The 56597-nt window shown below is 68.2% G+C and carries 48 protein-coding genes and 1 pseudogene (2 of these 49 running past the window's edge); 29 read left to right on the top strand and 20 right to left on the bottom strand.

Going from position 1 to position 56597, the window contains the following annotated elements:
- Together iolD and HWX00_RS04520 are read right to left on the bottom strand one after the other, a co-directional pair.
- Window positions 1-1769, bottom strand: partial view of a 3D-(3,5/4)-trihydroxycyclohexane-1,2-dione acylhydrolase (decyclizing) gene (gene iolD, locus HWX00_RS04525; protein WP_175028002.1) — the 5' portion only. 115 nt of this gene lie to the left of the window's left edge; only the first 1769 of its 1884 coding nucleotides appear in the window; its start codon is at window positions 1767-1769; its stop codon lies beyond the left edge, outside the window.
- A 46-nt stretch (window positions 1770-1815) separates the two neighbouring features.
- Entirely contained in the window at window positions 1816-3774 is a 1959-nt protein-coding gene (locus tag HWX00_RS04520) for a bifunctional 5-dehydro-2-deoxygluconokinase/5-dehydro-2-deoxyphosphogluconate aldolase (RefSeq protein WP_175028003.1), read from the bottom strand.
- A 306-nt stretch (window positions 3775-4080) separates the two neighbouring features.
- On the opposite strand from HWX00_RS04520, the gene HWX00_RS04515 reads away from it, so the two are divergent.
- From HWX00_RS04515 to HWX00_RS04480, 8 genes are all read left to right on the top strand, one after another.
- Window positions 4081-5007, top strand: a complete 927-nt coding sequence (locus tag HWX00_RS04515) for a sugar ABC transporter substrate-binding protein (protein ID WP_034191183.1) — start codon at window positions 4081-4083, stop codon at window positions 5005-5007.
- Between the two features lie 68 nt (window positions 5008-5075).
- Window positions 5076-6653: a sugar ABC transporter ATP-binding protein gene (locus HWX00_RS04510; RefSeq protein WP_034191182.1), complete on the top strand. Its 1578-nt coding sequence runs from the start codon at window positions 5076-5078 to the stop codon at window positions 6651-6653.
- 27 nt (window positions 6654-6680) lie between these two features.
- Complete coding sequence (locus HWX00_RS04505) at window positions 6681-7706, top strand: ABC transporter permease (protein ID WP_034191181.1); 1026 nt, start codon at window positions 6681-6683, stop codon at window positions 7704-7706.
- Between the two features lie 43 nt (window positions 7707-7749).
- Window positions 7750-8661, top strand: a complete 912-nt coding sequence (locus HWX00_RS04500; protein ID WP_049036392.1) for a sugar phosphate isomerase/epimerase family protein — start codon at window positions 7750-7752, stop codon at window positions 8659-8661.
- A gap of 59 nt (window positions 8662-8720) precedes the next feature.
- Window positions 8721-9734 carry a bifunctional inositol 2-dehydrogenase/D-chiro-inositol 1-dehydrogenase gene (iolG, locus tag HWX00_RS04495; RefSeq protein WP_049036394.1) on the top strand — a complete coding sequence of 338 codons (1014 nt, stop codon included), beginning with the start codon at window positions 8721-8723 and terminating at the stop codon, window positions 9732-9734.
- A 29-nt stretch (window positions 9735-9763) separates the two neighbouring features.
- Window positions 9764-10690 carry a TIM barrel protein gene (locus tag HWX00_RS04490; RefSeq protein WP_175028004.1) on the top strand — a complete coding sequence of 309 codons (927 nt, stop codon included), beginning with the start codon at window positions 9764-9766 and terminating at the stop codon, window positions 10688-10690.
- A gap of 32 nt (window positions 10691-10722) precedes the next feature.
- Entirely contained in the window at window positions 10723-11895 is a 1173-nt protein-coding gene (locus tag HWX00_RS04485; RefSeq protein ID WP_175028005.1) for a Gfo/Idh/MocA family protein, read from the top strand.
- 287 nt (window positions 11896-12182) lie between these two features.
- Window positions 12183-13067, top strand: coding sequence for a MurR/RpiR family transcriptional regulator (locus HWX00_RS04480; RefSeq protein ID WP_034191176.1), 885 nt, complete (start codon window positions 12183-12185; stop codon window positions 13065-13067).
- A gap of 57 nt (window positions 13068-13124) precedes the next feature.
- On the opposite strand, the gene HWX00_RS04475 is transcribed toward HWX00_RS04480, so the two are convergent.
- Window positions 13125-14645, bottom strand: a complete 1521-nt coding sequence (locus HWX00_RS04475; protein ID WP_034191175.1) for a CoA-acylating methylmalonate-semialdehyde dehydrogenase — start codon at window positions 14643-14645, stop codon at window positions 13125-13127.
- Window positions 14646-14754: 109 nt separating this feature from the next.
- On the opposite strand from HWX00_RS04475, the gene HWX00_RS04470 reads away from it, so the two are divergent.
- From HWX00_RS04470 to HWX00_RS04440, 7 genes and pseudogenes are all read left to right on the top strand, one after another.
- Window positions 14755-15690 carry a LysR family transcriptional regulator gene (locus HWX00_RS04470; protein WP_034191174.1) on the top strand — a complete coding sequence of 312 codons (936 nt, stop codon included), beginning with the start codon at window positions 14755-14757 and terminating at the stop codon, window positions 15688-15690.
- Window positions 15691-15807: 117 nt separating this feature from the next.
- Entirely contained in the window at window positions 15808-16035 is a 228-nt protein-coding gene (locus HWX00_RS04465) for a sulfurtransferase TusA family protein (protein WP_006402122.1), read from the top strand.
- A gap of 187 nt (window positions 16036-16222) precedes the next feature.
- The gene (locus HWX00_RS04460) at window positions 16223-16657 is read left to right on the top strand and encodes a peptidase (protein WP_175028006.1); all 435 of its coding nucleotides are present in this window, start codon (window positions 16223-16225) and stop codon (window positions 16655-16657) included.
- A gap of 267 nt (window positions 16658-16924) precedes the next feature.
- The gene (locus tag HWX00_RS04455) at window positions 16925-17629 is read left to right on the top strand and encodes a response regulator transcription factor (protein ID WP_006490421.1); all 705 of its coding nucleotides are present in this window, start codon (window positions 16925-16927) and stop codon (window positions 17627-17629) included.
- On the top strand, window positions 17626-18987 hold the full coding sequence (locus HWX00_RS04450) for a FecR family protein (protein WP_175028007.1): 1362 nt from the start codon (window positions 17626-17628) through the stop codon (window positions 18985-18987). The genes HWX00_RS04455 and HWX00_RS04450 overlap by 4 nt, the downstream gene beginning before the upstream one ends.
- Before the next feature lie 10 nt (window positions 18988-18997).
- Window positions 18998-21386, top strand: a pseudogene (locus HWX00_RS04445) (CHASE2 domain-containing protein).
- Between the two features lie 37 nt (window positions 21387-21423).
- Window positions 21424-22038, top strand: coding sequence for a DUF4136 domain-containing protein (locus HWX00_RS04440; protein ID WP_124609391.1), 615 nt, complete (start codon window positions 21424-21426; stop codon window positions 22036-22038).
- Between the two features lie 52 nt (window positions 22039-22090).
- Here HWX00_RS04440 and galU read toward each other — a convergent pair whose 3' ends face one another.
- Both galU and HWX00_RS04430 read right to left on the bottom strand, forming a co-directional pair.
- Window positions 22091-22972, bottom strand: a complete 882-nt coding sequence (gene galU, locus HWX00_RS04435) for a UTP--glucose-1-phosphate uridylyltransferase GalU (protein ID WP_034191169.1) — start codon at window positions 22970-22972, stop codon at window positions 22091-22093.
- Between the two features lie 87 nt (window positions 22973-23059).
- Complete coding sequence (locus HWX00_RS04430; protein ID WP_034191168.1) at window positions 23060-25927, bottom strand: valine--tRNA ligase; 2868 nt, start codon at window positions 25925-25927, stop codon at window positions 23060-23062.
- Window positions 25928-26140: 213 nt separating this feature from the next.
- Between HWX00_RS04430 and HWX00_RS04425 the strand changes: the two genes are divergently transcribed.
- Both HWX00_RS04425 and HWX00_RS04420 read left to right on the top strand, forming a co-directional pair.
- Window positions 26141-28504, top strand: coding sequence for a UvrD-helicase domain-containing protein (locus tag HWX00_RS04425; RefSeq protein WP_175028008.1), 2364 nt, complete (start codon window positions 26141-26143; stop codon window positions 28502-28504).
- Entirely contained in the window at window positions 28504-29298 is a 795-nt protein-coding gene (locus HWX00_RS04420) for a 5'-methylthioadenosine/adenosylhomocysteine nucleosidase (RefSeq protein ID WP_367189530.1), read from the top strand. The genes HWX00_RS04425 and HWX00_RS04420 overlap by 1 nt, the downstream gene beginning before the upstream one ends.
- Window positions 29299-29364: 66 nt before the next feature.
- Here the strand turns inward: HWX00_RS04420 and HWX00_RS04415 are convergent, their stop codons facing one another.
- Window positions 29365-30603, bottom strand: coding sequence for an MFS transporter (locus HWX00_RS04415; RefSeq protein WP_034191165.1), 1239 nt, complete (start codon window positions 30601-30603; stop codon window positions 29365-29367).
- A 403-nt stretch (window positions 30604-31006) separates the two neighbouring features.
- Here HWX00_RS04415 and HWX00_RS04410 point away from each other — a divergent pair, with 403 nt between their 5' ends.
- Entirely contained in the window at window positions 31007-32680 is a 1674-nt protein-coding gene (locus tag HWX00_RS04410) for a methyl-accepting chemotaxis protein (protein ID WP_175028009.1), read from the top strand.
- Between the two features lie 21 nt (window positions 32681-32701).
- Here HWX00_RS04410 and HWX00_RS04405 read toward each other — a convergent pair whose 3' ends face one another.
- Genes HWX00_RS04405 through HWX00_RS04390 form a run of 4 tightly spaced genes read right to left on the bottom strand, consistent with a single transcriptional unit; the run spans window position 32702 to window position 37608 of the window.
- On the bottom strand, window positions 32702-33577 hold the full coding sequence (locus tag HWX00_RS04405) for an efflux RND transporter periplasmic adaptor subunit (protein WP_014897260.1): 876 nt from the start codon (window positions 33575-33577) through the stop codon (window positions 32702-32704).
- Between the two features lie 12 nt (window positions 33578-33589).
- The gene (locus tag HWX00_RS04400; protein WP_011351756.1) at window positions 33590-33793 is read right to left on the bottom strand and encodes a DUF1656 domain-containing protein; all 204 of its coding nucleotides are present in this window, start codon (window positions 33791-33793) and stop codon (window positions 33590-33592) included.
- Entirely contained in the window at window positions 33790-35994 is a 2205-nt protein-coding gene (locus tag HWX00_RS04395; protein ID WP_175028010.1) for an FUSC family protein, read from the bottom strand. The genes HWX00_RS04400 and HWX00_RS04395 overlap by 4 nt, the downstream gene beginning before the upstream one ends.
- A gap of 15 nt (window positions 35995-36009) precedes the next feature.
- Entirely contained in the window at window positions 36010-37608 is a 1599-nt protein-coding gene (locus tag HWX00_RS04390) for an efflux transporter outer membrane subunit (RefSeq protein ID WP_175028011.1), read from the bottom strand.
- A 157-nt stretch (window positions 37609-37765) separates the two neighbouring features.
- Between HWX00_RS04390 and HWX00_RS04385 the strand changes: the two genes are divergently transcribed.
- Entirely contained in the window at window positions 37766-38707 is a 942-nt protein-coding gene (locus tag HWX00_RS04385; RefSeq protein ID WP_034191161.1) for a LysR family transcriptional regulator, read from the top strand.
- A 117-nt stretch (window positions 38708-38824) separates the two neighbouring features.
- Window positions 38825-38977, top strand: a complete 153-nt coding sequence (locus HWX00_RS04380) for a hypothetical protein (RefSeq protein ID WP_006476208.1) — start codon at window positions 38825-38827, stop codon at window positions 38975-38977.
- A gap of 59 nt (window positions 38978-39036) precedes the next feature.
- Here the strand turns inward: HWX00_RS04380 and HWX00_RS04375 are convergent, their stop codons facing one another.
- The 4 genes from HWX00_RS04375 to wrbA are packed head-to-tail and all read right to left on the bottom strand — an operon-like array spanning window position 39037 to window position 42342.
- Window positions 39037-39867: a metallophosphoesterase gene (locus tag HWX00_RS04375; RefSeq protein ID WP_175028012.1), complete on the bottom strand. Its 831-nt coding sequence runs from the start codon at window positions 39865-39867 to the stop codon at window positions 39037-39039.
- A 25-nt stretch (window positions 39868-39892) separates the two neighbouring features.
- Complete coding sequence (locus HWX00_RS04370; protein WP_175028013.1) at window positions 39893-41314, bottom strand: FAD-binding oxidoreductase; 1422 nt, start codon at window positions 41312-41314, stop codon at window positions 39893-39895.
- A gap of 18 nt (window positions 41315-41332) precedes the next feature.
- The gene (locus HWX00_RS04365) at window positions 41333-41725 is read right to left on the bottom strand and encodes a DUF2069 domain-containing protein (RefSeq protein ID WP_175868090.1); all 393 of its coding nucleotides are present in this window, start codon (window positions 41723-41725) and stop codon (window positions 41333-41335) included.
- On the bottom strand, window positions 41722-42342 hold the full coding sequence (gene wrbA, locus HWX00_RS04360) for an NAD(P)H:quinone oxidoreductase (RefSeq protein WP_034191157.1): 621 nt from the start codon (window positions 42340-42342) through the stop codon (window positions 41722-41724). The genes HWX00_RS04365 and wrbA overlap by 4 nt, the downstream gene beginning before the upstream one ends.
- Window positions 42343-42487: 145 nt before the next feature.
- Between wrbA and HWX00_RS04355 the strand changes: the two genes are divergently transcribed.
- Window positions 42488-43819 (top strand): YihY family inner membrane protein, encoded by a 1332-nt coding sequence (locus tag HWX00_RS04355; RefSeq protein ID WP_034191156.1) that lies wholly within the window; start codon window positions 42488-42490, stop codon window positions 43817-43819.
- Window positions 43820-43835: 16 nt separating this feature from the next.
- Here the strand turns inward: HWX00_RS04355 and HWX00_RS04350 are convergent, their stop codons facing one another.
- Window positions 43836-44153 carry an Mpo1-like protein gene (locus tag HWX00_RS04350; RefSeq protein ID WP_034191155.1) on the bottom strand — a complete coding sequence of 106 codons (318 nt, stop codon included), beginning with the start codon at window positions 44151-44153 and terminating at the stop codon, window positions 43836-43838.
- A gap of 159 nt (window positions 44154-44312) precedes the next feature.
- Here HWX00_RS04350 and HWX00_RS04345 point away from each other — a divergent pair, with 159 nt between their 5' ends.
- The 3 genes from HWX00_RS04345 (at window position 44313) to aroC (ending at window position 48185) form a co-directional block, all read left to right on the top strand.
- Complete coding sequence (locus HWX00_RS04345) at window positions 44313-44768, top strand: CBS domain-containing protein (RefSeq protein ID WP_006488504.1); 456 nt, start codon at window positions 44313-44315, stop codon at window positions 44766-44768.
- A 139-nt stretch (window positions 44769-44907) separates the two neighbouring features.
- Entirely contained in the window at window positions 44908-46842 is a 1935-nt protein-coding gene (locus tag HWX00_RS04340) for an MFS transporter (protein WP_175027007.1), read from the top strand.
- A gap of 242 nt (window positions 46843-47084) precedes the next feature.
- Window positions 47085-48185, top strand: a complete 1101-nt coding sequence (aroC, locus tag HWX00_RS04335) for a chorismate synthase (RefSeq protein WP_034191153.1) — start codon at window positions 47085-47087, stop codon at window positions 48183-48185.
- A 134-nt stretch (window positions 48186-48319) separates the two neighbouring features.
- Here aroC and HWX00_RS04330 read toward each other — a convergent pair whose 3' ends face one another.
- Window positions 48320-49993: an electron transfer flavoprotein-ubiquinone oxidoreductase gene (locus HWX00_RS04330; RefSeq protein WP_069245623.1), complete on the bottom strand. Its 1674-nt coding sequence runs from the start codon at window positions 49991-49993 to the stop codon at window positions 48320-48322.
- A gap of 179 nt (window positions 49994-50172) precedes the next feature.
- On the opposite strand from HWX00_RS04330, the gene HWX00_RS04325 reads away from it, so the two are divergent.
- Entirely contained in the window at window positions 50173-50955 is a 783-nt protein-coding gene (locus tag HWX00_RS04325; protein WP_034190169.1) for an SDR family oxidoreductase, read from the top strand.
- 32 nt (window positions 50956-50987) lie between these two features.
- The gene (locus tag HWX00_RS04320; protein WP_034190168.1) at window positions 50988-51428 is read left to right on the top strand and encodes an acyl-CoA thioesterase; all 441 of its coding nucleotides are present in this window, start codon (window positions 50988-50990) and stop codon (window positions 51426-51428) included.
- A 107-nt stretch (window positions 51429-51535) separates the two neighbouring features.
- Here the strand turns inward: HWX00_RS04320 and HWX00_RS04315 are convergent, their stop codons facing one another.
- Window positions 51536-52081, bottom strand: a complete 546-nt coding sequence (locus tag HWX00_RS04315) for a LuxR C-terminal-related transcriptional regulator (protein ID WP_034190167.1) — start codon at window positions 52079-52081, stop codon at window positions 51536-51538.
- A gap of 223 nt (window positions 52082-52304) precedes the next feature.
- Here HWX00_RS04315 and HWX00_RS04310 point away from each other — a divergent pair, with 223 nt between their 5' ends.
- Together HWX00_RS04310 and HWX00_RS04305 are read left to right on the top strand one after the other, a co-directional pair.
- On the top strand, window positions 52305-53009 hold the full coding sequence (locus HWX00_RS04310) for a CoA transferase subunit A (protein ID WP_021162428.1): 705 nt from the start codon (window positions 52305-52307) through the stop codon (window positions 53007-53009).
- Window position 53010: 1 nt separating this feature from the next.
- A complete protein-coding gene (locus HWX00_RS04305) occupies window positions 53011-53652 on the top strand; it encodes a CoA transferase subunit B (RefSeq protein WP_175027006.1) in 642 nt (213 codons plus the stop codon).
- A gap of 76 nt (window positions 53653-53728) precedes the next feature.
- On the opposite strand, the gene HWX00_RS04300 is transcribed toward HWX00_RS04305, so the two are convergent.
- The 3 genes from HWX00_RS04300 to HWX00_RS04290 are packed head-to-tail and all read right to left on the bottom strand — an operon-like array spanning window position 53729 to window position 56062.
- Window positions 53729-54442, bottom strand: coding sequence for an SDR family oxidoreductase (locus HWX00_RS04300; RefSeq protein WP_049029771.1), 714 nt, complete (start codon window positions 54440-54442; stop codon window positions 53729-53731).
- Between the two features lie 39 nt (window positions 54443-54481).
- A complete protein-coding gene (locus HWX00_RS04295; protein WP_175027005.1) occupies window positions 54482-55492 on the bottom strand; it encodes a polysaccharide deacetylase family protein in 1011 nt (336 codons plus the stop codon).
- A gap of 12 nt (window positions 55493-55504) precedes the next feature.
- The gene (locus HWX00_RS04290; RefSeq protein WP_175027004.1) at window positions 55505-56062 is read right to left on the bottom strand and encodes an ester cyclase; all 558 of its coding nucleotides are present in this window, start codon (window positions 56060-56062) and stop codon (window positions 55505-55507) included.
- A gap of 138 nt (window positions 56063-56200) precedes the next feature.
- Here HWX00_RS04290 and HWX00_RS04285 point away from each other — a divergent pair, with 138 nt between their 5' ends.
- On the top strand, window positions 56201-56597 hold the start of the coding sequence (locus HWX00_RS04285) for a LysR family transcriptional regulator (RefSeq protein ID WP_175027015.1). It continues 509 nt past the right edge of the window; the window shows 397 of its 906 coding nt (coding positions 1-397); its start codon is at window positions 56201-56203; the stop codon falls past the right edge of the window.

The following is a 56597-nucleotide window of genomic DNA, read 5'->3' as shown; positions in this document are numbered from 1 at the left end:
GTGCGCCGGTGGGTGGTGTCGATCACGAGCACCTGGCTCTTCCTCGCCGCGCGGGCGCGCTTCATCTCGTGGCGCAATTCGACGATGTCGCGCACGTGCACGGCTTCGGCGCCCATCGCGCGCGCATGCATCGCGAAGTCGATCGTCGAGCGTTCGCCGCCTTCGGGCACGCAGTCGTCGAGCATGTTGTTGAAGCTCGCGCCGCCGCAGTTCAGCTGCAGCCGCTCGATGCAGCCGTAGCCGCGGTTGTCGAGGATCACGACGATCAGCTTGCGGCCGAGCATCACGGACGTCGCGAGCTCCGCGTTGAGCATCATGTACGAGCCGTCGCCGACGATCACGATCACCTCGCGCTCGGGCCGGGCGAGCTTCGCGCCGAGACCGCCTGCCACTTCGTAGCCCATGCACGAGTACGCATAGTCCATGTGATAGTTGCCCGGCACGCCGCTGCGCCACAGCTTGTGCAGCTCGGCCGGCAGCGTGCCGGCCGCGCAGACGACGAGGTCGTCGCGTGCGCTGTCGCGTCCCGCGTCGGCCGCGGAGTCGCGCACCGCGCCGATCACTTCCGCGTCGTACGGCAGCGTGTCCTTCGGGATGCGCGTCGTCAGCTCGGTCACGCGCGCGTTCCACGCGGCGGCCTGGTCGCGGTTCGCGGCCGTCCACGCGGGATCGGCGTGCCAGCCGGCCAGCGCGCCCGACAGCTGGCCGAGGCCCGTGCGTGCGTCGGCGATCAGTTGCCGGCCGCGTTTCTTGCCCGCGTCGAACGGCTGCACGTTCAGGCTCAGCAGCGTCGCGTCGCCGTACAGCGCATGCGAGCCGGTCGTGAAATCCTGCAGCCGCGTGCCGACCGCGAACACGACGTCGGCCTGCGCGGCCGCGCGGTTCGCGGCGGGCGAGCCCGTCACGCCGATCGATCCGAGGTTCAGCGGGTGATCCCACGCGAGGCTGCCCTTGCCGGCCTGCGATTCGGCGACCGGCACGCCGTGCGTGTCGGCGAACGCGCGCAGCGCGTCCCACGCCTGGCTGTACAGCACCCCGCCGCCGGCCACGATCAGCGGTTTCTTCGCGGCCTTCAGCACGTCGAGGGCGTCGGCGAGTTCGAGCGCGTCGGCCGGCGGCCGGCGCATCCGGATCACCGGCGGCGCGAAGAAATCCTCGGGCCAGTCGTACGCGAAGGTCTGCACGTCTTGCGGCAGCGCGAGACAGACGGGGCCGCACTGCGCGGGATCGGTCATCACCTGGATCGCACGCGGCAGCGCGACGAGCAGTTGCTCGGGCGACGTGATGCGGTCGAAGTAGCGCGTCACGGGCCGGAAGCAGTCGTTCGCGCTGATGTCGCCCTGTTCGAAATCCTCGACCTGCTGCAGCACGGGGTCGGGCAGCCGCGACACGAACACGTCGCCGGGCAGCAGCAACAGCGGCAGCCGGCCGACGTGCGCGAGCGCGGCGGAGGTCAGCATGTTGGTCGCGCCGGGGCCGATGCTCGACGTCGCGGCCATCATCCGCTGGCGGAAATGCGCTTTCGCGAACGCGACGGCCGCGTTGGCCATCCCCTGTTCGTTGTGCGCGCGGAACGTCGGCAGCCGGTCCCGCTCGGCATGCAGCGCTTCGCCGAGCCCGGCCACGTTGCCGTGGCCGAAGATCGCGAATACGCCGCCGCAGTACGGCAGGATGTCGGTGCGGCCGTCGGGCTGGACGACTTCGGCGCGCAGGGCGGCCAGGTAGCGCACGAGCGCCTGGCTGACGGTCAGTCTCACGGTGTGGGTCATCGTCGGTCGATAGAGAGGAGTCGGGTGGTCGTCACGGGCACGGGCATCAGGCCGCGGCGGCGGTGCGCGCGGCCGCACGGCGGCTCAGCCATGCGTCGACCAGTTGCGTGAAGTTGCCGGCGACTTCGTCGATCAGCGCCTGGTCGTCGATGCGGCCCGCGAACCAGTTCAGCGACGCGTCGGCCCACAGCGTGCGCCCGACCATGAAGCCCTTGACGATCGGGTTGGTCGCCGCGCGGAAGCTGTCGACGAGGTATTGCAGCGGCTGGTTCAGCCCGAGGATCACCGCGCCGCGGCAATGCGGGTCGCGCTCGGCGATCAGCGCGGCGAGCCGCGTCCAGCCGTCCGCGCTCAGCGGCGTGAGCTTCCACCATTCGGGCTTCACGCCGAGGTTGTAGAAGCGCGCGATCGTGCGCAGCACCGCGTCGTCCTCGGTGCCGGCCGGCGTGACCGCGCGCGGCGGAATCATCTCGAGCAGCAGCTCGTTGCCGCTGGCGCGGGTGGCTTCCCACAGTTCCAGCACGCGCTGCTCCTGCTCGACGCGCAGGTCGACGTCGTCGTCGGGGTGGTAGTGGACGAGGCATTTCACGACCTGTTCGGTCGGCCAGTGCGTGAGCGACGAGCCGACCGAGCGTGTCTCGTCGAACCGCAGCGGCCGCGAGCCCGGCAGCTCGACCGGGCGGCCGACCCACCAGCCGCGCCCGGTGGCCGACGCGAGCGCGTCGCTGCCGTAGGCGCCGCCGTCGATCAGCACGCCGACGTGGCCTTCGATCCGGCGCTCGCGCTCGACCTGCTCGACCGCGCGCACGAGCAGGCGCTTCAACGTCCTGATGCGCGCTTCGTCCGCGCCGGCCTGCACCGCGAGTTCGTAGAACTGGCTGCGGTGGTCGAACGCCATCACGCACAGGTCGTCCCATTCGCGGCGCGGCACCGTCACGCGATGCAGGTGCGCGAGCGTGCGGTCGGCATCGACCGCCGGATTGCGGCTGCCGTCGAACCAGTGCGCGAGTTCGGCCGGCGTCGGCATCGCGGCCGAGCATGCGTGGCGCGACACGACGATCGCGCCGCACGCATTCGCGATGCGCGTCGATTCGGCCCAGTCGCGGCCGCGCAGCAGCCCCGACAGCAGGCCCGACAGGAACGCGTCGCCCGCGCCGAGCACGTTGAGCACCTCGACGCGTTCGCCGACGAACGTCGGCGCGGCGTCGATGCCGGCCGGAATGTCGCCTTCGATCACGCAGCAGCCGAGTGCGCCGCGCTTGACGACCAGCGTCGCGTTCGTGATCGCGCGCACGGCCCGCAGCGACCCGACCAGGTCGTGCGGCACGCCGCCCGCGATCAGGAATTCCTCCTCGGTGCCGACCAGCAGGTCGAATTCGCCGAGCACCTGCTGCAGCTGCCGCGTGACCTGCGCGTCCGGCACGTAACGGTTCTCGCCCGCGCCGCGTGCGGTCAGCCCCCACAGCACGGGCCGGTAGTCGATGTCGAGGATCCGCACGACGCCGTGGCGGCGCGCGTAGCCGAGCGCGGTCAGCGACGCCTCGCGCGTGCCCGGCGTCGACAGGTGCGTGCCGGTGATCGCCAGCGCCCGGCAGCCGGCGATGAAGTCCTCGCGGATCTCGTCTGCGCGCACGGCCATGTCCGCGCAGTTCTCGCGCACGAACAGCAGCGGGAACGTGTCGCGATCCTTCAGCCCGAGCAGCACCAGCGCGGTGAGGCGCTCGCGGTCGGTCTGCAGCTGGCTCGTGTCGCAGCCTTCGCGCTCGAGCGTCTCGCGCAGGAAGCGGCCCATCTGTTCGTCGCCGACGCGCGAAATCATCGCGGTCTTCAGCCCGAGCCGCGCGACGCCGAACGCGACGTTGCCCGACGAGCCGCCGAGATACATCTGGAAGCTGCGGGCATCTTCGAGGCGGCTGCCGTACTGCTGCGCATAGAGATCCACGGCCACGCGGCCGAGGCAGGCGAGATCGATGGGGCGGTCACTCGGAAAGTTCAGCTGGCTCATATCACGTGTCACGCTCGCGGCCGGCGGTCGACGTTGCCGGCGGATTGGGGGACCGATCCTCCGGCCGCACGCCGTGACGTGCGCTGCACGACGCGGGACTGCCTGCCGCGGGGAATCGGGCTACGGACGCAGTCTAGACTTTTTGGAAATCCAGTTCCCTAGGTGAAATCACGTAGAAATAAATTTCCAAATGTTCGAGGAAGTGATCTACAGTTCCATCCGGATGCTTCAGTCCGTATCGGACTCGGCCCGGCGGCGCGCAACGCGCCGTCTTCCGCCCCCCGGAGATGAGGAGACAGATTGATCATGAAGACCAAGCTGATGGCCGTCGCGGCCGCCGCGATCCTGGCTGCGCCGCTCGCGCATGCCGAGAAGATCGGCGTGACGATGGCGTCGTTCGACGACACGTTCCTGACCATCCTGCGCAACAGCATCGCCGATTCGGCGAAGAAGGACGGCGTGACCGTGCAGATCGAGGACGGCGGCAACGACGTCGGCAAGCAGTTGAGCCAGGTCCAGAACATGATCGCGCAGAAGGTCGACGCGATCATCGTGAACCCGGTCGATACCGACGCGACGCCGAAGATCACGAAGATGGTGACGGCCGCGAAGATCCCGCTGGTCTACGTCAACCGCAAGCCGGTCGATTTCGACAAGCTGCCGGCCGGCGTCGCGGTCGTCGCGTCCGACGAAAAGCAGTCGGGCACGCTGCAGGCGCGCCAGGTGTGCAAGCTGCTCGGCGGCAAGGGCGACATTCTCGTGCTGATGGGCGAGCTGTCCAACGAATCGGCGCGTGCCCGCACCAAGGACATCGAGGACGTGATCGCGACCAAGGACTGCGCGGGCATGAAGATCGTCGACAAGCGCGAAGGCAAGTGGAGCCGCACGCAGGGCCAGGACATCACGATGAACTGGCTGAGCTCCGGGACCAAGTTCGACGCGATCGTGTCGAACAACGACGAGATGGCGATCGGTGCGATCAACGCGCTGAAGGCCGCGCGCAAGCTGACGCCGAAGACGGTCGTCGCCGGCATCGACGCGACGCCGGACGGGCTCGCGGCGATGAAGGCCGGCGAGCTGAAGGTGTCGGTGTACCAGAACGCGATCGGGCAGGGCGCGCAGTCGGTGGCCGCCGCGCTGAAGCTCGCGAAGAAGCAGCCGGTCGACCGCTACGTGAACGTGCCGTTCGAGCTCGTGACGCCCGAGAACATGAACCAGTACGCCAAGCACTGACCGGCGGTCCATTGAACTGCGCGGGCCCGGCATTGCCGGGTTCGCGCGCGCTTTGTCGAGGAACGTCCATGTTTACAGCCAGGGTCGCGCGCCCGATGGCCGGCGGCGATGCACCGGCCGCCTCGTCCGGCGGGTCGTCCGCCGCGCCGGCTTCTTTCGCGGCCGACTGCGTGCTCGAGGTACGCGGCGTCGGCAAGTCCTTTCCCGGCGTCGTCGCGCTCGACGGCGTGCAGTTCCGCGTGCGCCGCGGCACCGTCCACGCGCTGATGGGCGAGAACGGCGCGGGCAAGTCCACGCTGATGAAGATCATCGCGGGCGTCTACACGCCCGACCAGGGCGAAATCCTGATCAACGGCGAACCGGTCGTGCTGAACGGCCCGCTCGATGCGCTCGAGCGCGGGATCGCGATGATCCACCAGGAACTCAACCTGATGCCGTACATGACGGTCGCGGAGAACATCTGGATCCGCCGCGAACCGAAGAACCGCTTCGGCCTGATCGATCACGCCGAGCTGCGCCGCCGCACGGCCGCGCTGTTCGAACGGCTGTCGATCGACATCGATCCGGAAACCGACGTGCGCACGCTGACCGTCGCGAGCCGCCAGATGGTCGAGATCGCGAAGGCCGTGTCGTTCGACTCCGACGTGCTGATCATGGACGAGCCGACTTCCGCGCTGACCGACAAGGAAGTCACGCACCTGTTCCGGATCATTCGCCAGCTGCGCGAGCAGGGCAAGGGCATCGTCTACATCACGCACAAGATGAACGAGCTGTTCGAGATCGCCGACGAGTTCTCGGTGTTCCGCGACGGCAAGTACATCGGCACGCATGCATCGAGCGACGTCACGCGCGACGACATCATCCGCATGATGGTCGGGCGCGAGATCACGCAGATGTTCCCGAAGGAAGACGTGCCGATCGGCGACGTCGTGCTGTCGGTGAAGGATCTCTGCGTCGACGGCGTGTTCCGCGACGTGAGCTTCGAGCTGCGCGCGGGGGAAATCCTCGGCGTCGCGGGCCTCGTCGGCTCGGGGCGCTCGAACGTCGCGGAGGCGCTGTTCGGCGTCGTGCCGGCCACGTCGGGCGAGATCCGGATCGATGGCAAGCCGGTGCGGATCGCGACGCCCGCGCAGGCGATGAAGCACGGGATGGCGTTCCTCACCGAGGACCGCAAGGACAGCGGCTGCTTCCTGAATCTCGACCTGCTCGCGAACATGGAAGCGGCCGTGCTCAGCCACCGCTACGTGAAGTTCAATTTCGTGCAGCAGGCGCAACTGAAGCGCGATTGCGAGGAAATGAGCCGGATGCTGCGCGTGAAGTCGCCGGGGCTGCACGAGGCAATCCAGAACCTGTCGGGCGGCAACCAGCAGAAGGTGCTGATCGGCCGCTGGCTGCTCACGCAGCCGCGCATCCTGATCCTCGACGAACCGACGCGCGGCATCGACGTCGGCGCGAAGGCCGAGATTCACCGGCTCGTCAGCGCGCTCGCCGGCAAGGGCGTCGCGGTGCTGATGATCTCGTCGGAAATGCCGGAAGTGCTGGGGATGAGCGATCGCGTGATGGTGATGCACGAAGGGCGCATGACCGGCATCGTCGATCGCAAGGACGCCGACCAGGTCCGCATCATGGATCTCGCGTCGCGCTGAGCCGAAACAAGATTGGAGACAACTGAAATGGGCAACCTGAATCCGGTCGCGGATGCGCAGACCATCACACTCAAGTCGCGGCACACGAAGTGGCCGCCCGAGCTGAGCATCTTCCTCGTGCTGGTCGGCATCAGCCTGTTCTTCGAGATCGTCGGCTGGATCGTCGTCGGCCAGAGCTTCCTGTTCAACGCCGAGCGGCTCGAGATCATCGTGCTGCAGATGGCCGTGATCGGCATCATCGCGGTCGGCGTGAACCTCGTGATCATCACCAGCGGGATCGACCTGTCGTCGGGGTCGGTCGTCGCGGCCGCCGCCGTCGTGTCGGCGAGCCTCGCGCAGGTGTCCGACTTCCCGCGTGCGGTGTTTCCGCACCTCACCGACCTGCCGATCATCTGGCCGGTGCTGGCCGGCGTGTGCGTCGGGCTGCTGGTCGGCCTGCTGAACGGCACGCTGATCGCGATGACGGGCATCCCGCCGTTCATCGCGACGCTCGGCACGATGGTTGCCGCGCGCGGCTTCGCGAAGTGGTTCACCAACGGGATGCCGGTGTCGATGCTGACCGATCAGTTCGCGGCGATCGGCGCGGGTGCCAATCCGGTGATCATCTTTCTCGTGATCGCGGCGATCTTCCACGTCGTGCTGCGCTACACGCGCTTCGGCAAGTACACCTACGCGATCGGCGCGAACCGTCACGCGGCCGTCGTGTCGGGCATCAACGTCACGCGCCACCTGGTGTTCGTCTACGCGATCGCGGGCCTCTTGAGCGGGATCGCCGGCACCGTGACGGCCGCGCGCGCGATCTCGGGCCAGTCGGGCATGGGCGTGATGTACGAGCTCGATGCGATCGCGGCCGTCGTGATCGGCGGCACGTCGCTGTCGGGCGGCCTCGGCCGCGTGACGGGCACCGTGATCGGCGTGCTGATCCTCGGCGTGATGACGTCGGGCTTCACGTTCATCCGGATCGACGCGTATTACCAGGAGATGGTGAAGGGCGCGATCATCGTCGCGGCCGTGATCGCCGACCAGTACCGCAACAAGAAGAAGCGCCGCTGAGCGCGCGCGTGAGCCCGACATCCGCCTTCACGAAGGACGCCCGATGAAGATCGCACTCGACCCGTACATGATTCGCCACCTGCCGCTCGACCGGCTGCCGCATGCGGTAGCCGAACTGGGTTACGACCAGATCGAGCTGTCGCCGCGCAGCGACTTTCTCGACTGGTGGGTGATGCCGCGCGCGACGCGGGAGCGCATGGCCGGGTTCCGCCAGGCGATGCGCGCGAGCGGCGTCGGGCTCGCGTCGCTGCAACCGATGTACCGCTGGGCGAGCCCGTTCGAGGACGAGCGGCAATGGGCCGTGCGCTGCTGGCGCAAGGCGATCGAGGTGGCGGTCGAGATGGAATGCCCGCTGATGGTGTCGGAATTCGGGCGCGGCGCGTCGCCCGAGCGTTCGGTCGGCGAGCGGCCGGGCGCGAACCCGAAGGAGCTGTGCGAGGCCGCGTGGTTCCGGTCGATGGACGAGCTGCTGCCGGTCCTCGAGCGCGAACGCATCGTGCTGTCGGTCGAGCCGCATCCCGAGGACTGGATCGAACAGCTGCAACCGGCGATCGACATCGTCACGAACCTCGGTTCGCCGTCGCTGAAGCTGTCGTATATCGCGCCGCACACGTTCTACTACGGCGACGACATGGCCGCGATGATCGCGCAGGCCGCGCCGATCCTCGCGCACGTGCGCGTGGCCGACACGTTCGACCACCGCAAGAGCAGCCAGTTGCGCTACATCGTGAACCCGCCCGGCTCGAACCAGATCCGCGTGCACCAGCATCTCGACATCGGGCAGGGCGAGATCGACTGGGACGGGTTCTTTGGCGCGCTCGGCGCCGCCGGCTTCGACGGCGTGATGTCGTCGTGCGTGTTCGCGTGGGAAGACCGCGCGGAAGCCTCGTCGCGCTACATGCGCGACACGATCCAGCGCTACGTCGATCGCCATTTCGATCGCCGCGCGCGCTGACCGATTCCCGACCGGCGCGGCGGGGGCCGCGCCGCTGATGAACGACTGGAGACTTGTAGATGAGCTTGCAAATCGGCGTGATCGGCTGCGGCGCGATCGGCCAGGACCACATCCGCAGACTGACCCGCACGCTGTCCGGCGCGCGCGTCGTGGCCGTCAACGACATCGACCCGCGGCAGGCGCGCGACGCGGTGACGAAGTACGGGCTCGACGCCGAGATCTACGGCGACGGCCACGAAGTGGTCGCGGCCGCCGACGTACAGGCCGTGCTCGTCACGTCGTGGGGGCCGACGCACGAAGCGTTCGTGCTCGACGCGATCGCGCACGGCAAGCCGGTGTTCTGCGAGAAGCCGCTGGCCGTCACGGCCGACGGTTGCATGCGGATCGTCGAAGCCGAGGTCGCGCACGGCAAGCGGCTCGTGCAGGTCGGCTTCATGCGGCCGTATGACGAAGGCTATCGCGCGCTCAAGCGCGTGATCGACAGCGGCGAGATCGGCGCACCGCTGATGCTGCATTGCGCGCATCGCAACCAGTCGGTCGGCGAGCGCTACACGACCGACATGGCGATCACCGACACGCTGATCCACGAACTCGACGTGCTGCGCTGGCTGCTGGGCGAGGACTACACGAGCGCGCAGGTCGTCTATCCGAAGAAGACGCGGCACGCGTCCGCGCATCTCGCCGATCCGCAGATCGTGCTGCTCGAAACCGCGAGCGGCGTGCGCATCGACGTCGAGATCTTCGTGAACTGCCAGTACGGCTACGACATCCAGTGCGAAGTGGTCGGCGAGCAGGGCATCGCGAAGCTGCCCGATCCGCCGGCCGTCGGGCTCAAGCACGCGGCGCGGCGGTCGGTCGAGATCATGACCGACTGGAAGGAGCGCTTCATCGCGTCGTACGACGTCGAGCTGCAGGCGTTCATCGACGGCGTGCGGCAGGGCGCGCTGACCGGGCCGTCCGCATGGGACGGCTACGCGGCGGCGGTCGCGGCCGATGCGTGCGTGCGGGCGCAGAAGAGCGGCGCGGTCGAACCGATCGCGATGGCCGGCCGTCCCGCGTTCTATCGCGGCTGACCCGCGGCTGACCTGACGGAGCGACCGACATGACGATGAAGATTGGCTGCGCGCCCTGCTGCTGGGGCGTCGACGACGTGAAGAACCCGCACCTGCCGCCGTGGCGGCACGTGCTCGCCGAAGCCGCGCAGGCCGGTTACTCGGGCATCGAGCTTGGGCCGTACGGCTACATCCCGCTCGAACTCGACGTGGTCAGCGCCGAACTCGAGCGGCAACGCTTGAGCATCACCGCCGGCACGATCTTCGACGATCTCGTGTCGCCGGAGAACCTGCCGAACCTGCTGCGCCAGACGCGCGACATCTGCGCGCTGATCACGCGGCTGCCCAGGCTGCCGACGCAGGACGGCCAGCGCTACGCGGCGCCGTACCTGGTCGTGATCGACTGGGGCCACGAAGTGCGCGACTACGCGGCCGGCCACGGCGATCGCGCGCCGCGGCTGTCCGCCGAGCACTGGGCGCGGATGGTCGACCATATCCGGCAGATCGCGACGATCGCGCGCGACGAGTTCGGCGTGCGCGCGGTGATCCATCCGCATGCGGGCGGCTACATCGAGTTCGCGGACGAGATCGACCGGATCGTCGCCGACATTCCGGCCGAGACGGCCGGCCTGTGTCTCGACACCGGCCACCTGCGTTACTCGGGCATGGACCCGGAAACCTGGCTGCGCCGCCATGCGGCGCGCCTCGACTACGTGCATTTCAAGGATATCGACGCGGCCGTGTACGACGCGGTGATGGGCGAGCACATCGCATTCTTCGCCGCCTGCGCACGCGGCGTGATGTGCCCGATCGGCACCGGCGTGCTCGATTACCGCGCGATCCGCCAGGCGCTCGACGAGATCGGCTACGCGGGTTACATCACGATCGAGCAGGAGCGCGACCCGCGCAACGCCGCCACGAGCCTGCGCGACGTCGCCGCGAGCCGCGCGTTTCTCGCGTCGGCCGGCTTTGCCTGACCCACTGAACCCGCACCAGGAACACCACCATCATGATTGACGGACAGATTCTGCTTGGACATTCGATTCACTGGGGCATGGTCGGCGGCGGGCTCGGCAGCCAGATCGGCTACAGCCACCGCTCGGCCGCGCTGCGTGACGGCAGCTTCCAGCTGGTTGCCGGCGCATTCGACCTCGATCCCGAACGCGGCCGCCAGTTCGGCGTGAAGCTCGGCGTCGCGGCCGAGCGCTGCTATCCCGACTACGCGACGATGTTCGACGCCGAGGCGCGGCGCCCGGACGGCATCCGCGCGGTGTCGATCGCGACGCCGAACAACACGCACTTCGCGATCTGCCGCGCCGCGCTGAACGCGGGGCTGCACGTGGTCTGCGAGAAGCCGCTGTGCTTCACGACCGAGGAGGCCGAGGCGCTGCAGCGGCTGTCGGTCGAGAAGAACCGGATCGTCGGCGTCGCGTACGGCTACTCGGGACACCAGATGATCGAGCAGGCGCGCGAGATGATCGCGCGCGGCGAGCTCGGCGAGATCCGCATCGTGCAGATGCAGTTCGCGCACGGCTTCCACAGCGAAGGCGTCGAGGCCGCGAGCGCGGCCGCGCGCTGGCGCGTCGACCCGAAGTTCGCGGGCCCGAGCTACGTGCTCGGCGACATCGGTACGCATCCGCTGTACATCTCCGAGGTGATGGCGCCGGAACTGAAGATCCGGCGGCTGATGTGTTCGCGGCAGAGCTTCGTGAAGAGCCGCGCGCCGCTCGAGGACAACGCGTTCACGATCATGGAGTACGACACCGGCGCGGTCGGCTACGTGTGGTCGAGCGCGGTGAACGCCGGCTCGATGCACGGCCAGAAGGTGCGCGTGATCGGCTCGAAGGCGAGCATCGAGTGGTGGGACGAGCATCCGAACCAGTTGCGCTACGAAGTGCAGGGCCAGCCCGCGCAGGTGCTCGATCGCGGGATGGGCTACCTGCATCCGCAGGCGCTGCACGAGGACCGCATCGGCGCCGGGCATCCGGAAGGGCTGTTCGAGGCATGGTCGAATCTCTACGCGCGGTTCGCGCGTGCGATGGATGCGGCCGATCGCGGCGACGCCGACGCGTTGAAGCAGATCCGTTATCCGGACGTTCACGCCGGCGTCGAGGGCGTACGCTGGGTCGAGCACTGCGTGCGCTCCGCCGACGCGGGCGGCGTGTGGGTCGACTATCGGTGAGCGGGGCGGGCCGGCCGCGCGGGCTGCGTCACGTGCGCACCGGCGGCCGGCCCCGGTACTCGGTACACGCCCTAATCTTTACGACGCCGCGAGCGCGTTGGACAATCGCTTCCAGCCTTGCCGTGGAGCGTGTGCAAGTGATGATCGAGCGCGTGGGAGCGAGCGTGCGGCGCGGGCCGTGCCGCAAACGTGATTAAATTCGCCCTTCATGCATGTATCCAGGTGAGTTCCGGGCCGCGTCCGCCAGCATCGCGCGCGCATCGGGGCCGTCAACTTCGCGCTATCCGATGAGTTCATCCGAGAAACCTCCCGCCACCGTCGAGCAGTTCCTGCAGCATCTGACGCAGGAGTACGACGGCCTCAGCAATCGCCTGAAGGTGATCGCGCGCCACGTGGAAACGCACCGGGACCAGCTGGGCCTGGAAGGCATCCAGTCGCTCGCGGAGGCGTGCGGCGTCCAGCCGTCGGCCGTCGTCCGCTTTGCGAAGCACTTCGGCTTCTCCGGCTTCTCCGAGATGCAGCGGCTGTTCCGCGAAGGGCTTGCGCAGCAGATCGCGCCCGGGCGTGCGTACAACCTGCGGCTGCGCGACGTGATCGAAGCGGGCTCGTCGAGCCTGCAGCCCGAACAGATCGCCGACGAATTCATCAAGGGCAGCATCGCGGGCATGCAGCAATTGCGGCAGACGCTCGATTCTCGGGCGCTCGCGCAGGCCGTCGACCTGCTCGCCGATACGCAGGCGATCTGGATTGCCGGCTCGCGGCGCGCGTTTCCGATCGCCGTGTATCTCGACTACGCGCTGCAGCACACCGACAAGCGCATCGGCCTCTTCAGCGCGCTCGGCAGCATGCATCTCGGGCAGATCCGCTCGGTGCGCGCGGGCGACGTGATGATCGTGATCTCGTTCATGCCGTATGCGGAGGAAACCGTCCAGGTCGCGCAGCAGGCCGTGCAGCGCGGCGCGCGCGTGATCGCGATCACCGACAGCCGGATGAGCCCGCTTGCGCGGGAGGCCGAGGTGACGCTGATGGTGCAGGACAGCGAGACGTTCGGTTTTCGTGCGCTGACGGCCACGATGGGTCTCGCGCAGAGCCTGTTCGTCGCGCTCGCGTACCGGCTCGAGCTGTCGTACCGGCCGACCGCCGACGGCGCGCACGGCACCAAGGCCGGCTGACGTGTTGCGGCGGCGCACCGCCCGCGATCTCGATCGGCGGGCGGCGCGCCGGCCGGCTTACTTCGCGGTCGGCATCGCGAATTCGGCGCCCTTGCCGATGCTCGACGACCAGCGCTGCATCACCGATTTCTGGCGCGTGTAGAAGCGCACGCCTTCCTCGCCGTACGCGTGCATGTCGCCGAACAGGCTCTTTTTCCAGCCGCCGAAGCCGTGCCACGCCATCGGTACCGGGATCGGCACGTTGATGCCGACCATGCCGACCTGGATGCGCTGCGCGAATTCGCGCGCGATGCCGCCGTCGCTCGTGAAGCACGACACGCCGTTGCCGAACTCGTGCGCATTGATCAGGTCGACCGCTTCGCCGAAATCCTTCACGCGCACGCAGCCGAGCACGGGCCCGAAGATTTCTTCCTTGTAGATCCGCATGCCGGGCGTTACGTGATCGAACAGCGTGCCGCCGGTGAAGAAGCCTGACTCGCGGCCCGGCACGCGCAGCCCGCGGCCGTCGACCACCAGTTGCGCGCCTTCGTTCACGCCTTGCTCGATATAACCCTCGATGCGCTTCAGCGCCTCGCCGGTGACGATCGGCCCCATCTCGACTTCCGGCGACATGCCGTCGCCGATCACCAGCTTGCGGGCGCGCTCGGCGATGGCCGGCACGATCCGGTCGGCCACGTCGCCGACCAGCACCGCGATGCTGATCGCCATGCAACGCTCGCCGGCCGAGCCGTACGCGGCGCCGATCAGCGCGTCGACGGCCTGCTCGAGGTTCGCATCGGGCATCACGACCAGATGGTTCTTCGCGCCGCCGAGCGCCTGCACGCGTTTGCCGGACTGCACCGCGCGCTGCTGGACGTAGGCCGCGATCGGCGTCGAGCCGACGAAGCTGACGGCCTGCACGTCGGGGTGGTCGAGCAGCGCGTCGACCGCGCCCTTGTCGCCCTGCACGACGTTGAATACGCCGGCCGGCAGCCCGGCCTGCGTGAGCAGGTCGGCGATGAACAGCGCGGCCGACGGGTCGCGCTCGCTCGGCTTCAGCACGAACGTGTTGCCCGTCGCGATCGCGACCGGGAACATCCAGCACGGCACCATGCACGGGAAGTTGAACGGCGTGATGCCCGCGACGACGCCGAGCGGCTGGCGCATCGTCCAGTTGTCGATGCCGGTGCTGACCTGGTCGGTGAAGTCGCCCTTCAGCAGTTGCGGCACGCCGCACGCGAATTCGATGATGTCGATGCCGCGCGCGACTTCGCCCTGCGCGTCGGAGAACACCTTGCCGTGCTCGGCCGTGATGATCGCCGCGAGCGTGTCGCGGTGTTCGTTCATCAGCTGCAGGAAGCGGTGCAGCACGCGTGCGCGGCGGATCGGCGGCGTCGCGGCCCAGGCCGGGAACGCGGCATGGGCCGACGCGACGGCCCGCTGCACTTCGCTGGCGTCGGCGAGCGCGACGCGGCGCACCGCGCGGCCGAGCGACGGATTGAGGACGTCCTGGAAGCGGCCGCTGCGGCCGGCCGCGGGCGCGCCGTCGACATAGTGGCCGACGTCGGCGTCGGACGTGTAGGCGGGAACCGGATTCATCGTGTCTCCTGGGGATGAGGGGGGAACAGGGCCCAGTCTAGGGAAACCGGCAGGGCGGGAGAAGGCCGCGAAACTTGATTCACTGTTCAGAATTCTGAATAATCGGCGAATGAATCAGCAAAATGTCCAGGCGCTCTGGCCGCACATCCATTCGCTGACGGTGCTGGCCGCGGCCGGCAGTTTCACGGCGGCCGCGCAGCGGCTCGGCATCAGCAAGGCCGCGATGAGCCAGCGCATCGCCGATCTCGAAAAGGCGGCCGGCGTGCCGCTCGTGCGCCGCACGACGCGCAGCGTGCGGCTCACCGATGCGGGCCAGACGCTCGTCGACAGCACGCGCGATGCGTTCGAGTCGATCGGGCAGCACTTCGCGCGCGTGAAGGACCTGGCCGGCGAGCCGCGCGGCCTGCTGCGCCTGACGGTGCCGGTCGCGCTCGGGCGCCAGCAGGTCGTGCCGCACCTGCCCGATTTCCTGCGGCAGCATCCGGGCGTGCAGATCGAGCTCGACCTGTCGGATCGGCTGCATTCGCTGACGCAGGAGGGTTTCGATCTCGCGATTCGCCATACGACCACCGCGCCGCAGACCCACGTCGCGTGGAAGCTGTGCGACACGCGCTCGCTGCTGGTCGCGAGCCGCGACTATCTCGATGCGCGCGGCGCGCCGCGCCATCCGAACGAACTCGTCGACCACAGCTGCCTGTGCTACCTGCGCGACCACGAGCCGGCCGCGTGGAGCTTCGAGCTGCACGGCCGGCGGCGCGAGCGCGTGAGCGTGCCCGTGCGCGGCAGTTTCGCGGCGAACAACAGCGAGGCGATGCGCGAGGCCGCGCTCGGCGGGCTCGGCATCGCGCTGCTGCCGGATTTCAGCGCGCGGCGCGATCTCGACGCCGGCCGGCTCGTCGCGCTGCTCGACGGCTGGCGGCCGTCGGGCGCGTTCGGCGACCACATCTTCGCGATCCGGCCGTACAGCCCGGTCGTGCCCAGCGCGGTGCGCGCGCTCGTGCGGCACCTGCGCGAACGGCTCGCGGGCGGCTTCGCGGGCGCGTGAGCCCGGCACCCGCGCGCGTCGCGCCGCGGGCGGGGCGGGCAGGCGCGGCGGCGCTGCGGTAAAATCGCGGCTTCCTCCCGCGCCGCCTGTGGCGCGTCATTCGAAGGTCGACATCCGATGCAGATTCACAAGGAAGTGGACGCGCGCGGGCTCAATTGCCCGTTGCCGATCCTGCGTGCCAAGAAAGCGCTCGCCGATATGGAAAGCGGGCAGATCCTCAAGGTGCTCGCGACCGACCCGGGCTCGCAGCGCGATTTCGCCGCGTTCGCGAAGCAGACGGGCAACGAGATCGTCGAATCGACGACGCAGGACAAGACCTTCGTATTCCTGATGCGCCGCCGCTGACGGCCCGCCTCGCCCGTGCCGCCGCGCCGGCCGGGCCTCTCTGACAATTCTTAAACCTCGTTGCGTGACGGGCTGCGTATACTGACCCGGCCGGTCGTCCGCTCCCAGCGACGCGCCGGCCACGGTACGTCGCAAGGCGGGCACGGGGGGCTTGCCTGACGCTACCGTCGTACAACGGGGAGAGGACATGTCCTTCAGACCAGGGACCCTTCGAAGTCCGTCCGGAGCGGAATGCATGGCGCCCGCACGCGCGTCGGAATTGAGCCGGATCGAGCTCGATCCGCGTCAGGATCGCCATGCGCGCGCCGCGCTGGAGGCTTATGCGGATTCGGCCGCGGCCGAGATGCCGTGGCTGGCCGAGTGGCTCGACGAACGGCTGCGCGATGCCGCGCAGGACGACGGCGCGGGCCTGACCTACTGCGGTGCGACGATCGAGCGCGTGTTCGATGTGGCGCAGGCGTGGGCGGCAGCCCAGCCCGACTACGCAGCGGTTGCGTGGGAGCGCGTGCGCGGCCAGCTGCAGCGGATGCTGGTTCAACCGCCGCTGTCCGAACGGCCGTCGCCACGCGCGCCGGCCGACGATGTTGCCCAGCCGGTGACCGGCATCGCGGGCGCGGATTAGGCGTCCGATTGCGCGACCGGAAGGATTATTCGAAGAAAGGACGGTAGTCCGCGCAATTTCTTGGCGAATTTCATACTACTATGATGAAATCGCCGGTTCGTCCGTGCCCCGTTTTTGAGATATTTGACCGGGGTCGCCGGTTTGCCCAGGCGGCGCGAACGGCCAACGACGGCTCGCCGGCCGATATCCGGACGCCGCGCACGTGGTGCGCGGCCGGGGTAGGCGCGGGAGTTGAATGGACGAATCGATTTCGATTTGCGGGGTGCTATGAGAATTGCTGTACTGGATGACGATCCGGCCCAGACGGATTTCGTCAGTCAAACGCTGACGGCCGTTGGCCACACATGCTACGCGTTCAAGGAAGGCAAGGCCCTGAAGAAGCGCCTGCAGCGCGAGACGTTCGATCTGCTGGTGCTCGACTGGAACGTGCCCGACATGTCCGGCGAGGAAGTGCTCAAGTGGGTGCGTGCGAACCAGACCGAGCACAGCCTGCCGATCATCTTCATGACGAGCCGCGACGACGAGGCGGGGATCACGCAGATCCTCAACGCCGGCGCCGACGACTACGTGGTCAAGCCCGTGTCCGGCCCGATCCTGCGCGCGCGCATCGGCTCGCTGCTGCGCCGCGCGTATCCGGTCAACGCCGAGGCCACCGTCCGCGAGTTCGATCAGTTCCGTTTCGACGTGAACCTGAAGCAGGCGTATGTCGGCGACAAGGCCGTGAGCCTCACGCAGAAGGAATTCGAGCTCGCGCTGCTGCTGTTCCAGCACCTCGACCGGCCGCTGTCGCGCGCGCACATCCTCGATCTCGTGTGGAAGCAGGCGACCGACATCCCGTCGCGCACGATGGACACGCACATCTCGATGCTGCGCACCAAGCTCGGCCTGCGGCCCGAGAACGGCTATCGCCTCGCGCCGATCTACGGCTACGGCTACCGGCTCGAACGGGTCGGCCAGGGAGAACCGGAGTGATGACGGGAATCACGCAGCGCACGGCGACCCTGCGCACGGCGGCGCTGCGCGCGGCCTGTGCGGTCGCGTGTGCGTTCGCCGCGCAGCACGCGGCGGCGCAGCCGCCCGCCGCCGCGGGCAAGACGGTTGTATACCGCACGCAGGCGGGCGACACGCTGTACGACGTCGCCGCGCGCTATCTGCAGGGCGCGGACGACTGGCAACTGCTCCAGCAGATCAACGGCGTGCCCGCGCCGAAGCACCTGCAGCCCGGCGTCGCGCTGAAGCTGCCGGTCGCGCGCCTGCGCAAGGAAAAGCTGACCGCACGCGTGATCGCGGTGCAGGGCACGGCCGAACGCGCGTCCGGCGGCGCTTTCACGGCGCTTGCAAACGACGCGACGCTCGCGGAAGGCGACCGCGTGCGCACGGGCCCGAACGGTTTCGTGACGATCGAGCTGGCCGATAGTACGCACATGAGCCTGCCGCCCGACAGCCAGCTCGACCTGAAGTCGCTGCGCCGCACCGTGCTGACCGGCACGCTCGATCGCGAGTTCGAACTCACGCGCGGCTCGGTCGACAGCGAAGTCACCCATTTGAAGAAACGCGACGACCGCTTCCAGATCCGCTCGCCGTCCGTCGTGGCCGGTGTGCGCGGCACGCGTTTTCGCGTGAACTACGACGCGGCCGGCAATGCGTCGACGCGGGTCGAAGTGCTCGACGGCACCGTCGGCGTCGCGGGTCACCGGCAGGCGGCCGACGCGACGCTCGTGCACGCGAATTTCGGCAGCGTGTCGACGGCGTCCGGCGCGGTCGGGGCGCCCGTCGAGCTGCTGGCCCCGCCCGCGCTCGCGCATCCGGACAAGGTGCAGGACGAGCCCGACGTCACGTTCGACGTCGCGCCGCTCGCGCAGGCACGCGGCTACCACGTCCAGCTCGCGCACGACGCGGGGTTGCTCGACCTGTTCCGCGAAACGCGCACCGATGCGCCGCGCGCGGTGTTTCGCGACGTGCCGAACGGCAACTACTTCCTGCGGATCGCCGCGATCGATGCGAACGGCCTCGAGGGGCTGCCGCGCACCTATGCGTTCGAGCGTCGCGTGATGGGGCTCGACGCGAGCGCGGCGCCCGGTGCCGGCGGCTACGCGTTCCGCTGGTCGCCGAACGGTTCGGGCAAGGATGCGCGCTACCGGTTCGTGCTGTCGCGCTCGAAGGACCTGAGCGCGCCGGTCGTCGACCAGGTCGGCCTGCAGGCGCGCCAGCTCACCGTCGCGCATCTGCCGCCGGGCGACTATTTCTGGGCCGTGACCGTCGAGGAGTTCGAAGGCGGCAAGTTCTACGAGAAGACCAGTCCGGTCAGCGCGTTCACGTTGTCGCGCTGACCCGCGGCGCATGAAACCCGATTCCGTGTCCCCGCGGCGGCGCCTCGGCCGCCGCTTCCTCATCGAATGGATCGCGATCGGCTGCCTCGGGATCGCGGTGATCCTCGCGTGCGCGCTCGGCCGCCTGTCGTCGAGCGTCGACGGGCTGATCTACGACCGGATGCTGATGCTGCGCAGCCTGCCGTTGTCGCCCGACGTCGTCGTCGTCGACATCGACAACCAGAGCGTGTCCGCGCTCGGCCGCTGGCCGTGGTCGCGCAACGTGCATGCGCGGCTGCTCGACACGCTGGCGCGCGCGCAGCCGGCCGCCGTCGTCTACGACGTGCTGTTCACCGAACCGTCGCCGGAGGATCGCGCGTTCGCGGACGCGATGAGCCGCGTGCCGACCTTCCTGCCCGTGCTGCTGAGCCCGGAGCAAGCGGACGGCACGCGCAGCGTCGATCCGCCGGTCGCCGCGCTCGCGGCGCGCGCGACGGGGCTCGGTCACATCAATCTCGAAGTCGATCGCGACGGCATCGTGCGCAGCGTGGCGCTGTTCGAAAGCGACGGCCGCGTGCGCTGGCCGCAACTGATGGTGCCCGTGTACCGCGCGATCCAGGCCGGCCGGCTGCATCCGGTCGGCGGCGTGCCGGGCGCGAACGCGCACGACCTGTCGCGCGATGCGGCCGGCGAGGGCCGCTATCTGATCCCGTTCAGCCGCAACACGCCGGCGTATCCGACGCTGTCGTTCGACGACGTGCTCGAAGGGCGCGTGAAACCCGATGCGCTGCGCGGCAAGATCGTCGTCGTCGGCGTGACGGCGTCCGGGCTGTACGACCGCTTCGCGACACCCGTGTCCGGCGAGTTCGGCCCGCTGGCCGGTGTGTACATCCATGCGAACGTGCTCGACATGCTGGCGACCGGCAGTGCGATCTCGCCCGCGTCGCGCGTGGGGTTGTTCGCCGCGTCGCTGCTGCCGCTCGCCGCGCTGCTCGGCGGTTTCCTGATGCTGTCGCCGTGGCGCGCGCTGTTGCTGACGATGAGTCTCGCCGCGCTTGCCGCGGTCGCGAGCCTGGCGCTGCTGTTCGAGGCGCGCATCTGGCTGACGCCGGCGCCGGCGATCTTCGGGCTGATCGCCGTCTACCCGATCTGGAACTGGCGGCGCCTGGAAATGACGATGTCGTACCTGCGCCGCGAGCTGCAGCGGCTCGCCGACGAGCCGCACCTGCTGCCCGAGGCGCCGCGCACGCGCAGCGTCGGCGGCGACGTGCTCGAGCGGCAGATGGCGCTGATGGCGCAGGCCGCGCAGCGTGTGCAGGACATGAAGCGCTTCGTGTGGGACAGCCTCGACAGCATGCCCGAGCCGATCTTCGTGACCGACCTCGCCGGCACCGTGCTGATCGCGAACCACGCGGCGAAGCGCTACGGGTCGCGGTTGTCGCTGCCGCTGCCGGAAGGGCGGCCGCTGCGCACCGCGCTCGGCGAGCTGACCTTCATGAAGACCGTCGACGGCAACGCCGAGCACGACGCGGCGATCCGCGAGCACTGGCCGGCCGCGCTCGACCCGACGCTCGAGGCCGAGCATGACGCGATGGCGCGCGGCATCGAGGTGCGCGATCGCGACGGCCTCGACCATCTGTTGCGCTACGCGGCCTGTACGAACGCGCAGGGCCGCGTGACGGGCTGGATCGCCGGCCTCGTCGACGTGACCGAGCTGCACGCGGCCGAGCGGCATCGCGAGGAAGCGCTGCACCTGCTGTCGCACGACATGCGCTCGCCGCAGGCGTCGATCCTCGCGCTCGTCGAGATCGAGCGCGACCGCGTCGACAGCGACGCGATGCGCGGGCTGCTCGCGCGGATCGAGCGTTATGCGCACCGCGCGCTGTCGCTCGCCGACGAGTTCGTGCAGTTGGCGCGCGCCGAGTCGCAGGCGTACCAGTTCGAGGTGACGAGTCTCGTCGACGTGCTGATCGACGCGAGCGACGAGGTGTGGCCGCAGGCGCAGGCGAAGCACATCCGCATCGACACCGAGGTCGGCACCGACATGTGCTGGGTGCGCGCCGACCGCTCGCTGATCACGCGCGCCTTCGTGAACCTGCTGAACAACGCGGTCAAATACAGTCCGTCCGACACCGTAATCACGTGTACGCTGACGGTCGAGCACGCATCGAAGCGGATGTTCTGTACGATTCGCGATCAGGGGTACGGCATTGCGCCGGAAGATCAGCGGCATCTGTTCGAGCGTTTCAAGCGATTCCATGCCGGCGAGCGGCCCGAGATCTCGGGTTCCGGGCTCGGCATGGCGTTCGTGAAGACGGTCGTCACGCGCCATGGGGGGCAGCGTGTCGGTCGACAGCGAAGTGGGTGTCGGCACCGCGGTGACGGTGTCGCTGCCCGCGATCGACGAGCCGTCCGCCTGACAGGGCCGGGCGCGACGGCAGGTATTTGGGGAAAGCCATGAGAAAGGAATGGGCAGCGACCGCACTGGCGGCGTCGCTGTTGACGGGTTGCGCCGGCGTGACGAGCGGCGTGAGTACGGTCGGGCAGCCGAACGCGTTTGCATCCGGTGCGCACGGCTACGATTTCGTGCGGACGGCCGCGCAGGCGGGCGACACCGAATACCGGCAGATCGAGACGATCGTGCGCGACGAACTCGCGCGCCGCGGCTTCGATGCGCGGCCGCTCAAGGACGCGCGCTACCGGCTGTCGATCGCGTACGCGACGCAGCCGGCGTCGGTCGCGGCAATCGCCGACCGGTGCGGTGCCGCGAGCAGCGCGTGCGTGACGGTCGACGGGCCGGCGCCGTTCGCGCTGCCGTTCATGGGCACCGTGTATCGCCACGTGCTCACGCTGCGTTTCGTCGACGCGCGCTCGGGGGCCGACGTGTACCGTGTATCGGCCGCGCTGCGCGATCGCGATCCCGGCACGCAGCAGGCCGCGCCGGCGCTCGTGAAGAGCGCGCTGGCGAAGCTGCCGTTCGACGACGGCAGCGGCTGGCTCGTCAAGACGAAAAAAGACGACGCGGGCGGGATGCCGGGCGTCGTCTCGGTGAAGCCTGCCGACACGCGCTGAGCGCCGGCCGGCGAGGTGAGGGCGGGCTCGCCGTGGCGAGCCCTTGCCGCGGTCAGGCGGCCGGTTGCATGCCGCGCGTGCGCAGGTACGCGTCGAACTCGGTGCCGACTTCCGGGTGGCGCAGCGCGAATTCGACCGTCGCCTTCAGGTAGCCGAGCTTGCTGCCGCAGTCGTAGCGCGTGCCCTGGTACTTGTAGGCCAGCACCTGTTCGTCGGCGAGCAACGCCTGGATCGCGTCGGTGAGCTGCAGTTCGCCGCCCGCGCCCGGCTTCAGCGCGCGCAGGTGCTCGAAGATCCGCGGCTTCAGGATGTAGCGGCCGACCACGCCGAGGTTCGACGGCGCGACTTCCGGCGCCGGTTTCTCGACGATCGCCGACATCTTGACGATCGACTCTTCCCACTCCTTGCCGTCGACGATGCCGTACGACTTCGTTTCCGACGGCGGGATCTCTTCCACGCCGATCACCGAGCTGTGATAGTGGTCGAACACGTCGACCATCTGCTTCATCACCGGCGGGTTGCCGTCGAGCAGGTCGTCGGCCAGGATCACCGCGAACGGGTTGTCCGCGACCAGCTTCTCCGCGCACAGCACCGCGTGGCCCAGACCGAGCGCTTCCGGCTGGCGCACGTAGAAGCAGTCGACATGGCTCGGCTTGATGCTGCGCACGAGCTCGAGCAGCTTTTCCTTGCCGCGCGCCTCGAGTTCGGCCTCGACCTCGTACGACTTGTCGAAGTGATCCTCGATCGCGCGCTTGCTGCGTCCGGTGACGAAGATCATCTCGGTGATGCCCGCGGCGATCGCTTCCTCCACCGCGTACTGGATCAGCGGCTTGTCGACAACCGGCAGCATTTCCTTCGGGCTCGCCTTCGTTGCCGGCAGGAACCGCGTGCCGAGGCCGGCGACGGGGAATACTGCCTTGGTGACTTTCAACATGATCGAACCTTTATTCCTGTAATCGACTTGTCAGACGGCTTATGTTCACGTTCGCATTATAGTGAACGCAAACGACCTTACCGTTTGTTACGCAGGCAACCGATCGAGCTGCGCGCGCAGCTTTTCGAGCGTGCTCTGGAATTCCGCGACCCGCTTCTGCTCCTGTTCGACCACGGCCGGCGGCGCTTTCGCGACGAAGGCCTCGTTGCCGAGCTTCGCGTTGCACTTCGCGATCTCGCCCGTCAGGCGCGCGATTTCCTTCGACAGGCGCTCGCGTTCGGCCGCGACGTCGATTTCCACCTTCAGCACCAGCTTGTTCGGGCCGACGATCGCGATCGGGGCGCCGTGCGCTTCCTTGTCGAGCGTCGCTTCGTCCGCGAGGATCTGCACGTCCGACAGGCGCGCGAGCGCCTGGACGTACGGCGCGAACGAGCGCAGGCGTTCGGCGTCGCCGGCAGCCAGCAGCGGCACCTTGGTCGCCGGCGACAGGTTCATCTCGCCGCGCAGGTTGCGGCAGGCGTCGACGATCGCCTTCAGGTCGGCCGCCCATTGCTCGGACGCCTCGTCGATCTTCTGCAGGTTCGCCAGCGGATACGCCTGCGTCATCAGCGACGCCTCGCCCTCGGCCTTGCCCTGCGGATAACGGCCGGCGAGCGGCGCGACCTTCTGCCAGAGCGCCTCGGTGATGAACGGGATGACCGGGTGCGCGAGGCGCAGCACCGTTTCCAGCACGCGCAGCAGCGTGCGGCGCGTCGCGCGCTGCTGTTCCGGCGTGCCGTTCTGGATCTGCACCTTCGCGAGTTCGAGATACCAGTCGCAGTACTCGTCCCACACGAACTTGTAGATGCTGCTGGCGATGTTGTCGAAGCGGTAATCGGCGAAACCCTTCGCGATGTCGGCCTCGGTACGCTGCAGCAGCGACACGATCCAGCGGTCGGCCGCCGAGAAGTCGAGGTAGCCGCCGGGGCCGCAGTCGCCCGCGCCGCACACTTCCGGCTTGTCGGTGCCGCAGTCGTGGCCTTCGCAGTTCATCAGCACGAAGCGCGTCGCGTTCCACAGCTTGTTGCAGAAGTTGCGGTAGCCTTCGCAGCGCGCGAGGTCGAAGTTCACGTTGCGGCCGAGCGTGGCCATCGACGCCATCGTGAAGCGCAGCGCGTCGGTGCCGAACGCGGCGATGCCGTCCGGGAATTCCTTGCGGGTCTTCTTCTCGATCGTCGCGGCCTGCTTCGGGTTCATCAGGCCCGTCGTGCGCTTCGCGACCAGCGTCTCGAGGTCGATGCCGTCGACGATGTCGATCGGGTCGAGCGTGTTGCCCTTGCTCTTCGACATCTTCTGGCCTTCCGCGTCGCGCACGAGGCCGTGCACGTAGACGGTATGGAAAGGCACCTTGCCGGTGAAGTGCGTGGTCATCATCACCATCCGGGCGACCCAGAAGAAGATGATGTCGAAGCCCGTGACGAGCACCGACGACGGCAGGAAGTGCTGCAGTTCGGGCGTTTCGTTCGGCCAGCCGAGCGACGAGAACGGCACGAGCGCCGACGAGAACCACGTGTCGAGCACGTCCTCGTCGCGCTTCAGCGCGCCCGCATAACCCTTCGCGGCGGCCTGCGCGCGCGCTTCTTCCTCGTTGCGCGCGACGAACACCTCGCCGTTCTCGCCGTACCACGCGGGAATCTGGTGGCCCCACCACAGCTGGCGCGAGATGCACCAGTCCTGGATGTTCTCGAGCCACTGGTAGTAGGTGGTCGTCCAGTTTTCCGGCACGAACTTGATCTGGCCGTTGCGCACCACGTCAAGCGACGTTTCGGTGATCGACTTGCCCGGGTTGAACGTGCCTTCCGGCGCCGGCTTCGTCATCGCGACGAACCACTGGTCGGTCAGCATCGGCTCGATCACGACGCCCGTGCGGTCGCCGCGCGGCACCATCAGCTTGTGCGGCTTCACGGAATCGAGGAAGCCCTGCGCGTCGAGGTCCGCGACGATCGCCTTGCGCGCGTCGAAGCGGTCGAGGCCGCGATACTGCTCGGGGCCGTTGTCGTTGATCTTCGCGTCGAGCGTCAGGATCTCGATCGGCGCGAGGTGGTGGCGCAGGCCGACCTGGTAGTCGTTGAAATCGTGCGCGGGCGTGACCTTCACGACGCCCGTGCCGAACGCGCGGTCGACGTAGTCGTCGGCGATCACCGGGATCTCGCGGCCCGTCAGCGGCAGCGTGACGAGCTTGCCGATCAGGTGCGCATAACGCTCGTCTTCCGGATGGACCATCAGCGCGACGTCGCCGAGCATCGTCTCGGGGCGCGTGGTGGCGACCGTCAGCGAGCCCGAGCCGTCGACGAGCGGGTAGCGGATGTGCCACAGGTGGCCGTTTTCCTCTTCGCTCGCGACTTCGAGATCCGACACGGCGGTGAGCAGCACCGGATCCCAGTTGACGAGGCGCTTGCCGCGGTAGATCAGGCCCTGTTCGTAGAGCGTGACGAACACGTCGCGCACGGCGGCCGACATCTTGTCGTCCATCGTGAAGTACTCGCGCGACCAGTCGGTCGACGCGCCGAGGCGGCGCACCTGGCCCGTGATCGTCGAACCGGATTTTTCCTTCCATTCCCACACGCGCTCGACGAACTGCTCGCGGCCGAGATCGTGGCGCGAGACGCCCTGCGCGTCGAGCTGGCGCTCGACGACGATCTGCGTGGCGATCCCCGCGTGGTCGGTGCCGGGCACCCACAGCGTGTTCTCGCCGAGCATCCGGTGGTAGCGGGCGAGGCCGTCCATGATCGTCTGGTTGAACGCGTGGCCCATGTGCAGCGTGCCCGTCACGTTCGGCGGCGGCAACTGGATCGCGAAATCGGGGCGGGACGGATCGAATGCCGGGGCGGCATAACCGCGTTTTTCCCACTCCGGCCCCCATTGGGACTCGATGGTATGGGGCTCGAAGCTCTTCGCAAGCGTGTTGTCGCTCATGTTGGAAATCTGCCGAAAAATGCGTGAATTGGATGCCGAATCCGACAATTATAAATGGATGCCCATCGCCCAGCCATCGCCTTGCCCGCACGGGCCTGTCGCGACGGGCCCGCCACGCGTGCGCAACATGCGGCCGAACGGATCGGGAACGGCATCGCGCGGCCGACTTATAATGTCGGGTCCGCATTTTTCTTGCCCGTCAGCTGCCGCTCCATGCCCGATCTGCTCGCCAATCTGAACCCCGAACAACTCGCCGCCGTCACGTTGCCGAACGAACCGGCGCTGATCCTTGCAGGGGCGGGCAGCGGCAAGACCCGCGTGCTGATCACGCGCATCGCGTGGCTGATCCAGCAGGGCTACGCATCGCCGCCCACCGTGCTCGCCGTCACCTTCACGAACAAGGCCGCGCGCGAGATGATGGCGCGCCTGTCGGCCATGATGCCGATCGACACGCGCGGGATGTGGATCGGCACGTTCCACGGCCTGTGCAACCGGATGCTGCGCACGCACTGGCGCGACGCCGGCCTGCCGCAGACGTTCCAGATCCTCGACACGGCCGACCAGCTGTCCGCGATCAAGCGGCTGATGAAGGCCGCGAACGTCGACGACGAAAAGTATCCGCCGAAGAACGTCCAGTACTTCATCAACAACGCGAAGGAGCAGGGGCTGCGCCCCGACAAGGTCGACGCGACCGACAACTTCAACCGCAAGTTCGTCGAGCTGTACCAGGCGTACGACCAGCAGTGCCAGCGCGAGGGCGTCGTCGATTTCCCCGAGCTGCTGCTGCGCTGCTACGAGCTGCTCGCGTACAACGCGCCGTTGCGCGCGCACTACCAGGCGCGCTTCCGGCACATCCTCGTCGACGAGTTCCAGGACACCAACAAGCTGCAGTACGCGTGGCTCAAGATGCTCGCGGGCGGCGAGAACGCGATCTTCGCGGTCGGCGACGACGACCAGTCGATCTACGCGTTCCGCGGCGCGAACGTCGGCAACATGCGCGACTTCGAAGACGAATTCCGCGTGCGCAACCTGATCAAGCTCGAGCAGAACTACCGGTCGCACGGCAACATCCTCGACGCGGCGAACCAGCTGATCTCGAACAACGCGCACCGCCTCGGCAAGAACCTGCGTACCGACGCCGGCCACGGCGAGCCCGTGCGCGTGTACGAGGCGAGCACCGATTCGCAGGAAGCCGGCTGGATCGTCGAGGAGATCCGCTCGCTGATCAACACCGGGATGGCGCGCAGCGAAGTGGCCGTCCTGTACCGCAGCAACGCGCAGTCGCGCTCGATCGAGCACACGCTGATGTCGTCGGGCATCCCGTACCGCGTGTACGGCGGCCTGCGCTTCTTCGAGCGGCAGGAAGTGAAGCACGCGCTCGCCTACCTGCGCCTGATCGACAACCCGAACGACGACACCGCGTTCGCGCGCGTCGTGAACTTCCCGACCCGCGGGATCGGCGCGCGCTCGGTCGAGCAGCTCGCCGACGCCGCGCGCCTGTACGGCTGCTCGATGGCCGCCGCGATTCCGTACGTGACGGGCAAGGCCGGCACGAGCCTCGGCGGATTCGCGAACCTGATCGCGAAGATGCGCGCCGATACGCAGCACATGAACCTGCCCGACACCGTCGAGCACATCGTGCGCGCCAGCGGTCTCGCCGATTTCTACCAGGGCGAGCGCGAAGGCCAGGACCGCCTCGAGAACTTGCAGGAACTCGTGAACGCGGCCACCGCGTTCATCGCCGAGGAAGGTTACGGGCTCGACACGCCGGCCCGCTCGATCCCGCTGCGCGCGGGTGCGATCGCGGCGCCCGAGCTCGGCGCCGCGACGGACGATCCGGCGCTCGACGTGCTCGATCCCGCATCGCCCGCCGACCCGGCGCAGAACCCCGACACGATGACGCCGCTCGCAGGCTTCCTGTCGCATGCGTCGCTGGAGGCCGGCGACAACCAGGCGCAGGCCGGCCAGGACGCCGTGCAGCTGATGACGGTGCACGCGGCGAAAGGGCTCGAATTCTCGGCCGTGTTCATCACGGGTCTCGAGGAAGGGCTGTTCCCGCACGAGAACAGCGTGCTCGAATCCGACGGCCTCGAGGAAGAGCGCCGGCTGATGTACGTCGCGATCACGCGCGCGAAGGAGCGCCTCTACCTGTCGTTCGCGCAGAGCCGGATGCTGCATGGCCAGACCCGCTACAACGTGCGCTCGCGCTTCTTCGACGAACTGCCGGAGCACGTGCTGAAGTGGTTGACGCCGAAGGTCGAGGCCGGCTCGCGCTGGGGCGGGCGTTCGGACAACGCCGGGTACGGGCGCGACTGGTTCGCGCGGCCGGGCGGCGGCAGCCGCGAGCAGATCGTCGACGCGGCCGTATCCGCGCCGCTGCCCGCGTTCGCGAACAAGCAGCGCGCGGCCGACACCGGCTTCCGCGTCGGCCAGCAGGTGTTCCATACCAAGTTCGGCGAAGGCACCGTCACCGCGCTCGAAGGCAACGGCACCGACGCGAAGGCGCAGGTGAAGTTCAAGCGGCATGGCGAGAAATGGCTCGCGCTCGCGGTTGCGAAACTGCAGGCGGTGGAATGATGGGCATCGACGGAGCGTTCACGCCTTCGGCTCGCCCGCTCGGCATTCTCGCCGCGCTGCCCGAGGAGCTCGGCGACCTGATCGCCGCGATGCGCGCCGAGGGCGCGATGAAGACGGTCACGCTCGGGCGCCGCGACTATCACGTCGGCACCGTGCACGGCGCGGCCTGCGTCGTCACGCTCGCGCGGGTCGGCAAGGTCGCGGCCGCCGCGACGGTCAGCGCGCTGATCCACGTGTTCGGCGTGTCGGGCGTCGTGTTCACCGGCGTCGCGGGCGGCGTGTCGCGCACGGTGCGGGTCGGCGACGTTGTCGTGGCCGATACGTTGCTGCAGCACGATCTCGACGCGTCGCCGCTCTTTCCGCGTTACGAGGTGCCGCTGCTCGGCATCACGCGCTTCGCGACCGACGCGGCGCTGACGGCGCGCCTGCGCGACGCCTGCACGCTGTTCGTCGCGGACGAGGGCGCGCGGTTCGCCGAGCGCTTCGGGCTCGCCGGCGCGGCGCTGCACGCGGGGCTCGTCATCAGCGGCGACCGCTTCGTGTCGAGCGAGCGCGAGGTCGTCGCGTTGCGCGACGCGTTGCCGGACGCGCTCGCGGTCGAAATGGAAGGCGCCGCGATCGCGCAGGTGTGCGCGGAACACGACGTGCCGTTCGCGCTCGTGCGCACGATCTCCGACACGGCCGACGATCACGCGACGCAGTCGTTCTCGCACTTCCTGTCGGCGATCGCGAGCAGCTATTCGTCCGGCATCCTCAAGCGTTTCCTGACGCTGCATGCGACGACGGCGGCCTGAAGCCGCCGTCGTATTACCCCTTCGAGCCGGTTGACCGGCCGCGGCGCGCACGCCGCGGCCGGCGCGTCACGCCTGCTTGCGCCGGCTGCTTTCGAGATTCGGCAGGAACACCGTCAGCACGCCGATCAGCGGCAGGAACGAGCACACCTTGTAGACGAACGGGATGCTCGTCGCGTCGGCGAGCTGGCCGAGCACCGCCGCGCCGACGCCGCCGAGGCCGAACGCGAAGCCGAAGAACAGGCCCGCGACCATGCCGACCTTGCCGGGCATCAGTTCGGTCGCGTAGACGAGGATCGCGGCGAACGCCGACGCCAGCACGACGCCGATGATCACGGTCAGCACGCTCGTCCAGAACAGGTTCGCGTACGGCAGCAGCATCGTGAACGGCGCGACGCCGAGGATCGATACCCAGATCACGTACTTGCGGCCGATCCGGTCGCCGACGGGCCCGCCGATCAGCGTGCCGGCCGCCACGGCCGCGAGGAACACGAACAGGTGGATCTGCGCGGCCTGCACCGACAGGTGGAACTTGTCGATCAGGTAGAACGTGAAATAGCTGTTGATGCTCGCGAGGTAGAAGTACTTCGAGAACACGAGCAGCACCAGCACGCCGATCGCACCCATCACGCGGCCGCGCGACAGCGTCGGATGGCCGGCCGACACGGCCTTCTTCTTCATCGACGGATGCTTCTTGTACCAGTGGCCGATCTGCGTGAGCACGATCATCGCGACGAGCGCGGCGGCCGAGAACCACGCGATGCTGTGCTGGCCGTGCGGGATGATCACGAGCGCGGCGAGCAGCGGCCCGAGCGCCGAGCCCGCGTTGCCGCCGACCTGGAACACCGACTGCGCGAGCCCGTGCTGGCCGCCCGACGCCATCCGCGCGACCCGCGACGACTCCGGATGGAACACCGACGAGCCGCAGCCGACCAGCGCCGCGGCCACCAGCAGCATCGGGAAACTCGATGCGACCGACATCAGCAGCAGCCCGGCGAGCGTGAAGCCCATGCCGACCGGCAACGAATACGGTTTCGGACGCTTGTCGGTATAGAGGCCGACGAGCGGCTGCAGCAGCGACGCGGTGATCTGGTAGGTGAGCGTGATCAGGCCGATCTGCGCGAACGACAGCGCGAACTGGCTCTTGAGCATCGGATAGATCGCGAGGATCAACGACTGGATCATGTCGTTGAGCATGTGCGAGAAGCTGATCGCGCCGAGCACCGGGTAGACGGTGCGCGGCGCGGGCGGGGCGGACGGCTGGGCGGCGGCTGCGCCGGCGGTTCCCGTGTCGAGGCTGGTTTCCATGTGAGCTGAGCGAGTTGAGGTGACGGGCGCGCTCTGATGGGGATCGGCGCGTTTTCAATCGTTGTTGCGTCAAAGAAGTGTAATTTGGCGCATCGAGAATGTCCTGCCAAGTTTTGTCGTGATTCGGACATTCGTCCGATGGATCGGCCGGTATCCGCTTTTTTGGCCGGGTATAACGCAGGCGGCGCGCTCGCTCCGTCGGCGGGGGCGCGAGTCCGGTCGGTGTTTCATCGGACTCAAGAAACGGCGGTGGCAGCCGTAGAACGACGTAACGACAACAGGCGCGCTTGGCGCCCGGCACCGGCTACCCGCCGGGCGGGCTCGGGACGCGCGGCATGGCCAGCCATCGCGGGAATGCCGGGACCGACCTTTCCGGCTGCGTGATCCATACGGGGATAGTTCGATGAAAGCAGCATCTTTGCATCCACAGCCCGGTGCGGCGGCCGCCGCACCCGACGTTGCCGCCGGTCGCGCCGCACGACGCGCGCATGCGGCGCGGCGTGAGCGCCGGCCGTGGACCGTCAAGGCGACGTTGCGCGCCGCATTCGCGATCCTGCTGGCCGGCACGCTCGCGATCGGCGTGTTTTCGCTGTGGCAGATCAGCCGCCTGAACGCGTCGATCGCGTCGGTCTACGAGCAGGGGCACGTCGCGAGCCGCGCGGCGCAGGAGGTTCGGGCCGAGGTGCTGCGCGCGAGCCGCGCACAGAAGATGCTGCTGACCGCCACCACCGCGAAGGAGCGCGACGACCTCGGCGCCGACGTCGGTGCGGGGCTCGCGTCGATCGGCCAGGCGCTCGGCACGCTGCAGCGCTACGCGGATCCGGCCGATGCCGACGATTCGGCGCGGCTGCGCGCATTCTCGACGGCCGTCGGCACGTGGAGCACGCATTTGCGTGATTTCGTCACGCTCGTGCGCGCGCAGCCGCTCGACCTGTCGCAGATGAACTGGCAGGTCGGCACGCAGGACGTATCGCTGCTGGTCGAGACCGGCAAGCTCGAGAAACTCGTCGCCGACCTCGTGAAGACGCGCGGCGAGAAGTCGAAGGCGACGCTCGATGCGTCGGCCACGATCTTCTCGTCGTCGTTCGCGATGATCGCCGCGATGACGGCCGCGCTGATCGTGCTCGCGATCGTGATCGCCGAGCGCGTCGTGCGGCGCCTCGCATCGCAGCTCGGCGGCGAGCCCGCGCACGCGAAGGCGATCGCCGCGGACATCGCGCGCGGCGACCTCACGCGACCGATCACGCTCGGCCGGCACGATCGCGACAGCATGGTGCGTGCGCTGGCCGACATGCAGACGGGGCTTGCGGCGACCGTCGGCGAGATCGCCGTCAGCGCCGAGGCCATCGCGGCCGCGTCCGGCGAGATTTCGACCGGCAACCTCGACCTGTCGCGGCGCACCGAACAGCAGGCCGTCGCGCTCGAGCGCACCGCGGCCAGCATGGAGCAGCTCACGTCGACCGTGCGGCAGAACGCCGAGAACGCGCGGCAGGCGAGCGCGCTCGCGGCCAATGCGTCGTCGGTGGCGGAAACGGGCGGGGAAGTCGTCGGGCGCGTGGTCGCGACGATGAGCGAGATCGACGACAGCGCGAAGAACATTCGCGACATCATCGGCACGATCGAGGGGATCGCGTTCCAGACCAACATCCTGGCGCTGAACGCGGCGGTCGAGGCCGCGCGCGCCGGCGAACAGGGGCGCGGCTTTTCGGTGGTCGCGGGCGAGGTGCGCCTGCTCGCGCAACGCTCGGCAACCGCGGCGAAGGAGATCCGCGAGCTGATCGGCGCATCGGTCGAGCGCGTCGCGAACGGCGCGGCGCTCGCGCACGACGCCGGCCGCACGATGGGCGACGTCGTGCGCGCGGTCAAGCGCGTGACCGACATCATCGGCGAGATTTCGGCGGCGTCGGACGAGCAGAGCGCCGGGATCGACGAGATCGGCCGCGCGGTCACGCAGATGGACGCCGGCACGCAGCAGAACGCGGCGCTCGTCGAGCAGGCGGCCGCTGCCGCCAACGCGCTCGACGAGCAGGCCCAGGCATTGAAGCGGCTGGTCGGGCGGTTCCGCCTCGCGGCCTGAGCGCCGCGAGGCGCGCGGCGGTTACGACTTCTTCTGCTTGTCCGGATCGATGATGACCGTGCAGGTCGTGCCCGCCGACAGCACCACGTCGGCCGGTACTTCGTCGATCCGGATGCGTACCGGCACGCGCTGCGCGAGGCGCACCCAGTTGAAGGTCGGGTTCACGTCCGCGACGAGGTCGCGGCTTTGCGGGTTGTCGCGATCGTAGATGCCGCGCGAGATGCTCTCGACGTGGCCCTTCATCACGCCGCCGCTCATCAGCCGCATCTCGGCCGGCGCGCCGATCTTCACGCGCGGCAGCTTGGTTTCCTCGAAGTAGCCGTAGACCCAGAACGAGTGGCTGTCGACGATCGCGAGCTTCGCCTGGCCGGCCACCGCATAGTTGCCCTTGAACGTCTGCAGGTTCGTGATGTAGCCGTCGACCGGCGCGACGACGCGCGTGCGCTCGAGGTTGAGCTTCGCGGCGTCGAGCGCGGCGATCGCCTGCTGGTACTGCGCATCGGCGCTCGACGCGCTGTGCGCGGCATTCTCGCGGTTTTCCTTCGACACGACGAGCGCATCGAGGTCCGCGCGGCGGGCCGCGTCGTCGCGACGCATCTGCAGTTCCGCGCGGCGGGCGGCGACGGCCGCCTGCGCCTGCTCGACCGCGATCTGGTAGTGCGACGGGTCGATCTGCATGATCAGGTCGCCTTTTTTCACGAGCTGGTTGTCATGCACGGGCAGCTCGACGATCGCGCCCGACACGTCCGGCGCGACGTTGACGATCTCGGCGCGCACGCGCCCGTCGCGCGTCCACGGATCGTCCATGTAGTGCACCCACAGCGAGCGCCCGATCAGGATCGCGACGAGAAGGATGACGGCGGTCGCGACGAAGCCGAAGAGTTTTCTGAGAATCATGATGGTTCGGAATCAACGGTAAACGGCGAGACTCAGTCCGCCGCAAATGCAGACGAGAAGGCAGGCCCGGAACAGCGACGGGTGCCAGACGAGGCGGTAGAGGCCCGTATAGGCGAGCAGGCGGTCGACGGCCCAGGTCGCGAGCGCGCCCAGGACGAACATCAGCACCACCGTGGGCATGTAGGCATCGAGAATGGCGATTTCACGCGGCATCATGACGAGGCTCCTGGTTGGGGACGCACGGGGCGGTTGCGGTGAAGCGGCTCGAGCGGCGATTCCGGATCGAGCAGCGCGGTACGCACGAAATGCAGGTGGCTCAGGATGCGCTGCAGCCGGTGGCGCTCCTCGCGCGACGGCTCGAACGCATCGAGCGTCTGCCGCGTCGCGTCGATCGCCGCATTGGTCGCGGCGAGCGTCGCGTCGAACCGCGCGGCGTTCGGCTTCGAGAACAGCGTGGCCAGCGCGGTGCGCATCGTCTCGATCGCACGGCGCCACGGCATCGCCGGCGCATAGCGCGGGTCGGGCGGCAGCGTCGCCAGCTCGTGGCGCAGGTCGATCGTCGCGTTGCCGGCTTCGAGCACCGCGAACATCCAGCGCAGCGCGTCGCGCTGCACGTCGGGCTGGTCGGCCGACAGCGTGTGCGCCTGGTACATCAGGTCACGTGCGCCGCTTTCGAAGCGCGTGCGCAAGCCGGCGAGCCGTGCATGACCGGCCGCGACGGCCTGGTGGCGGAGGTCGGCGAACAGCCGCTTCTTCAGCCACGGCGCGGTCGGCGGGAACAGTACCGCGAACGCGATCGCCGACACCAGCATCGACAGCACGAGCGCGAGCGCATCGTTCATGAAGCTGGTCGGATCGTAGTGCGTGATGTTGTCCGGACCGGCGAGGAAGCTGAAGAAAATCAGGTAGCCCATTCCATACCCGGCGAGCTTCGGCTTCAGCGTCATGAAGATGCCGATCGCGAGCAGCGGCGCGAGCGCGACGCACAGCAGCGGGAACCCGTCGATGTGCGGATAGATGCCGAACGTCAGCAGGAAGCCGGTGCAGACGGCGAGCGCCGTGCCCATGCCCATCTGCGCGGACATCGCGGTCGGGCGCGGCGTCGACGACGCGAGGGCGCAGGTGGCCGCCGCCGTCAGCGTGAGCGTCACGCCGCTCGGCCACGCGGTCTCGATCCAGAACCAGCCGAGCACGAGGATCACGGTCGCGGTGCGGATCGCCGCGATCACCATCGCGGTCAGGTTGGTGCGCGGCTCGTAGCGCTCGATCCAGCGTTCGCGCTCGTGCGTCGCGGTCGACAGCGACGCGTAGGTGGCCGCGTACTCGTGCAGGTCGGTGATGAAGCGGTACAGCAGCTCGGCGGCCGTGTCGAAGTCGAGCAGCGGAAAGTCCGGCTGCGTTTCGAGCGTCGCGCGTGTCGCACGGATGCGGCGCGGCAGCGCGTCGCGCCAGGCGAGCAGTTGCTCGGCCGCGTGGCCCGCGTCGGCCGCCGTGCGCACCGGTTCGCCGGTGTGCGTCAGCAGCAGCGGCGCGATTTCGCGGAAATACGGCTCGATCGCGTCGATCGCGGCCTGTGCGCCGGCCGCATGCAGCCGGTTCATCAGCTGGTGCAGCGCATGGAAGCGGCTCGACGCGCTCATGAATTCGCTGTTCAGCCGCGCGAGGCGGCCGCTGCGCATCCGCGTGTCCGGATCCTCGAACACGGCCATGCTGCGCGCGGCCTCGAACCCGACCACGTCGGCGACGAAGCGCGTATGGATGGTTTCGATATGCGCGCGATCGAGCTTGCCCGACAGCGCCGATGCAACGTAGTCGACGAAGCTGCCGAAACGCTTGCGTACCGTCGTGCGCATCTGTTCGCCGGTGGTCTGCGGAAACACGAGCGCGCTGACCACGCCGGCCGACACGATCCCGACCATGATTTCGGCCACGCGCGTCATCGCGCTCATGAACGCGCCGTCCGGGTGCTGCGACGCGGGCAGTCCGATCAGCGCGGTCGTATAGCCGGCCAGCAGGAAGCCGTAGCTGCGGAAGTTGCGGTTGCGCGCGGCGCCGGCCGTGCACAGCGCGACCCACAGCGCGACGGCCAGCAGGAACAATTGCGGCTGCTGCGGGAACAGCCCGACGAACGTGAGCGTCGCGATGAGCCCGAAGATCGTGCCGGCGACGCGGTAGAAGCTCTTCGCGAGCACCGCGCCGCTTTGCGGCTGCATCACGATGAACACCGTCGTCATCGCCGTTTTCGGCGCGGGCAGGTCGAGCCGCATCGACACGCCGGTCGCGATGAACGCGGCGAGCAGCGCCTTGAACAGATAGAGCCACGCGGCGCCGTCGGTGCGGGCCCAGTCGCCGAACGCGGCGGACCAGGCCGCGAACGGGCCGCCGGCGGGCGTGGAAGCGGGGGAGGAGGCTGACATGGCGGTTGCTCCGCGTTACCGCGCGGCCGGCGAGCCGGACGTGCCGGTCGTCGCGACCGTTGCGGGCCGCGCGACGGCCGCCGACGGTTTCGTGGCCGGTGCGCCGGAAGGCGCTTGCGTGCCGCCGTTTTTCGGCGTGCCGGCGGCCGGCGTTTCGTCGTGCGGCACATCCTCGCCCGTCTCGACGCCGCCGCCGAGCGCGGCCATCAACTGCGCATGCGCGGCGAGGCGTTCCGCGTCGATGCGGGCGGCCGTTTCCTGCGCGCGCAGCAACTGCTGTTGCGCGACCAGCACGTTCACGTAATCGGTCAGCCCGCGACGGAAGCCTTCGCGCGACAGCTGGTAGCTGCGGTCGTTGGCCGCCACCGAGCGCGCGGCGTCCTTCTTCTGCGTATCGAGCGAGCGGATCCGCACGACCTGGTCGGCGATGTCCTTGAGCGCGCCGACGATCGTCTGGTTGTAGCGCTCGACCGCCTGGTCGTAGCCGGCGTTCGCCGCGCCGAGCTGCGCACGCAGCCGGCCGCCTTCGAAGATCGGCAGCGACAGCGCGGGGCCGGCCGTCCAGCCGCCGTTCATCGCGCGCAGGAAGTCGGTGAACGGCGCGGTCACGCCGAACCCGCCGACCGTCGCGAGCAGGTCGATGTTCGGGTAGAACGATGCCTTCGCGACGTCGATGCCGCGTGCCTGCGCATCGACCGTCCAGCGCGCCGCGACGACGTCGGGGCGGCGGCCGAGCAGGTCGGCCGGCAGCGCCGACGGCAGCCCGGCCGGCGCATCGAGCGACAGTCGCGGCCGCTTGATCGCGTCGCCGGCGCCCGGGCCCTTGCCGGCCAGGGCGGCGAGCTGGTGGCGCGCGAGCTGGATCGCTTCCTCATAGCTGTCGATCTGGCGCTCGTAGTCGGGCAGCGTCGATTCCGCCTGGCTCACTTCGAGCTGCGTGCCGAGGCCCGCCTGCAGCCGCTTGCGCGCGAGATCGGCGAGCGAACGCTGGCGTTCGAACGTTTCATACGCGAGGTCGAGCAGCGCGTAGTTCATCGACATGCCGACATACGCGCGCACCACGTTGACTTCGAGTTCGAGCTTCGCCGCACGCGCGTCGGCGGCGGTCGCATGTGCGGTGTCGAGCGCGCGCTCGGTCGCGTTCTTGTCCTTGCCCCACAGGTCGAGGTGGTACGACAGGCCGAGGGTGCCGGTATTGTTCCAGGTGTCGGTGTTCGCGAGCGGGCCCGGGCCGTAGTACACGTTGTCCGGCCAGTGCTGGCGCATCAGCGACAGATTGCCGTTGATCTGCGGCAGTTCGGCCGACCGGGCGACGCGCGCCATCGCCTGCGCTTCGCGCACGCGGGCCTCGGCCGCCGCGAGGGTCGGATTGCCGGCCTGGGCGGTGGCGATCCATGCATCGAGCTGCGGGTCGCGGTACGCGCGCCACCAGTCGGCGGCGGGCCAGCCGGCGTCGCGGTCGGCCGCGCGGATGGCCGCGCCGGCGTCGAGCGTGTTCGCTTCGATACGCGTGGACTGGGTCTTGTTGTCGCCCATGCTCGCACAACCGGCCATTATTAATGAGACTGCAAGAACCGCCAGTGCGAGCGTCCCTTTTGTCGCCGGAGACTGCACGATTTTCTCCCTTTCGGATATAGATGAGTCGGATGCGATTATATTTTTCGGTGATTCCTGAATAAATGGACAACGGTGCAAGTCATTTTTACGAATCCTGAGATAATATTTGTTGGCCCCTGTGCAACAATCCGTCCGGATTCAAACGGGTAATGGGATGGATACGCTACAAAACATGCGGGTGTTCGTCCGCGTGGTGGACGCGGGAAGCTTTACCGCGGCCGCCCAGCAGATGAATTCGACCACCGCCTACGCGTCGCGCGCGGTCTCGGATCTCGAGGCGCACTTGCGCACGCGTCTCCTGAACCGCACGACGCGCCGGATCGCGTTGACCGAAGCCGGCGAGCGCTATCTGCAGCGCTGCGAGCAGATCCTGGCGTACGTCGACCAGGCCGAAGCCGAGGCCGGCGACGCGCACGCGCGCCCGTCGGGCAAGCTGAAGGTCCATTGCTTCACGAGCCTCGGCCAGCACTACCTGGTGCCGGCGATCGCGCGCTACCGCGAGCGTTATCCGGACGTGCACGTCGAGCTGACGCTCGCGCAGCGGATGCCCGACCTGCTCGACGAGGGGTACGACGTGGCGATCGTCGTCGGCCGCGACCTGCCCGATTCGGGGCTCGTGTCGCAGCGGCTCGGCGAGAGCTACAGCGTCGTGTGTGCGTCGCCCGGCTACGTCGAGGCGCATGGCGTGCCGCAGCGGCCGGCCGATCTCGCGCAGCACGTGTGCCTCGGGATGGTCGCGCCGGGCTTTCACTTCGACGAATGGGCGCTGGCGGGGCCGAACGGCGACGAGGTCGTCCCGATCGCGGCGCCGCCGTTTCGCGTGAACGTCGCCGAGGCGCTTGCGGTGGCCGTGCGGGAGGGGATGGGGATCGGCGGGCTGCCGCTCTATTCGGCGATCGGCTGGCTGCGCAGCGGGCACATCGTGCGCGTGATGCCGGAGTACCGGTCGCACGTGATGAACATCTACGCGCTGTACCCGTCGCGCCAGTACCTCGACGCGAAAATCCGCACCTGGGTCGATTTCCTGCGCGACGAGTTGCCGGTCACGCTCAAGGCCGACGAGGCCGCGCTCGAGCAATACACGCGTGCGACATGACGGCGCGGTTGGCCGCCATCTGACGAGATTTGTCCTTCACGCAACATTTTTTTACGAACGCGTGTCAGACAGTTTGATACTGTAGGGATTAACGAGATACGCAACCCCGGAGTAGCGATGGATACGCACCTGATGATCGGCCTTGGCGTCCTGCTGGGCGCAGCCGCTGCCGCCGCGGCGACCCGCGACCTGCTGCGTGCGATGAAGGCGAAGGCGCAGATGAAGCCGGTTCCGGTACGGGTGCGCGAGCCGCGCCGCCCCGGCCGCTGATCCTGCCGTACGCGCGGGGAGGCGGGCAGGCCGCGCAAGGCGGCCTGGCGAGCCGGTGTTCAGCCGAGCTCGACCACCTTGTCCCACGCGAACGCGGGATTTTCCCGTTCGCCGGTACGACGGTGAAGGTAGCCGCGCGGGTTGCACACCACGCGCGTGCCGCCGTCCGCAACGTAGTCGAATGACGTATGAGTGTGGCCGTGGAGCCACAGATCCACCGGCGGCCGCACCAGTTCCGCCATGTCCGTCACGAACCCCGCCGAAGCGAGATCCGTCGCATAACGTTCCGCAAGCGAGCGCCGATGTGGCGCATGATGGGTGACGACGATCGTCTTGCCCGCGAACGGTGTCGCGAGCCGCGTTTCCAGCCAGGTCCGGCTTTGCCGGTGCAGCGCGATCGCGTCGGCCGGCGAGAAATCCCGTTCAGGCGCACCCGGCGCCGCATGCAGCGCCGCGTCGTGCGGCCGCGTCACCTGGATCAGTCCCTTGAAATCGAGCATCACGCGCAGCGCGGCCTCGATTGCGCCGGCCTGGCTGGCTTCGTCTTGGCCGAACAGCGAAAAATCGGCCCAGAGCGTCGTGCCGAGCACGCGGAAGCGTTGCCCGGGATCGACGTAGACGCTGTTGTTCAGGTAATGCAGGTTGTCGAGCGAGTGCGCGGCGTCACGCATCGCCGTCTCCAGCGCGCCGAATTCCCCGTCGTAGTACTCGTGGTTGCCCGGCACGTAGATCACGGGCACGGCGGGGTCGAACGTTTCGGCGGCCCAGCGCAGGCCTTCCGCGTGATTGTGGATGTCGCCGGCCAGCACGACGAGATCCGCGTCGGCGTGCGGGATCGCATCGGGCAGGTTGCTTTCGAGATGCAGGTCGGACAGGACGCGGATTTTCACGGGCGGGGCTCCGAAGTGGGCGGCTTCAGTGCAGGATCTTGCCGGGATTCATCAGGCCGCGCGGGTCGAGCGCGGTCTTCAGCGTGCGCATCAGCGTCGTTTCGACCGGCGACTTGTAGCGCTGCGCGTCGTCGATCTTCAGCTGGCCGATCCCGTGCTCCGCGCTGATCGTGCCGTGGTGGCGGTGCACGTTGTCGTAGACGATCCGGTTGATCGGCGCCTGGAACGCCGCGAGGAACGCCTTCGCGTCGCCGCCTTCGGGCATCTGTACGTTGTAGTGGAGGTTGCCGTCGCCGAGGTGGCCGAACGTGACCATCCGCGCGCCCGGCGCGGCCTGCTGGATCGCCGCGTCGGTCTCGTCGATGAAGCGCGCGATCGACGAGATCGGCACCGCGATGTCGTGCTTGATGTTGAGCCCTTCGTCGGCCTGCGCGAGCGGGATGTGCTCGCGCAGGTCCCAGAACGCGCGCGACTGCGCGAGATTCTCCGCGACCACCGCGTCGACCACGAGCCCGGCCTCGAACGCTTCTTCCATCAGTTTCTCGAACAGCGCGCGCGCATGCGCTTCGCTTTCGTTGTCGGACAGCTCGAGCAGCACCGTCTGCGCGTGCGTCTGCGCGAACGGGTAGCGCAGTTGCGGGTAGTGCTTGCCGACCAGCTGCATGCAGAAATCCGACATCAGCTCGAAGCCGGTCAGGAGCGGCCCGGCCGCGCGCTGCGCGAGCGACAGGAAGTCGAGCGCCGCGTGCGGCGATTCGAGCGCGGCGAGTGCCGTGACCTGCGCGGCCGGCAGCGGATGCAGCTTCATCACGGCCGCCGTGATGATCCCGAGCGTGCCTTCCGCGCCGATGAACAGGTCGCGCAGGTCGTAGCCCGTGTTGTCCTTGCGCAGTCCGCGCAGGCCGTCCCAGATCTCGCCCTGCGGCGTCACGACCTCGAGCCCGAGGCACAGCTCGCGCGCGTTGCCGTAGCGCAGCACCGCGGTGCCGCCCGCATTGGTCGACAGGTTGCCGCCGATCGTGCAGCTGCCCTCCGCCGCGAGGCTCAGCGCGAACAGCCGGCCGCCTTCGCGGGCGCGCGCCTGCACGTCGGCGAGGATCACGCCGGCTTCGACGGTGATCGTATTGTTGTGCGGATCGAGCGCCCGCACGCGGTTCAGGCGCGCGAGGCTCAGCACGGCCTGGCTGCCGCTCGCATCGGGTGTGGCGCCCCCGGCGAGGCCCGTGTTGCCGCCTTGCGGCACGAGCGCGACGCCGTGCGCGTTGGCCAGCTTCACGAGCGCGGCGACTTCGACCGTGTTCGCGGGCTTCAGCACCGCGCACGCGGCGCCCTTGTAGCGGCGTCGCCAGTCGGTCAGGAACGGTTCGGTATCGTGCGGATCGGTCAGCACGTGGTCGGTGCCGAGCGCGTCGCGGCACGCGGAAACGAAAGCTTCGGAAGACATCATCACCTTGTCGCGTAAGGGTCAGGACGCGGCGCGCGACTTTTTTGCCGCGCGCTTGTACGGCGCGACATAGGCCAGCGCCGCCACGAAGAAGCCGACGGCAAGCGCGGTCTCGCACCAGCCGAGCGTGGCGGACAGCCCGCGATCGGACATGCCGCGCACGATGCCTTCGGCCAGATAGACGAGGCTGAGCATGCTCGCCCACTGCATCGTATAGATGTTACGCCGCCAGACGCCGGGCAGCGCGAGCGCGAGCGGCACGGCCTTGAGCATCAGCGCGGAGCCGCCCGGGCGCAACGGCGCGAGCCACAGCTCCCACGCGAGCGACAGCGCGATCAGCGCGACGAGGCACGCGGCGGCGGCCAGCGCGTAGTGCGGCCGGGCCGCGACGGCAGGGCGGGCGGGGGTGTTCATGCGGTCTCGGCAGCCTGGGCGGCCGACAGCGCGGCGGCCGCGCGCGCCAGCCGCACGCCGAGCGCGGCGGCGAGCGCCTTTTCGTCCGCGGACAGCCCGCCGGGCGCGCTACGGTCGTGCTGCGCGACATGCGACGCGCCGTACGGCGTGCCGCCGGTGCGCGTCGTGCTGAGCGCCGATTCGGTGTACGGGATCCCGACGATCATCATCCCGTGATGCAGCAGCGGCAGCATCATCGACAGCAGCGTCGATTCCTGGCCGCCGTGCAGGCTGCCCGTCGACGTGAATACGCTCGCCGGCTTGCCGGTCAGCGCCCCCGACAGCCATTGCGGCGTCGTGCCGTCGAGGAAATACTTGAGTGCCGCGGCCATGTTGCCGAAGCGCGTCGGCGAGCCGAGCGCGAGGCCCGCGCATTCCTCGAGGTCGCGCAGTTCCGCGTACGGCGGGCCGTCGGCGGGGATGTCGGGGGCGGTGGTTTCGCAGACGGTCGACACGGGCGGCACGGTGCGGATGCGCGCCTGCATGCCCGGCACGCTGTCGATGCCGTTCGCGATCGCGAGCGCGAGATCGCGCGTGGCGCCGTGACGGCTGTAATAGAGGACGAGGATGTCTTTCATGGGCGACGGAGCCGCATGCGGCCGCGCGCGTGCCCGGTGCAGTCGGCCCCTGCTGGAATCGAGCGGCTATTATAGGGGCTGAAGCCGTCGCGCAGCGCGGCGGCGGCGCGCCGAGAGGCGCGCGGCATCAAGAAGGAGAAGCCGTTTGCCGAAGTTGAGCGTCGATCTCGACACCCTCAAGCGCCTCGCGCAGTTCGCGGCCCGGCGCAGCGCCGAGGATCGCATCCCGCAAGTGGCGGGCAGCCTGACCTTCACGACGATGCTGGCCCTCGTGCCGCTCGTGACGGTCGCGTTCGCGCTGTTCACCGCGTTCCCGATGTTCGCGTCGTTCCAGATCTCGCTGCAGGGGTTCCTCGCGGATCACCTGATGCCCGCGCAGTTCAACATCCAGATCTTCAAGTACCTGAACCAGTTCGCGTCGAAGGCCAAGGGGCTGACCACGGCCGGCCTGATCGTGCTGGTCGTCACGTCGGTGATGACGATGATGACGATCGAATCGGCGTTCAACCTGATCTGGCGGGTACGCAAGCCGCGGCCGTTCGCGCAGCGCGTGCTCGCGTACTGGGCGCTGATCACGCTCGGGCCCTTGCTGTTCGGCGTGAGCCTGTCGATCTCGTCGTACCTGTTCACGCAGTCGCTCGCGTTCACCGGCGCGGCGCCGACCACCTCGATCGTCGAATGGCTGCTCGCGCTCGCGTCGCTGCCGCTGACGGTGCTCGCGTTCACGCTGCTGTACGTGTACCTGCCGAACTGTACGGTCGCCTGGCGCGACGCGGTGATCGGCGGGCTGTTCGCGGCCGTCGCGTTCGAGCTGGCCAAGCGCGGCTTCGGCTACTACGTGCGGCGCATTCCGACCTATACGGCCGTCTACGGCGCGTTCGCGGCGCTGCCGGTGTTCCTGCTGTGGGTGTACCTGAGCTGGTTCATCGCGCTGCTCGGGGCGATGGTGGCGTCCGCGCTGCCGGCGATCCGCGTCGGCCAGTTCCACCGCATCCACTATCCGGGCAGCGACCTGCTCGACGCGCTCGAGCTGCTCGCGCGGCTGGCGGAGGCGCGTGCGGCCGGCAAGCGCGGCTATACGGCGATGCGGCTCGCGACCATGTTGCGCTGCGACATGGAAACCGCGCAGCGGCTGCTGACGACGATGGAGGAGCGGGAGTGGATCGCGCGGCTCGACGGCGGCGCCGAGACCACGCCGCGCTACATCATGCTCGCGAACCCCGAGCAGCTGACGCTCGCGCAACTGTTCGACGTGCTGGTGATCGACCGCGCGGAGCTGACCTACCAGCTGGAGCGGCGGCGCAGCCACGTCGAGGGCGCGGCCCTGCTCGCGGTGCTGTCGAGCGATCGCTTCGACGTGTCGCTTGCGACGCTGATCGCCGCGCACCGGCTCGCGGGCGCGCAGCCGGCGGGGAACGCCGGGCAGGCGCCGGGCGCCGTGCCCGACCCGCACGCGCGGCCGCCGCGGCCCGCGTGACGGCGGGGCCGGCGGGCTACAGCGGGATCTTGCCGGTGCAGATGTCCTTGAACATCACCCAGTCGCCCATCAGGCTGTAGATCGGGTGCCGGAACGTGGCCGGGCGGTTCTTCTCGAAGAAGAAGTGCCCGACCCACGCGAAGCCGTAACCGCAGACGATCGCCGCCGGCAGCCACAGCCAGTTGCCGGTCGCGATCGCCATCGCGACGCAGCCGATCACGCCGAGCGAGCCGATGAAGTGCAGCCGGCGCGACGTCAGGTTCTGGTGTTCGTTCAGGTAATACGGGTAGAAATCGGCGAAGCGGGCGAACTGCTCCGAATGCGTATGCGCCATCGCTGCCTCCTCGGGCCGCTGTCGATGGCTTCATTGTGCGGCGGGCGGCCCATGTCCGCAAGCGGGGGCGCGGCCGCCGCGCCGGGGCCGCGCTTTCCTTTTGACAGGCTTTCCGATAGGATCGAAAGAGATTTTGCATTCAAGCATGAGGGGACTACGATGCGCGTCAGCGATATTCTGAAAGTGAAGGGCAACACGCTGTTTACGGTGACGCCCGATAAGCCGCTGCGCGAAGCGGTCGATACGATGGCCGAACACGATATCGGTTCGCTCGTCGTGATGGAGTACGGCGATCTCGTCGGGATGCTGACGTTCCGCGAGATCATCCTGCGCCTGCACGTGAACGGCGGCGCGATCGGCGACGTCCAGGTGCGCAAGGTGATGGACGAGCCGCTCACGTGTACGCCGGAAACCGACGTCAACGAAGTGCGCCGGATGATGCTCGAGCGTCACGCACGCTACATGCCGGTGCTCGACAAGAAGGTGTTGATGGGCGTCATTTCGTTCTACGACGTCGCGAAGACGGTCGTCGAGGCGCAGAGCTTCGAGAACCGGATGCTGAAGGCGTACATCCGCGACTGGCCGGAATCGGAAGCCGAAGCGCACAAGCCGTGAACCGCGCCGCGCCCGGCACCTCGATGCATGGGCGCCGCCATCCGGCATGCGGCGGCGCAGGCTTGTCCTGCGCCGCCTTTTTTTCAACGACAACACGAGGCCCGCGCAGCTTCGCCGAGACGACGCGCGCGTATTCCGCATGAGCGATCACACGCAAGCCACTTCGGAGCGGCGCGACGAACGGCGTGCCCACGCGTCGCAGTTCGACCTGCTGCGCGAGCGCCGTTTCGCCCCGTTCTTCACGACCCAGTTCCTCGGTGCGCTGAACGACAACGTCTTCAAGATCGGCTTCACGTCGCTCGTCACCTATCACACCGCGCGGTTCGCCGGCGTCGACGCCAAGACGGCCGCGTTCCTGATTTCCGCGATCTTCATCCTGCCGTTCGTGCTGTTCTCGGCGACGTCCGGCCAGATTGCCGACAAGTACGACAAGGCGACCCTCACGCGCTTCGTGAAGACCTTCGAGATCGTGCTGATGCTCGTCGGTGCCGCCGGCTTCGTCACGCACAGCGCGACGCTGCTGTATCTGTGCACGTTCATGATGGGGATGCACTCGACGCTGTTCGGGCCCGTCAAGTATTCGTACTTGCCGCAGCATCTCGGCGAGCATGAGCTGGTCGGCGGCAACGGCCTCGTCGAAATGGGCACGTTCATCGCGATCCTGATCGGCACGATCATCGGCGGCGCGGCCGCCGGCATCGAAGGCGCCGGCGAACGCGTGCTCGCGGTGAGCGTCGTCGTGATCGCGCTCGCGGGGCGCCTCGTCGCGCAGCGCGTGCCGTCGACGCCGGCGCCGCAGCCCGATCTCGTGATCAACTGGAATCCGGTCAGCGAAACGTGGCGCAACCTCGGGCTCGCGCGCCAGAATCGCACCGTGTTCCTCAGCCTGCTCGGCATCTCGTGGCTGTGGTTCGTCGGCGCGACCTTCCTCACGTCGTTCTTCAATTTCGCGAAGGACGTGCTGTCCGCGAGCCCCGACGTCGTCACGATCCTGCTCGCGACGTTCTCGGTCGGCATCGGCCTCGGCTCGCTGCTGTGCGAGCGGCTGTCGCAGCGGCGCGTCGAGATCGGCCTCGTGCCGCTCGGCTCGATCGGCATCAGCGTGTTTGCGATCGAGCTGTATTTCGCGAGCCGCGCGCTGCCGTCGCCGGGCCATCTGCTGTCGGTCGGCGAATTCCTGGCCGGCGCGCGCCACTGGCGCATCCTCGCCGACCTGTTCCTGCTCGCGATGTTCGGCGGCTTCTACAGCGTGCCGCTGTACGCGCTGATCCAGAGCCGCAGCGCGCCGACGCACCGCGCACGGATCATCGCCGCGAACAACATCCTGAACGCGCTGTTCATGATCCTGTCGGCCGTGATGGCGATGGGGCTGACCAAGGCCGGCGTCGACATCCCGGGGCTGTTCCTCGCCACCGCGCTGCTGAACGTGATCGTCGCGACGTACATCTACCTGCTCGTGCCCGAGTTCCTGCTGCGTTTCGTCGCGTGGGTGCTCGTGCACACCTTCTACCGGATCCGCCTTGTGCACGCGGAGCGGATTCCGGCGGAAGGCGCGGCCGTGCTCGTGTGCAACCACGTCAGCTACGTCGATGCGCTCGTGCTGGCGGCCGCGAGCCCGCGCCCGATCCGTTTCGTGATGGATCACCGGATCTTCAAGACGCGCTTCGCGAGCTGGGTGTTCCGGCATGCGAAGGCGATCCCGATCGCGCCGCGCCACGAGGATCCGGCGATGCTCGCCCGCGCGTACGACCTGTGCGAGGCCGCGCTGAAGGACGGCGAACTCGTGTGCATCTTCCCCGAGGGCAAGCTGACCAAGACGGGCGACATCAACACGTTCCACCACGGCATCACCGAGATCCTGAGCCGCACCCCGGCACCGGTCATCCCGATGGCGCTGCGCGGACTGTGGGGCAGCTATTTCTCGCGGCATTCCGATGCGCGGATGCCGCGCCCCATCAGGCGCGGCGTGATGAGCCGGCTCACGCTGGCAGTCGGCGAGCCGGTCCCGGCGTCGGTCGCGACGCCCGAGTCGCTGCAGGCGGCGGTGACCGAGCTGCGCGGCGCGCGGAAGTAGGCGGGCGCCGGCCGGCGCCGTGCCGGCATGCGGCTGCTGTCCGGGTGGAACGGGCTGCCGGCCGCCCCCATCGGGCCGCACCGGCACGTACCGTGCGCCCTGACCGGCGTGTCACGCGTCCCGCGGTTCGGGGACGGCTGGCATAATAGCGGTTTACCTCTTTTTCTCGACCGGCAAACGATCGATCTGCCCGCGGCACGGCAGCGCATCGGTTTGCCCATTTATCTTTGGGCGGTTCCATCATGTCCGGCAATACTCTCGGCACGCTTTTCACTGTCACGACCTTCGGCGAATCGCACGGTCCCGCGATCGGCTGCGTGATCGACGGCTGCCCGCCGGGAATGGGGCTGACCGAAGCCGACATCCAGCTCGAGCTCGACCGCCGCAAGCCCGGCACGTCGCGGCACGTGACGCAACGGCAGGAGGCCGACGAGGTCGAGATCCTGTCGGGCGTGTTCGAAGGCGTGACGACCGGCACGCCGATCGCGCTGCTGATCCGCAACACCGACCAGCGCAGCAAGGACTACGGCAACATCGTCGAGACGTTCCGTCCCGGCCATGCCGATTACACGTACTGGCAGAAGTACGGCATCCGCGACTACCGCGGCGGCGGCCGCTCGTCCGCGCGCCTGACCGCGCCGCTCGTCGGCGCGGGTGCCGTGGCGAAGAAGTGGCTGCGCGAGCGCTTCGGCGTCGAAGTGCGCGGCTACATGAGCAGCCTCGGCGAGATCGACGTGCCGTTCGTCGACTGGTCGCACGTGCGCGAGAATCCGTTCTTCTCGCCGAATGCGGCGGTCGTGCCGGAGCTCGAGGCGTACATGGATGCGCTGCGCAAGGAGGGCGATTCGATCGGTGCGCGCATCGACGTCGTCGCGTCGGGCGTGCCGGTCGGCTGGGGCGAGCCCGTGTTCGACCGTCTCGATGCCGATATCGCGAAGGCGATGATGAGCATCAACGCGGTGAAGGGCGTCGAGATCGGGGCGGGCTTCGACAGCGTCGCGCAGCGCGGCTCCGCGCACGGCGACGAGTTGACGCCGGGTGGTTTCGTCGGCAACCATGCGGGCGGCGTGCTCGGCGGGATTTCGACGGGGCAGGACATCACCGTGTCGATCGCGATCAAGCCGACGTCGAGCATCCGCACGCCGCGTCGTTCGATCACGAAGGCAGGCGACGAGGCGACGGTGGAAACGTTCGGCCGTCACGATCCGTGCGTCGGCATTCGTGCGACGCCGATCGCCGAGTCGATGCTCGCACTGGTGCTGATCGATCACGCGCTGCGCCATCGCGCACAATGCGGCGACGTCGAGACGTCGACGCCGAAGATCGCCGGTAGCGCGACCTGACACAAGCGGGCGGGGCGCGGCGCGCCTCGCGAACGCGCAGGGAAGGCAAAACGGGGCGCTGCTTCAGGCAGCGCCCCGTTTAGTTTGTGGCGACCGACAAAAACGCGCTGCTCGCGGCGGCGCGTCGTGGCGGATTACATATTCGGGTAATTCGGCCCGCCGCCGCCTTCGGGCGTGACCCACACGATGTTCTGCGTCGGGTCCTTGATGTCGCAGGTCTTGCAGTGCACGCAGTTCTGCGCGTTGATCACCAGCCGGTCGCTGCCGTCGTCGTTCTTCACGAACTCGTACACCGCCGCCGGGCAGAAACGCCCCTCCGGCCCCGCATACGTGCGCAGGTTCACGTTCACCGGCACGCTCGCATCCTTCAGCGTCAGGTGCGCCGGCTGGTTCTCCTCGTGGTTCGTGTTCGAGATGAACACCGACGACAGCCGGTCGAACGTCAGCTTGCCGTCCGGCTTCGGGTATTCGATCGGCTCGCACTGCGACGCCGGCTTCAGCATCTCGTGATCCGCATGCTTGTGGTGCAGCGTCCACGGCACGTTGCCGCCCATCACCTTCTGCTCGAGCCCGACCATCAGCGTGCCCAGGTACAGGCCCTTCGCCATCCACTGCTTGAAGTTGCGCGCGCGGTACAGCTCCGTGTACAGCCACGACTGCTTGAACGCGTCCGGGTACGCGTTCAACTCGTCCGACTGGCGGCCGGCCTGCACCGCGTCGAACGCCGCGTCCGCCGCCAGCATGCCGGTCTTGATCGCCGCGTGGCTGCCCTTGATCCGCGATGCGTTCAGGAAGCCCGCGTCGTCGCCGATCAGCGCGCCGCCCGGGAACACCGTCTTCGGCAGCGACAGCAGGCCGCCCGCCGTGATCGCGCGCGCGCCGTACGACACGCGCTTGCCGCCTTCGAGGAACGCGCGGATCGACGGATGCGTCTTGTAGCGCTGGAATTCCTCGAACGGCGACAGGTACGGGTTCGTGTAGCCCAGGCCCACCACGAAGCCGACCACGACCTGGTTGTTGTCCATGTGATACAGGAACGAGCCGCCGTAGGTGTCGGACTTCAGCGGCCAGCCGGCCGTGTGGATCACGAGGCCCGGCTTGTGCTTGGCGGGATCGATTTCCCACAGCTCCTTGATGCCGATCCCGTATGCCTGCGGATCCGCGTTCGCGTCGAGCTTGTACTTCGCGATCAGTTGCCGCCCCAGATGGCCGCGACAGCCTTCGGCGAACAGCGTGTACTTCGCGTGCAGCTCCATGCCGAGCTGGAAGTTCTCGGTCGGCTCGCCGTCCTTGCCCACGCCCATGTTGCCGGTGGCGACGCCTTTGACCGAGCCATCATCGTTGTAGAGGATCTCGGCGGCCGGGAAGCCGGGGAAGATCTCGACGCCCAGCGCTTCGGCCTGCTGGCCCAGCCAGCGCGTGACGTTGCCCAGCGAAATCACGTAGTTGCCGTGGTTCTTGAAGTTGTCGGGCAGCGCCCAGTTGGGCGTGGTGACCGCGCTGCTCTCCGACAGGAACAGGAAGCGGTCTTCCGTCACCTCGACGTCGAGCGGCGCGCCGCGCTCCTTCCAGTCGGGGAACAGTTCGGTGATCGCGCGCGGGTCCATCACCGCACCCGACAGGATGTGCGCGCCGATCTCGGAACCCTTCTCGAGCACGCACACGCCGATCTCGGTGCCTTTCTCGGCGGCCAGCTGCTTGAGCCGGATCGCCGCCGACAGCCCGGCGGGGCCGCCGCCGACGATCACGACGTCGTATTCCATCGATTCGCGCGGGCCGTATTGCTCGATGAGGCTTGCGGGGGTCATTGGCGTTCCTCTAACCGTTAGAATGCTTTTATTCGGGAGCGTATTGTCTGCGAAACGAAACGCTTGCCGCAACAACATGCGGCTAGATTAGCACGATCGTTCTATTTTTTGTGCTAGGGTAATGCCGTTCGGGCTGTGCCGCCCGGGCTGGCGAAACGACATCGAAAGGGGATGTGCAAATGGGTCGATCGATCAATCTGGAAGGCAAGGTTGCGCTGGTCACGGGCGCGTCGAGCGGCCTCGGGCAGCGCTTTGCACAGGTGCTGTCGCAGGCCGGCGCGAAGGTCGTGCTCGCGAGCCGCCGGGTCGAGCGCCTGAAGGAGCTGCGCGCGGAGATCGAGGCGGCGGGTGGCGCCGCGCACGTCGTGTCGCTCGACGTGACCGACGTCCAGAGCATCAAGGCCGCGATCGCGCATGCGGAGACGGAGGCCGGCACGATCGACATCCTCGTGAACAATTCGGGTGTCTCGACGATGCAGAAGCTCGTCGACGTCACGCCGGCCGATTTCGAGTTCGTGTTCGATACCAACACGCGCGGCGCGTTTTTCGTCGCGCAGGAAGTCGCGAAGCGGATGATCATGCGCGCCAACGGCAGCGGCAACGGCAAGCCGCCGTGCCGGATCATCAACATCGCATCGGTGGCCGGGCTGCGCGTGTTCCCGCAGATCGGGCTCTACGCGATGAGCAAGGCCGCGGTCGTGCAGATGACGCGCGCGATGGCGCTCGAGTGGGGGCGCCACGGAATCAACGTCAACGCGATCTGTCCGGGCTATATCGATACCGAAATCAATCATTACCTGTGGGAAACCGAGCAGGGCCAGAAGCTGCAGTCGATGCTGCCGCGCCGGCGCGTCGGCAAGCCTCAGGATCTCGACGGGCTGTTGTTGCTGCTCGCGGCCGACGAGTCGCAGTTCATCAACGGCTCGATTATCTCCGCCGACGACGGCTTCGGCCTCGCCTGAGCGGATGACACCCGGCAACGAAGAAGACTGCAATGAGCGCAACAAGCGATTACTCCCCCGTATTTGAGATGTCGATGCCGATCCGCTGGGGCGACATGGACGCGTTCGGCCATGTGAACAACACGGTCTATTTCCGCTACATGGAGCAGGCGCGGATCTCGTGGTTCGAGGAACTCGGCATTGCCGGCGGCAACGGCGAAGGGCAGGGGCCCGTCATCGTCACGGCGTCGATGGAATTCCTCAAGCAGCTGCACTATCCGGGTGACGTGATCGCGAGGATGTCGGCCGCGAAACCCGGCCGGAGCAGCTTCGACACCGGCTTCGAGCTCACGCGCGCGGACGATCCGCAGCACGTCTATGCACGCGGCAAGGCGCGCTGCGTGTGGGTCGACTATGCGCTCGGCAAGTCGGTGGAACTGCCGCCACTGCTGCGCGACACGATCGAGCGCGCACTCGCGACGAAAATCGACTGAGCGGCGAGTCCGGCGCCGCGCGCCGGCGAGCCGCCATGCCCGTCGTTACCCGAATCGGCCGCCCTGCGCGGCCGATCGTCGTTCGGGCGCCGCCACGCGACAAGCGTTCACTGCCCGAGCAGGCGCTGCACCAGCTCCGGCGTGTTGTTCGTGCCGTATTTGCGCATCAGCCGTGCGCGGTAGATGTCGACCGTGCGCGAACTGATGTCGAGCACGCGCCCGATCTGCTTGCTGGTCTTGCCGGTCGCGAGCTGCGCGGCGATCTCGCGCTCGCGCGGGGTCAGCTCGACGGCGACGCGGCGCGTCGCGCTCAGATCCTCGAAGGTCCAGACGCCGGCCGCGAGCGGCGCGGTGCGGTCGAGCGCGCGGCCCGTCACGTGGCACCAGAACAGCTCGCCGTCCGCGCGCTTCATGATTCTGTCATCCGAGTAGATGCCGTTCGCGGCCATCACGCGCGCGATTCGCTCGCCGATGCGCTGGAATTCGTCCGTCGACGGATAGAGCACCTCGTACGATTTTCCGATGAGATCGGCCCGCGCGCAGCGGAAGATTGACGCAAGCGCATCGTTGCAATCCTCGATCACGCGGTCGCGCGACAGCACGAGGCCGAGCGGCGCGAGGTGGAAGGCAGTCTGGTAATCGAGAGCGGGCATGGCGCAGGCAAGCGGAGGCAAACGCTTATGTATTTTTGCGTATTGTGCCGCATCCGCGCCGCATCGTACCCTTTCAGGCATCTCGCGGCGGCTTGCCGCGACATAAAAACAGCGCGCTTCGACGCAGGCAGGGCCGCGCATGCATAGAATGATGCGGCGGGCTTGCGGCCCAGGTGGGCGCGTGAACCGGTTTTGCTGGTTTCCATAGAGGAAGGGACAACTGATGAACAAAGTCTATCCAAGCGCGGCTGCCGCGCTGGAAGGGATCGTCCGCGACGGACAGACCTTCGCGGTGGGCGGCTTCGGCCTGTGCGGGATTCCGGAGGCGCTGATCGCGGCGTTGCGCGATTCGGCGGTCAAGGGCATCACCTGCATCAGCAACAACGCGGGCGTCGACGGTTTCGGCCTCGGCCTGCTGCTGGAAACGCGCCAGATCAAGAAGATGATCTCGTCGTACGTCGGCGAGAACAAGGAGTTCGAGCGTCAGTACCTGGCCGGCGAACTCGAACTCGAATTCACGCCGCAAGGCACGCTCGCCGAGAAGCTGCGCGCGGGCGGCGCGGGCATTCCCGCCTTCTTCACGAATACCGGCTACGGCACCGTGATCGCGGAAGGCAAGGAAACGCGCCAGTTCGGCGATCGCCACTACGTGCTCGAGCCGTCGCTGACGGCCGACGTCGCGCTCGTGAAGGCGTGGAAGGCCGACAAGTCCGGCAACCTGATCTACCGCCGCACGGCGCGCAACTTCAATCCGATGTGCGCGATGGCCGGCAAGATCACCGTGGCGGAGGTCGAAGAGATCGTCGAAAATGGCGAACTCGATCCGGACCATATCCATACGCCCGGGATTTTCGTGCAGCGCATCGTGCTGAACGCGACGCCGGAAAAACGCATCGAACAACGCGTCGTACGCGCGAAAGGAGACTGACATGGCCTGGAATCGTGAACAGATGGCCGCGCGCGCGGCGAAGGAACTGCAGGACGGCTTCTACGTGAACCTCGGCATCGGCCTGCCGACGCTCGTCGCGAACCACGTGCCGGAAGGCGTCGAGGTGTGGCTGCAGTCGGAAAACGGCCTGCTCGGCATCGGCCCGTCGCCGACCGAGGACGAAGTCGACGCCGATCTCATCAACGCCGGCAAGCAGACCGTCACGACGCTGCCGGGCTCGTCGATCTTCTCGTCGGCCGACTCGTTCGCGATGATTCGCGGCGGCCACATCAATCTCGCGATCCTCGGCGCGATGCAGGTCAGCAAGCAGGGCGACCTCGCGAACTGGATGATCCCCGGCAAGATGATCAAGGGGATGGGCGGCGCGATGGACCTCGTCGCGGGGGTGGGGCGTGTCGTCGTGCTGATGGAGCATGTCGCGAAGGGCGACCAGCACAAGATTCTCGAAGAATGCAACCTGCCGCTGACGGGTGTCGGCGTGGTCGACCTGATCATCACCGATCTGGGTGTGATCGAAGTGACGCCGTCCGGCCTGAAGGTTCTCGAACTCGCCGACGGCGTGAGCGCGGACGAGATCCAGGCGAAGACGGGCGCACCGCTCGACGTCAGCGCGGTGGCCTGAGCGTCGCCTCGTTGCGTCGTCCCCGACGCCCCGCGTTCTCAACGGAACGCGGGGCGTTTTGTCGTGCGCGCTTGCGTCACGCGATGGTGCCGCCGCCGTCGATCAGCACCGTCGAGCCGGTCGCATAAGGCGTCGTCGCCAGATACAGGATGGCATTCGCGACGTCCTCCGGCTGGCCGACCCGGCGGGCCGGAAGGCGCTGCGCGGCGCCGGCGTACAGGGCGTCGCGCGCATCGGATGCGAGCTTGTCCCACAGCGGCGTCGCGATCAGGCCGGGCGACACGGTATTCACGCGGACCGGCGCCAGCTCGAGGGCCAGGCCGCGCGCCAGCGCCTCCAGTGCCGCATTGATCGCCCCTTGCAGCACCGACGACGCGCTCGGCCGCGCACTGAGGAAACCCGACACGAACGTCAGCGAACCGCCGGGCGCGATATCGATCGCCCGCGCGACGCGATAGGCGCCCCAGAACTTGCTGTCCATCGCAGCCTGCGCGTCGGCCAGCGGCAGTCCGCGGACCGGGCCCGTGGCCGTCCTTGCCGCTGAAATCACGACGTGGTCGAACTGGCCGGCGCGCGCGCAGAAGGCCTCCACGTCGGCCGTATCGGTGATGTCGAGCGTTTCGTATCGCACGTGTGCGCCGGGCCCGACATCGATCGCGATCCTGCCCGGGTTGCGCGAGGCGATCGTCAGGATCGCGCCGTGTCGCGCGAATGCCGTCGCGGCAGCGGCGCCGATGCCGGAGCTTCCTCCGACGACGAGTACTTTCTTTCCGTGAAGCAGGTCAGTCATGACGATTTTTCCTGGTTGAAAGGGGGGAGGGGCGTCCGCTCAGATCGTTTCGGTTTCGCGCAGCGTCGACGGGCCGTGCAGCGCGAAGCGCGCAATGTCGTCCTTGCGCATGAATGCGACACCGGGGTGAGATCGAGCGTAGTGCAGGAAGGCGTCCCATGCGCGGGCCATTTGCGGCGTGCCGCTGATCCGGTCATGCGCGCTGATCGACATCAGTCTGCGCCGCTGTCCGGCCTCCGCGTACAACTGGTCGAAATCGAGCTTGATCTGCTCGAGGAACATCGTCGGCGAGTAGTTGCGGCCTTCGATCAGCAGGATGTCGTTGTTGCGCAGCGTGTACGGGACTACCACGAAATCGCGACCGTCGACGCTTTCGATGAAAGGCTCGTCCCGGCTGACGTCGTCGATGTGATACGTGTAGCCGAGTTCCTGCAGCAACGACAGCGTATGGGGGCCGCGCCGCAGCCAGTTGCAGTTGTAGCCGATCGGGCGCTGACCGGTCACCGCTTCGACCATGTCGCGGGCTTCGGTCAGGAAGCGGCGCTCGTCGTCGCGGCTCATCGCGAATTGCGCACGCCAGGTCGGCCCGTGGGCGGCGGCTTCGTGGCCGCGCGCCACGATTTCGCGCGCCAGTTCGGGGTGCCGGCGCGCGGCCTCCCCGATCATGTGCGACGTGACTTTCACGCCATGCCGGTCCCACAGGTCGAGCAGGCGCGGAATGCCTTCCCGGTAGCCATAGGCGAACCAGGTGGCCGACGCGAGATCGACCGGCACGGACGGCGGAAACGCGACGGCGGGAAAGGGGCTGTCCGCCCCGCTGGCCGGCTGGCCGCCCGCCTCGAACTGCATCGAGATCGAGATGACCAAGCGCGCGCCGTCCGGCCAGAACGGCGCGGCGTCCGGCGTGGAGCGCGCCGGAATCGGGGCGGCCGTTGTCGGCCGGGACGCGCCGGCCATCACCGCGGCGCCGGCCGCGAGCCCGGCGCCGGTCTGGGCCAGAAATCTGCGGCGCGGCAGGTGCGTCGCACGAGGGTCGTGATCGTGAGTCATTGCGTTCCTCCGTCAGGCGACCAGTCCGAGCTGACGCATCAACGTCAGGTTGTCCTCGATGTGCCAGTTTTCCGCGATCCGGCCGTGGTCGATCCGGTAGATATCGGTCGCGATGAAGTCGATTGCCTGTCCGCGCCCGGCCGTTCCGTTGAACGTGCCGGTGAAATGCCCGCGAAAGTGCAGGTGGACGACGACGCGGTCGCCCGCGACGATCATCTGTTCGATGTCGCAATGCAGATCCGGAATCGCGCCGCGCATCGTGCGCGAGGCCGCGAGCGGTCCCGGAATGCCCTGTTCCCGGCCGGGCGGCAGCGTCCGGTCGGTGAAGTCGGCGGCGAGCGCGATACGGGCGAGATCGGCGTCGCCGGTATCCCAGAAGGTGCCGTAGCGGCGCGCGGCCAGTATCTGCGCCCGGGCCTGCGCAGCCGGCACGCCCTCGGCCACGGTCAGGCTGCGCGGCGCGACGAGGTCTGCCGCACGGGACGCGGCGGGCAACAGTGCCACGACGCAAGCGGCTGCGGCGAGTACCGGTGCGACGGGGCGGGTGATCGAACGAAGGCGGATCGACATGGTTTCGGAGGTCCTGTGAATAGCGTCGTGCGACGACGCGGAACAGGTATGGTAGGTTTCCGTTTTGGATGCAAATACGGGCGAACGGCGAATGGATTATTCGAAAAAAGGAAAGGCTGGGATGCGGCGGGCGACCGGATGCTGATCGACGATCTTCCTGCGCTCGACACTTTCGCGAGGATCGTGTCGGCCGGCAGCCTGTCGGCGGCCGCGCGCGAACTCGATTTGTCGTTGTCCGTCGTCAGCAAGCGGCTTGCGCAGCTCGAGTCGCAGCTTGGCGTGCGCTTGCTGAACCGGACGACCCGGCAGCAAACGCTGACCGACGAAGGCGCGCAGTTTCACGCCCAGGTCCTGCGTATCCTGGCCGAAGTCGATCGCGCCGAAACGCTGATGCGCGATCGTCGCGGCACGGTCAGCGGCGTGCTGCGCGTGACGGCGCCCGGCGAGCTCGGCCGTCTGCGGATCGCGCCCGTCGTGGCGGCGTTTCAGCAGCGGCATCCGCAACTGACCGTGCAGTTGCTGCTGACCGACACGG

It is taken from the genome of Burkholderia seminalis DSM 23518 (assembly GCF_902832885.1).
GTDB classification, from domain to species: domain Bacteria; phylum Pseudomonadota; class Gammaproteobacteria; order Burkholderiales; family Burkholderiaceae; genus Burkholderia; species Burkholderia seminalis.
Note: the sequence above shows the minus strand (reverse complement) of the source record. Positions and strands in the feature narration are given on the sequence as shown.

What these genes read in the sequence shown, in the direction of transcription:
- HWX00_RS04305 (WP_175027006.1), top strand. Translation starts at nt 53,011, where the DNA reads ATGGCCTGGAATCGTGAACAGATGGCCGCGCGCGCGGCGAAGGAACTG.
- HWX00_RS04425 (WP_175028008.1), top strand. Translation starts at nt 26,141, where the DNA reads ATGCCCGATCTGCTCGCCAATCTGAACCCCGAACAACTCGCCGCCGTC.
- HWX00_RS04350 (WP_034191155.1), bottom strand. Translation starts at nt 44,153, where the DNA reads ATGGCGCATACGCATTCGGAGCAGTTCGCCCGCTTCGCCGATTTCTAC.
- HWX00_RS04410 (WP_175028009.1), top strand. Translation starts at nt 31,007, where the DNA reads ATGAAAGCAGCATCTTTGCATCCACAGCCCGGTGCGGCGGCCGCCGCA.
- HWX00_RS04300 (WP_049029771.1), bottom strand. Translation starts at nt 54,442, where the DNA reads ATGACTGACCTGCTTCACGGAAAGAAAGTACTCGTCGTCGGAGGAAGC.
- HWX00_RS04505 (WP_034191181.1), top strand. Translation starts at nt 6,681, where the DNA reads ATGGGCAACCTGAATCCGGTCGCGGATGCGCAGACCATCACACTCAAG.
- HWX00_RS04455 (WP_006490421.1), top strand. Translation starts at nt 16,925, where the DNA reads ATGAGAATTGCTGTACTGGATGACGATCCGGCCCAGACGGATTTCGTC.
- HWX00_RS04460 (WP_175028006.1), top strand. Translation starts at nt 16,223, where the DNA reads ATGTCCTTCAGACCAGGGACCCTTCGAAGTCCGTCCGGAGCGGAATGC.
- iolG (WP_049036394.1), top strand. Translation starts at nt 8,721, where the DNA reads ATGAGCTTGCAAATCGGCGTGATCGGCTGCGGCGCGATCGGCCAGGAC.
- HWX00_RS04370 (WP_175028013.1), bottom strand. Translation starts at nt 41,314, where the DNA reads ATGATGTCTTCCGAAGCTTTCGTTTCCGCGTGCCGCGACGCGCTCGGC.
- HWX00_RS04485 (WP_175028005.1), top strand. Translation starts at nt 10,723, where the DNA reads ATGATTGACGGACAGATTCTGCTTGGACATTCGATTCACTGGGGCATG.
- HWX00_RS04440 (WP_124609391.1), top strand. Translation starts at nt 21,424, where the DNA reads ATGAGAAAGGAATGGGCAGCGACCGCACTGGCGGCGTCGCTGTTGACG.
- galU (WP_034191169.1), bottom strand. Translation starts at nt 22,972, where the DNA reads ATGTTGAAAGTCACCAAGGCAGTATTCCCCGTCGCCGGCCTCGGCACG.
- HWX00_RS04475 (WP_034191175.1), bottom strand. Translation starts at nt 14,645, where the DNA reads ATGAATCCGGTTCCCGCCTACACGTCCGACGCCGACGTCGGCCACTAT.
- HWX00_RS04500 (WP_049036392.1), top strand. Translation starts at nt 7,750, where the DNA reads ATGAAGATCGCACTCGACCCGTACATGATTCGCCACCTGCCGCTCGAC.
- HWX00_RS04295 (WP_175027005.1), bottom strand. Translation starts at nt 55,492, where the DNA reads ATGACTCACGATCACGACCCTCGTGCGACGCACCTGCCGCGCCGCAGA.
- HWX00_RS04480 (WP_034191176.1), top strand. Translation starts at nt 12,183, where the DNA reads ATGAGTTCATCCGAGAAACCTCCCGCCACCGTCGAGCAGTTCCTGCAG.
- HWX00_RS04510 (WP_034191182.1), top strand. Translation starts at nt 5,076, where the DNA reads ATGTTTACAGCCAGGGTCGCGCGCCCGATGGCCGGCGGCGATGCACCG.
- HWX00_RS04325 (WP_034190169.1), top strand. Translation starts at nt 50,173, where the DNA reads ATGGGTCGATCGATCAATCTGGAAGGCAAGGTTGCGCTGGTCACGGGC.
- HWX00_RS04515 (WP_034191183.1), top strand. Translation starts at nt 4,081, where the DNA reads ATGAAGACCAAGCTGATGGCCGTCGCGGCCGCCGCGATCCTGGCTGCG.
- HWX00_RS04395 (WP_175028010.1), bottom strand. Translation starts at nt 35,994, where the DNA reads ATGTCAGCCTCCTCCCCCGCTTCCACGCCCGCCGGCGGCCCGTTCGCG.
- HWX00_RS04465 (WP_006402122.1), top strand. Translation starts at nt 15,808, where the DNA reads ATGCAGATTCACAAGGAAGTGGACGCGCGCGGGCTCAATTGCCCGTTG.
- HWX00_RS04310 (WP_021162428.1), top strand. Translation starts at nt 52,305, where the DNA reads ATGAACAAAGTCTATCCAAGCGCGGCTGCCGCGCTGGAAGGGATCGTC.
- HWX00_RS04430 (WP_034191168.1), bottom strand. Translation starts at nt 25,927, where the DNA reads ATGAGCGACAACACGCTTGCGAAGAGCTTCGAGCCCCATACCATCGAG.
- HWX00_RS04345 (WP_006488504.1), top strand. Translation starts at nt 44,313, where the DNA reads ATGCGCGTCAGCGATATTCTGAAAGTGAAGGGCAACACGCTGTTTACG.
- HWX00_RS04490 (WP_175028004.1), top strand. Translation starts at nt 9,764, where the DNA reads ATGACGATGAAGATTGGCTGCGCGCCCTGCTGCTGGGGCGTCGACGAC.
- HWX00_RS04405 (WP_014897260.1), bottom strand. Translation starts at nt 33,577, where the DNA reads ATGATTCTCAGAAAACTCTTCGGCTTCGTCGCGACCGCCGTCATCCTT.
- HWX00_RS04365 (WP_175868090.1), bottom strand. Translation starts at nt 41,725, where the DNA reads ATGAACACCCCCGCCCGCCCTGCCGTCGCGGCCCGGCCGCACTACGCG.
- HWX00_RS04400 (WP_011351756.1), bottom strand. Translation starts at nt 33,793, where the DNA reads ATGATGCCGCGTGAAATCGCCATTCTCGATGCCTACATGCCCACGGTG.
- HWX00_RS04315 (WP_034190167.1), bottom strand. Translation starts at nt 52,081, where the DNA reads ATGCCCGCTCTCGATTACCAGACTGCCTTCCACCTCGCGCCGCTCGGC.
- HWX00_RS04290 (WP_175027004.1), bottom strand. Translation starts at nt 56,062, where the DNA reads ATGTCGATCCGCCTTCGTTCGATCACCCGCCCCGTCGCACCGGTACTC.
- HWX00_RS04330 (WP_069245623.1), bottom strand. Translation starts at nt 49,993, where the DNA reads ATGACCCCCGCAAGCCTCATCGAGCAATACGGCCCGCGCGAATCGATG.
- HWX00_RS04385 (WP_034191161.1), top strand. Translation starts at nt 37,766, where the DNA reads ATGGATACGCTACAAAACATGCGGGTGTTCGTCCGCGTGGTGGACGCG.
- HWX00_RS04415 (WP_034191165.1), bottom strand. Translation starts at nt 30,603, where the DNA reads ATGGAAACCAGCCTCGACACGGGAACCGCCGGCGCAGCCGCCGCCCAG.
- HWX00_RS04470 (WP_034191174.1), top strand. Translation starts at nt 14,755, where the DNA reads ATGAATCAGCAAAATGTCCAGGCGCTCTGGCCGCACATCCATTCGCTG.
- HWX00_RS04420 (WP_367189530.1), top strand. Translation starts at nt 28,504, where the DNA reads ATGGGCATCGACGGAGCGTTCACGCCTTCGGCTCGCCCGCTCGGCATT.
- HWX00_RS04320 (WP_034190168.1), top strand. Translation starts at nt 50,988, where the DNA reads ATGAGCGCAACAAGCGATTACTCCCCCGTATTTGAGATGTCGATGCCG.
- HWX00_RS04520 (WP_175028003.1), bottom strand. Translation starts at nt 3,774, where the DNA reads ATGAGCCAGCTGAACTTTCCGAGTGACCGCCCCATCGATCTCGCCTGC.
- aroC (WP_034191153.1), top strand. Translation starts at nt 47,085, where the DNA reads ATGTCCGGCAATACTCTCGGCACGCTTTTCACTGTCACGACCTTCGGC.
- wrbA (WP_034191157.1), bottom strand. Translation starts at nt 42,342, where the DNA reads ATGAAAGACATCCTCGTCCTCTATTACAGCCGTCACGGCGCCACGCGC.
- HWX00_RS04380 (WP_006476208.1), top strand. Translation starts at nt 38,825, where the DNA reads ATGGATACGCACCTGATGATCGGCCTTGGCGTCCTGCTGGGCGCAGCC.
- HWX00_RS04340 (WP_175027007.1), top strand. Translation starts at nt 44,908, where the DNA reads ATGAGCGATCACACGCAAGCCACTTCGGAGCGGCGCGACGAACGGCGT.